The 57671-nt window shown below is 46.7% G+C and carries 46 protein-coding genes; 24 read left to right on the top strand and 22 right to left on the bottom strand.

The genetic code is table 11. The features are described from left to right. Nucleotides 1-43 precede the first annotated feature (43 nt). A complete protein-coding gene (locus tag DWW90_RS10815) occupies nucleotides 44-1255 on the top strand; it encodes a DUF763 domain-containing protein (protein WP_122344976.1) in 1212 nt (403 codons plus the stop codon). Between the two features lie 3 nt (nucleotides 1256-1258). On the opposite strand, the gene DWW90_RS10810 is transcribed toward DWW90_RS10815, so the two are convergent. Together DWW90_RS10810 and DWW90_RS10805 are read right to left on the bottom strand one after the other, a co-directional pair. After that, on the bottom strand, nucleotides 1259-1693 hold the full coding sequence (locus tag DWW90_RS10810) for a hypothetical protein (protein ID WP_115499424.1): 435 nt from the start codon (nucleotides 1691-1693) through the stop codon (nucleotides 1259-1261). A gap of 9 nt (nucleotides 1694-1702) precedes the next feature. Beyond that, a complete protein-coding gene (locus tag DWW90_RS10805; protein WP_122344975.1) occupies nucleotides 1703-3430 on the bottom strand; it encodes a serine protease in 1728 nt (575 codons plus the stop codon). Nucleotides 3431-3538: 108 nt separating this feature from the next. Between DWW90_RS10805 and DWW90_RS10800 the strand changes: the two genes are divergently transcribed. Further along, nucleotides 3539-4264, top strand: a complete 726-nt coding sequence (locus DWW90_RS10800; protein ID WP_122344974.1) for an MBL fold metallo-hydrolase — start codon at nucleotides 3539-3541, stop codon at nucleotides 4262-4264. 173 nt (nucleotides 4265-4437) lie between these two features. Continuing rightward, nucleotides 4438-7032 carry an outer membrane protein assembly factor gene (locus DWW90_RS10795; RefSeq protein WP_122344973.1) on the top strand — a complete coding sequence of 865 codons (2595 nt, stop codon included), beginning with the start codon at nucleotides 4438-4440 and terminating at the stop codon, nucleotides 7030-7032. Between the two features lie 338 nt (nucleotides 7033-7370). Here DWW90_RS10795 and DWW90_RS10790 read toward each other — a convergent pair whose 3' ends face one another. The 3 genes from DWW90_RS10790 to DWW90_RS10780 form a co-directional block, all read right to left on the bottom strand. Further along, nucleotides 7371-8996: a SusD/RagB family nutrient-binding outer membrane lipoprotein gene (locus DWW90_RS10790; RefSeq protein ID WP_122344972.1), complete on the bottom strand. Its 1626-nt coding sequence runs from the start codon at nucleotides 8994-8996 to the stop codon at nucleotides 7371-7373. Nucleotides 8997-9006: 10 nt separating this feature from the next. After that, nucleotides 9007-12108, bottom strand: a complete 3102-nt coding sequence (locus DWW90_RS10785) for a SusC/RagA family TonB-linked outer membrane protein (protein ID WP_122344971.1) — start codon at nucleotides 12106-12108, stop codon at nucleotides 9007-9009. 125 nt (nucleotides 12109-12233) lie between these two features. Next, nucleotides 12234-13520, bottom strand: a complete 1287-nt coding sequence (locus tag DWW90_RS10780) for a DcaP family trimeric outer membrane transporter (protein WP_122344970.1) — start codon at nucleotides 13518-13520, stop codon at nucleotides 12234-12236. A gap of 127 nt (nucleotides 13521-13647) precedes the next feature. On the opposite strand from DWW90_RS10780, the gene DWW90_RS10775 reads away from it, so the two are divergent. The 8 genes from DWW90_RS10775 (at nucleotide 13648) to thrC (ending at nucleotide 24684) form a co-directional block, all read left to right on the top strand. Further along, nucleotides 13648-14319, top strand: coding sequence for a peptidylprolyl isomerase (locus DWW90_RS10775; protein WP_122344969.1), 672 nt, complete (start codon nucleotides 13648-13650; stop codon nucleotides 14317-14319). Between the two features lie 10 nt (nucleotides 14320-14329). Continuing rightward, nucleotides 14330-15091 carry a peptidylprolyl isomerase gene (locus DWW90_RS10770; RefSeq protein WP_122344968.1) on the top strand — a complete coding sequence of 254 codons (762 nt, stop codon included), beginning with the start codon at nucleotides 14330-14332 and terminating at the stop codon, nucleotides 15089-15091. Beyond that, the gene (locus tag DWW90_RS10765) at nucleotides 15088-16422 is read left to right on the top strand and encodes an MATE family efflux transporter (RefSeq protein ID WP_122344967.1); all 1335 of its coding nucleotides are present in this window, start codon (nucleotides 15088-15090) and stop codon (nucleotides 16420-16422) included. Before DWW90_RS10770 ends, DWW90_RS10765 begins: the two co-directional genes overlap by 4 nt. 3 nt (nucleotides 16423-16425) lie before the next feature. After that, entirely contained in the window at nucleotides 16426-18426 is a 2001-nt protein-coding gene (locus DWW90_RS10760; RefSeq protein ID WP_122344966.1) for a fructose-1,6-bisphosphatase, read from the top strand. 13 nt (nucleotides 18427-18439) lie between these two features. Further along, nucleotides 18440-19375: a DMT family transporter gene (locus tag DWW90_RS10755; RefSeq protein WP_233547706.1), complete on the top strand. Its 936-nt coding sequence runs from the start codon at nucleotides 18440-18442 to the stop codon at nucleotides 19373-19375. Between the two features lie 357 nt (nucleotides 19376-19732). Then, nucleotides 19733-22168 carry a bifunctional aspartate kinase/homoserine dehydrogenase I gene (gene thrA, locus DWW90_RS10745; RefSeq protein WP_122344965.1) on the top strand — a complete coding sequence of 812 codons (2436 nt, stop codon included), beginning with the start codon at nucleotides 19733-19735 and terminating at the stop codon, nucleotides 22166-22168. 3 nt (nucleotides 22169-22171) lie between these two features. Next, nucleotides 22172-23374, top strand: a complete 1203-nt coding sequence (locus tag DWW90_RS10740) for a cofactor-independent phosphoglycerate mutase (protein WP_122344964.1) — start codon at nucleotides 22172-22174, stop codon at nucleotides 23372-23374. Further along, the gene (thrC, locus tag DWW90_RS10735; RefSeq protein WP_122344963.1) at nucleotides 23371-24684 is read left to right on the top strand and encodes a threonine synthase; all 1314 of its coding nucleotides are present in this window, start codon (nucleotides 23371-23373) and stop codon (nucleotides 24682-24684) included. Before DWW90_RS10740 ends, thrC begins: the two co-directional genes overlap by 4 nt. A 97-nt stretch (nucleotides 24685-24781) precedes the next feature. On the opposite strand, the gene DWW90_RS10730 is transcribed toward thrC, so the two are convergent. After that, nucleotides 24782-25219: a DUF695 domain-containing protein gene (locus tag DWW90_RS10730; protein ID WP_115499439.1), complete on the bottom strand. Its 438-nt coding sequence runs from the start codon at nucleotides 25217-25219 to the stop codon at nucleotides 24782-24784. A 116-nt stretch (nucleotides 25220-25335) separates the two neighbouring features. Here DWW90_RS10730 and DWW90_RS10725 point away from each other — a divergent pair, with 116 nt between their 5' ends. Then, nucleotides 25336-25824: a GNAT family N-acetyltransferase gene (locus tag DWW90_RS10725; RefSeq protein ID WP_122344962.1), complete on the top strand. Its 489-nt coding sequence runs from the start codon at nucleotides 25336-25338 to the stop codon at nucleotides 25822-25824. Between the two features lie 374 nt (nucleotides 25825-26198). Here the strand turns inward: DWW90_RS10725 and DWW90_RS10720 are convergent, their stop codons facing one another. From DWW90_RS10720 to DWW90_RS10655, 14 genes are all read right to left on the bottom strand, one after another. Continuing rightward, nucleotides 26199-27338, bottom strand: coding sequence for a DNA alkylation repair protein (locus DWW90_RS10720; RefSeq protein WP_122344961.1), 1140 nt, complete (start codon nucleotides 27336-27338; stop codon nucleotides 26199-26201). Between the two features lie 274 nt (nucleotides 27339-27612). After that, nucleotides 27613-27993: a nuclear transport factor 2 family protein gene (locus DWW90_RS10715; RefSeq protein WP_122344960.1), complete on the bottom strand. Its 381-nt coding sequence runs from the start codon at nucleotides 27991-27993 to the stop codon at nucleotides 27613-27615. 183 nt (nucleotides 27994-28176) lie between these two features. Then, entirely contained in the window at nucleotides 28177-29532 is a 1356-nt protein-coding gene (mobV, locus tag DWW90_RS10710; RefSeq protein ID WP_122344959.1) for a MobV family relaxase, read from the bottom strand. A gap of 188 nt (nucleotides 29533-29720) precedes the next feature. Next, nucleotides 29721-30707, bottom strand: a complete 987-nt coding sequence (locus DWW90_RS10705) for a toprim domain-containing protein (RefSeq protein ID WP_122344958.1) — start codon at nucleotides 30705-30707, stop codon at nucleotides 29721-29723. Nucleotides 30708-30862: 155 nt separating this feature from the next. Beyond that, complete coding sequence (locus tag DWW90_RS10700; protein ID WP_122344957.1) at nucleotides 30863-31939, bottom strand: AAA family ATPase; 1077 nt, start codon at nucleotides 31937-31939, stop codon at nucleotides 30863-30865. Between the two features lie 4 nt (nucleotides 31940-31943). Continuing rightward, on the bottom strand, nucleotides 31944-32234 hold the full coding sequence (locus DWW90_RS10695; RefSeq protein ID WP_122344956.1) for a helix-turn-helix domain-containing protein: 291 nt from the start codon (nucleotides 32232-32234) through the stop codon (nucleotides 31944-31946). A gap of 130 nt (nucleotides 32235-32364) precedes the next feature. Beyond that, a complete protein-coding gene (locus DWW90_RS10690) occupies nucleotides 32365-33294 on the bottom strand; it encodes a hypothetical protein (protein ID WP_122344955.1) in 930 nt (309 codons plus the stop codon). Between the two features lie 106 nt (nucleotides 33295-33400). After that, complete coding sequence (locus DWW90_RS10685) at nucleotides 33401-34594, bottom strand: site-specific integrase (protein ID WP_122344954.1); 1194 nt, start codon at nucleotides 34592-34594, stop codon at nucleotides 33401-33403. A gap of 179 nt (nucleotides 34595-34773) precedes the next feature. Then, on the bottom strand, nucleotides 34774-35727 hold the full coding sequence (locus DWW90_RS10680; protein WP_122344953.1) for a transporter: 954 nt from the start codon (nucleotides 35725-35727) through the stop codon (nucleotides 34774-34776). A gap of 86 nt (nucleotides 35728-35813) precedes the next feature. Further along, nucleotides 35814-38516 carry an ATP-binding protein gene (locus tag DWW90_RS10675; RefSeq protein ID WP_122344952.1) on the bottom strand — a complete coding sequence of 901 codons (2703 nt, stop codon included), beginning with the start codon at nucleotides 38514-38516 and terminating at the stop codon, nucleotides 35814-35816. 193 nt (nucleotides 38517-38709) lie between these two features. Continuing rightward, nucleotides 38710-39795, bottom strand: coding sequence for a glycine cleavage system aminomethyltransferase GcvT (gene gcvT / locus DWW90_RS10670; protein ID WP_122344951.1), 1086 nt, complete (start codon nucleotides 39793-39795; stop codon nucleotides 38710-38712). A 16-nt stretch (nucleotides 39796-39811) separates the two neighbouring features. Continuing rightward, the gene (pepT, locus tag DWW90_RS10665; protein ID WP_115499445.1) at nucleotides 39812-41032 is read right to left on the bottom strand and encodes a peptidase T; all 1221 of its coding nucleotides are present in this window, start codon (nucleotides 41030-41032) and stop codon (nucleotides 39812-39814) included. Nucleotides 41033-41091: 59 nt separating this feature from the next. Then, on the bottom strand, nucleotides 41092-42498 hold the full coding sequence (locus DWW90_RS10660) for an amidophosphoribosyltransferase (protein WP_122344950.1): 1407 nt from the start codon (nucleotides 42496-42498) through the stop codon (nucleotides 41092-41094). 790 nt (nucleotides 42499-43288) lie between these two features. Beyond that, entirely contained in the window at nucleotides 43289-44191 is a 903-nt protein-coding gene (locus DWW90_RS10655) for a 1,4-dihydroxy-2-naphthoate polyprenyltransferase (protein ID WP_122344999.1), read from the bottom strand. Between the two features lie 89 nt (nucleotides 44192-44280). Between DWW90_RS10655 and DWW90_RS10650 the strand changes: the two genes are divergently transcribed. The 6 genes from DWW90_RS10650 (at nucleotide 44281) to DWW90_RS10625 (ending at nucleotide 47124) form a co-directional block, all read left to right on the top strand. Next, entirely contained in the window at nucleotides 44281-44685 is a 405-nt protein-coding gene (locus DWW90_RS10650; protein ID WP_122344949.1) for a hypothetical protein, read from the top strand. 109 nt (nucleotides 44686-44794) lie between these two features. Further along, entirely contained in the window at nucleotides 44795-45001 is a 207-nt protein-coding gene (locus DWW90_RS10645; RefSeq protein WP_115501321.1) for a hypothetical protein, read from the top strand. Nucleotides 45002-45035: 34 nt separating this feature from the next. Then, the gene (locus DWW90_RS10640) at nucleotides 45036-45242 is read left to right on the top strand and encodes a hypothetical protein (RefSeq protein WP_115501330.1); all 207 of its coding nucleotides are present in this window, start codon (nucleotides 45036-45038) and stop codon (nucleotides 45240-45242) included. Nucleotides 45243-45448: 206 nt separating this feature from the next. Then, nucleotides 45449-46387, top strand: a complete 939-nt coding sequence (locus DWW90_RS10635; protein ID WP_122344948.1) for a calcium/sodium antiporter — start codon at nucleotides 45449-45451, stop codon at nucleotides 46385-46387. 97 nt (nucleotides 46388-46484) lie between these two features. Continuing rightward, nucleotides 46485-46781, top strand: a complete 297-nt coding sequence (locus DWW90_RS10630; RefSeq protein ID WP_122344947.1) for a nucleotidyltransferase family protein — start codon at nucleotides 46485-46487, stop codon at nucleotides 46779-46781. Then, nucleotides 46774-47124, top strand: a complete 351-nt coding sequence (locus tag DWW90_RS10625) for a DUF86 domain-containing protein (protein ID WP_122344946.1) — start codon at nucleotides 46774-46776, stop codon at nucleotides 47122-47124. Before DWW90_RS10630 ends, DWW90_RS10625 begins: the two co-directional genes overlap by 8 nt. Nucleotides 47125-47128: 4 nt before the next feature. Here the strand turns inward: DWW90_RS10625 and DWW90_RS10620 are convergent, their stop codons facing one another. Continuing rightward, nucleotides 47129-47845 carry a DUF5020 family protein gene (locus DWW90_RS10620; protein WP_122344945.1) on the bottom strand — a complete coding sequence of 239 codons (717 nt, stop codon included), beginning with the start codon at nucleotides 47843-47845 and terminating at the stop codon, nucleotides 47129-47131. 133 nt (nucleotides 47846-47978) lie between these two features. Here DWW90_RS10620 and DWW90_RS10615 point away from each other — a divergent pair, with 133 nt between their 5' ends. Continuing rightward, on the top strand, nucleotides 47979-48206 hold the full coding sequence (locus DWW90_RS10615) for a hypothetical protein (protein ID WP_122344944.1): 228 nt from the start codon (nucleotides 47979-47981) through the stop codon (nucleotides 48204-48206). Further along, nucleotides 48203-48616 (top strand): putative toxin-antitoxin system toxin component, PIN family, encoded by a 414-nt coding sequence (locus tag DWW90_RS10610; protein ID WP_122344943.1) that lies wholly within the window; start codon nucleotides 48203-48205, stop codon nucleotides 48614-48616. The genes DWW90_RS10615 and DWW90_RS10610 overlap by 4 nt, the downstream gene beginning before the upstream one ends. Before the next feature lie 62 nt (nucleotides 48617-48678). Here the strand turns inward: DWW90_RS10610 and DWW90_RS10605 are convergent, their stop codons facing one another. After that, nucleotides 48679-50724 carry a M13 family metallopeptidase gene (locus tag DWW90_RS10605; protein ID WP_122344942.1) on the bottom strand — a complete coding sequence of 682 codons (2046 nt, stop codon included), beginning with the start codon at nucleotides 50722-50724 and terminating at the stop codon, nucleotides 48679-48681. A gap of 190 nt (nucleotides 50725-50914) precedes the next feature. Here DWW90_RS10605 and DWW90_RS10600 point away from each other — a divergent pair, with 190 nt between their 5' ends. The 4 genes from DWW90_RS10600 to DWW90_RS10585 all read left to right on the top strand — a co-directional run bounded on the left by DWW90_RS10600 (nucleotide 50915) and on the right by DWW90_RS10585 (nucleotide 57298). Next, nucleotides 50915-53221 (top strand): beta-galactosidase, encoded by a 2307-nt coding sequence (locus tag DWW90_RS10600; RefSeq protein WP_233547708.1) that lies wholly within the window; start codon nucleotides 50915-50917, stop codon nucleotides 53219-53221. Between the two features lie 31 nt (nucleotides 53222-53252). Next, a complete protein-coding gene (locus DWW90_RS10595) occupies nucleotides 53253-54692 on the top strand; it encodes a glycoside hydrolase (protein WP_122344940.1) in 1440 nt (479 codons plus the stop codon). A 71-nt stretch (nucleotides 54693-54763) separates the two neighbouring features. Continuing rightward, nucleotides 54764-56302 (top strand): alpha-N-arabinofuranosidase, encoded by a 1539-nt coding sequence (locus tag DWW90_RS10590; RefSeq protein ID WP_122344939.1) that lies wholly within the window; start codon nucleotides 54764-54766, stop codon nucleotides 56300-56302. 84 nt (nucleotides 56303-56386) lie between these two features. Next, entirely contained in the window at nucleotides 56387-57298 is a 912-nt protein-coding gene (locus DWW90_RS10585) for a nucleotidyltransferase (RefSeq protein ID WP_115501328.1), read from the top strand. Nucleotides 57299-57671 lie beyond the last annotated feature (373 nt).

Here is a 57671-nt window from a genome sequence, read left to right as displayed (position 1 = left end):
TCAATCCGGATTGTTTGCATAGTTTTTATTTACCTTCGCAGGTATGAAAAGAGGATATGCAGATTTGCCGCTTCATTACGGGACAGTACCTCCTTGGCTTGCCCAGCGCATGTGCCTGTTGGGAGGCGCCATCGTCGAAGCGATTGTGATCGAATATGGACGCGCGGCTTTACTGCAACGGCTGAGCGATCCGTTCTGGTTCCAGTCACTGGGATGTGTATTGGGGATGGACTGGCATTCGTCCGGCATTACGACATCAGTAATGAACGCCCTGAAGAAAGCGATCAATAAGCGGTCGGAAGAGTTGGGCGTATATGTATGCGGCGGACGCGGAAAGGCATCCCTCCAGACACCGGCAGAGCTTTTGGCCATAGCAGGCAGGACCGGACTGAACGGAGACGAGCTGGTAAAACACAGCAAACTGTCTGCGAAAGTGGACAACACAGCCGTGCAAGACGGCTTTCAGCTATATCTTCACTCTTTTGTCGTTACCAAAGAAGGGGAATGGGCGGTTGTCCAACAAGGCATGAACCCCAACGAACGGATGGCCCGCCGCTACCACTGGCTATCCTCCTCCCTCCGTTCCTTTATGGAAGAGCCCCATACATCTGTCTGCGGCCGCAACCAGGGACTGATCCTGAACCTCACCGATAAACTCGCCACTCCGACAAAAGAGGGTATCCTCGAACTGACCAAAGAGACACCCGACAAGCTTATGCATGAAGTATCCCTCATCCTGCCCCGCCACCACGAGGTGAAAGCTGAAGATGTCAACCTGAAACGTTTAGGCGCCGCCTTGATCCTGGCACACGAGACGAATGTTTCCGATATGGAGTCGCTCCTACTGCTTGAGGGGGTCGGCCCCCGGACATTGCAATCGTTGACATTGGTCAGCGAAGTGATACACGGAACCCCCTCACGATTCTCCGATCCGGCCCGTTTCTCTTTTGCACACGGCGGGAAAGACGGACATCCTTTTCCTGTCCCGACAAGTGTGTATGACGAGACGATCGAAGTATTCGACAAAGCGATCCGGCAGGCAAAGTTAGGAGACAAGGATAAATCCGAAGCCCTGAAGAATCTCTCCGTTATCTCACAAGAGATGGAGAAAGGCTATACACCCAACAATTACTTTGATAAACTGGTGGAACACGAACGAAACACCTCCTACAAATATGGCGGGAAAACAGTATATGGAGATGCTAAAAAGCCCAAAGGCAAAGGTGGGACGCAACTTAGCCTTTGGGACGAATAATGGTTATTTCCTAACTAACGTGTACTTATACCCCGTTTCCGAACAATCTTGCAAAAACAGCGTATCTCCCTTGATGGAGAGCGGGAAAGCCGGATTGGTTTCATAGAATACATCCATTAGGTAGGCTTCATAGCCTAAACCTGTATCCGCTTTACGCCAGTTCAGGGCACCCGGTTCCGCCTTGCCGTCTTCGGTCCAGACGTACCGGTCACCATCGAAAGTGATGAACGTATTCTCGTACTCGCAAAACTCACGGGCATTCTTGCCGCTTACCAGTTCCCATTTCCCGTTGACCAACTGCTTGATCTCCGGCAGGTCTTTTTCGATCAGCGAAAGGTTAGCCTTCGTTGTCTCTTTCTTCTTATTGTCCTGGCAGGCCGTACCCAGAGGAAGGATACAGACAAGCAGTAGCAGCCACACTTTCATCAGATTCTTCATATCTCTTGTTTATTTACAGTGTTCCTTAATCAATTTGTCGGCAAGCGGGTCGCCCAGCTCTTTTGCCTTATTGAACGCTTCGCAAGCCTCAGCCTTTTTCTCCAGGCGGACATAGCAGACGCCACGCAAACGGTAGCAAGCCCCGAAATCGGGAGCAATGGCAATCGCCTTCTCTATGCTCTTCAGGGCATCTTCATACTTCTGCAGACGCACATAAACGGAAGCTTCTTCAGCATAGTAATCCGGTGTCTGCGGGCTTGCCGAAATAGCCTCCTGGATGTCCTTCAACGCTCCTTCCAGATCACCGGCACGGAACTTCGCCTGTTCACGCAGGAAATAGAAGTTCGGCAACACCTTTCCGCCGGCCAGCACATAATAAAGATCATAATCGGCAATCGCCTCGGCATACTGTGCCAGACGGAGGCGCCAGTCGATCCGTTCCAGGACATAGGCAGCCGCTTCGTTATTCATATTCGCTCCGCACTTCTCGACAGCCTTGTCCAACAGGTCGATCACATCCCCGATATTGAACCCGGTGATCCGTTCTTTTGCTTTCGCCGCCATATAATAGGATGAGGCGGAAGCAATATCGCTGTTATTAACGATCATGTATTCATCGAATGCCTGTTGAAACTCGCCTTTATTGAAATAGATATCCGCTTTCAACTGATGGTAAGCAGGCAGGTCATCCTCTGCAATCGCCTTGTCCAACGCCTCCATAGCCGCATCGATTGACCAGGCAGGATCGGTCAAGGTCGTATCAGCCGAAGCCACACCATAAATCAGTTTGGCACGGTTATACCAACTATCCGCCTTCTTGTCGCTATACTTGGAGGCTGTCTTTATATCTTCCAAAGCTTTCTCCAGATAGGAGACCTCTTCAGCCGGCGAACTTGCCAGATCGGCACGGTTATAAGCATAGAGGTCGGCACGGTTCAAGTAGCCTTCCTGTGCGCTCGGGAAAGTGCCGATGAAATCATTGATTGTCTCCAGACGCGTCTTCGCATCCTGTGTCCCGGCAAGTAAATAGAGGGCAACGGATGCCTGGTCTACCTCTTTCGGCCATCCTTTCCGGATACCGATACTGCGGTAAACAGAGCCTAAATAGTCGGCAGACCCGATCGACAGGCTGCCCGCATAACCGGCGGAAAGACCGTAGCACACATCTTTCTTCCCCCCCGCATCGGCCTGCGCCAACGCAAAAACCTCGCCTTCGGGTGTCAATAACGGAGCATTCAGTTCGTTCTCATCCAATGCGATCGCCATCTTATAATATTTATAAGGATCTTTCAATTTACTCACTTCGGTAATTGCTCCCGACTTAAAAGACGCCGTCTTTCCGGTAGAAAAGGGCAAAAGGTAAGCATTCGTACCGTTCGCAACCGGTTCGGCAGCGATCACGAGAAAAGCGGCTTTCTTGGGGACCTCTACCTGGAACTTTATAACATCGTAGAGTTCATCCGCTCCCTGTATATTCTTAACCGGGTATGTCTTTCCTTCCGTATCGGTAACGGTCGCCTTCTCAGCCCCTTTGAAGATATCGTATGAAGAGACAGCATCACCGGCCTCGGAGACGAAAAATCCCGTACCCGTAGCCAGTTTGTTACCATCCTTTCCATAAGTTGTAATCGTAAAGACGGCCTTTTTAGCCTTGTCCATCCATTTAGGGGCGTTTTTCTGAGCTGCAGCCGACAGGCAGAGGCAGCTAATAAAGATCAATTGCAGTATTCGTTTCATTTCTTTTCATGTTATCAGATACGGACGCAAATGTAAGGATTTATCTCTAATTGTTATCCTTTTTCCCTTATCTTTGTCCAAACGTTTTACCTTTCAAACCTGTTATTTATGAAACATCTATTATTTATTCTTATGAGCAGTCTGTTTGCATACACCTCCCTTTCGGCAGGTAACTTTACAGTTGATAAGTTGAAAACGCGCGACGGCGGCGAGCTGGCCATCACATTCATCAAACATGCAAGCCTGATGATCGAATACGGCGGCCATGTCATACAGGTCGATCCCATCTCCGAATATGCCAACTATGCCACCTTCCCGAAAGCAGACATCATCCTGATCACTCACGAGCATGGCGACCACCTGGACAAGAAAGCCATTGCTGCGTCCGAAAAGGCCGGCACACTCATCATCGCGAACGAAAACAGCCAGAAAATCATCGGCAAGGGCACCGTCATGAAGAACGGAGACAAGCTCAAACCGACAGACTATCTGACGATCGAAGCCGTACCCGCCTACAACACGACTCCCGGAAGAGAGAAATTCCATCCCCGCCACCGTGACAACGGCTACATCCTGACATTAGGCGGCACGCGTATCTATATAGCCGGCGACACGGAAGACATCCCGGAGCTGAAGAATCTCAAAGACATAGACATCGCCTTCCTCCCGGTCAACCAGCCCTATACAATGACCGTTCCCCAGGCGGCCAACGCTGCAAGGATGTTCTCGCCGAAAATCCTGTACCCCTACCATTACGGGGACACAAAGATCAGCGAACTCAAAGAGGCTCTGCAAGGTAGCGGCGTGGAGGTAAGGATCCGGGAGATGCAATGACACAGGCGAACGCAAATCCGCTATTGCTCTTTTAAAAAGTAAACACAATTCCTTTTTTAACTTAATCTTGTCCTTCGGGAGCTACTCCGGATAGGGGTAAAAACGGCATTTCAGTCTTTAGGTTAAACGCAGGTCATGAACATGAATGCGGCTAATCTAAAACAAGGATTGATATGTTGATGAAAAATGTGATGTTGATTCTTTTCCTGGCAAACGCAAACACTCTCTTAGCCCAGGAAAACGACACGGTCAAGGTGGAGAAGCCCGCCGGAGTACCGGTAGTCTCTTACTCTTCCCCTAAAGAATACACCATAGCCGGGATCGAGGTGACAGGGTGCAAGGATTATGATGATTTTGTATTGATCGGCTTTTCCGGGCTTTCGGTAGGTGACGTGATTTCCGTTCCCGGAAGCCAGATAACAGATGCCGTCAAACGCTATTGGAAGCATGGCCTGTTTTCCGACGTGAAAATATCGGCATCCAGGATCGAGGATGACAAGATATGGCTCGAGATCCATCTCAAGCAGCGGTCCCGCGTCTCGCAGGTCAACTACAACGGCATTAAGAAATCGGAAAGAGAAGACCTGGAAAGTAGGCTGCAACTGAAGAAAGGACACCAGATCACGCCCAACCTGGCAGACCGGGCAAAGCTCGTCATACAAAAGTACTTCGAGGGAAAAGGATTCAAGAACGTAGATGTGGAGATCAACCAAACGGATGACCTGTCGCACGAAGGACAAGTTATCGTAGATGTAAACATCGATAAAAACGAAAAAGTAAAGATCCGCAAGATATCGTTCCGGGGTAATGAAGCTTTGACCGACTCCGAGCTGAAAAAGGCGATGAAAAAAACGAACGAGAAGTTTAACCTGTCACGGGACTTCAAAAGCAGCCTTCTTGAGATATTCTCCACAAAGAAATTTACAGCAGAGGAGTATGAGAAAGACAAAAAGAACATAATCTCGAAATATAATGAAATGGGTTACCGCGACGCAGTGCTGACAGCCGACACCATACGGAACGTCAATGATAAGACCGTCGACATCGACATCCGGATAGAGGAAGGCCGGAAATACTATCTGAAAGGGATTACGTTTGTCGGTAACACGCACTACTCGACCGATTTCCTTACCGGAGTGCTGAATATGAAAGCAGGGGAAGTCTACAATCAAAAGAAGCTGAACGAACGGCTTATCAGTGACGACGACGCCCTGTCGAACGTCTACTACAACAACGGTTACCTGTTCTTTAGCGCCGACCCCATAGAAACGGATGTCAGCAATGACTCCATCGCGTTGGAGATCCGCATACAGGAAGGCCCGCAGGCTGTCATCAACAGGGTCATCATCAATGGGAACGAGCGCCTTTATGAAGATGTGGTACGCCGTGAGCTGTACACCAAACCGGGAATGATGTTCAGCCGTGAAGACCTGATGCGTTCCGTACGCGAACTGGCCCAATCGGGGCATTTCGACCCGGAACGGTTGGTTCCGCAACCGCTGCCCAATGCCGAAAACGGGACGGTCGACATCAAATACGACCTTGTGTCAAAAGCCAATGACCAAATAGAATTCTCCGCCGGTTGGGGACAAACGGGACTGATCGGCAAACTAAGCCTGAAGTTCACCAATTTCTCGATGAAGAACCTCCTCAACCCCAATTCATACAAAGGCATCATCCCGCAAGGTGAAGGGCAGACGCTGACGTTGAGCGGTGAGACGAACGGGCGTTATTACCAGGCCTACAGCATTGCCTTCATGGACCCCTGGTTTGGGAAAAAGCGCCCGAACGCTCTTTCCCTGAACGCATACTTTTCCCGGCAGACCGGCATCAGCCAACGTTATTACGACCGCAACTACTATCAAAACAGTTTCGAACAGAGTTTTGACCCGGACCAGTCTTTTATGTCACTTGGGGGCTCCGTCGGATATGGCAAGCGGCTGAACTGGCCGGATAATTACTTTCAATTCTCGGCGACACTGAACTATCAGATGTATATAATGAAGAACTGGAACTCTTTCCTTGCTAAGAATGGCAACAGCCATAACATAAATCTCGAACTCCGGCTGCAACGTAATTCGATAGACAACCCTCTCTATACCCGGCGGGGGTCACAGCTGGATCTGTCCGTAGCCCTGACACCGCCCTATTCGTTGTTCGACGGAAAAGATTATGCCGCTATGGACGACCAAGACTCCCGAAAATTCAAGTTCGTCGAATATCACAAGTGGAAGTTTAAAGCCAAATTCTTTTCACCGCTTGCCCCCTCTTCCGTGAAGCGGACTCCGGTCTTGATGACACGCGTCGAATATGGATTTGTCGGCTCTTACAACAAGCATAAGAAATCGCCTTTCGAGACTTTCTATGTCGGGGGTGACGGGATGAGCGGTTATTCCGGTGCCTACGGGACTGAAACGATTGCTTTGAGAGGTTACGAAAACGGTTCTATTGCAGGCAGCGACGGTCCTGAGACATTCGGCTATGCTTATTCAAAGCTGGCGATGGAACTGCGTTATCCATTCTTACTGGAACCTTCATCGACGATATACGGGCTGGTGTTTCTGGAAGCGGGTAATGCCTGGAAGGATATGAAGTCATTCAATCCGTTCGACCTGAAACGATCGGCCGGAGTGGGTGTCCGTATCTTCCTTCCAATGATCGGCCTGATGGGACTGGATTGGGGATATGGCTTCGATGTTCCCAACTATGGAGGCAAGGGCAAACGCAACGGCAGTAAACTCAGTTTCGTATTAGGACAGGAGTTTTAATTCCTGCCCCTACGAAGCCTGCTATTTTGATTCAAATATTCTTGAAACTGTAAACAAGCGTGAAGGTCCTGACTTGTCAAGATCGCCTGCGAAATGGTATTGCAGTACTTCATGGGGTTATAGTGCCGTAAAGGAAGGAACAACCCGGCAGATAGAATGAACGATGCCGGATGTGTGCCCCTTCCATACCTACCCGCTATTCATGTCACAGCTGTGAAACAAAAGAAATCCAATTGTAACATAGAAGGAGGACAGTTGTGACATGCAAAGAATACAACCGTAACATGCAATAGAGGACCGATGGTTATCCGTTATTGATTCAAATATTCATACATGAACTAAAAATTGCGTCCAGTATCCCACCACAAACGACTGCCGGCATGGTCCGGTTTACCGAAGGCTTCGACAAGTCTCTCGTAGAGAGGGGCGTCGGTATCGACGATATCGGCGGGGAAGTTCAGGCGGCGAATCATCGTTTCAGTGTCGATGCAACCGTCTTTGCTGTTGTTGATACGCACTGGGAAGAGGCGAGGGTAGCCCGTACGCCGCTGTTCGGCCCAGGCTTCGCCACCTTCCGGGAAGAGGGCGATCCATTTCTGAGTGATTATCTTTTCGAGTTTCACTTCATGGGATGCCTCTTCCTCCCACTTGGGGGTGACAAGGCAACGGGCTGCAATATCGTTCGCTGGGTCGAAAGCGTCCCGATAGTCGGCCCCCACCCTTTCAGATTGCAGATAGTCATCCGATCCATCAGCCCCCCACTGGCGGAAAGAGGTGACAACGCCTTCGCGGTAACAAGTGCCGGGATCTTCCGCAGTCCACCCCCGGAGGGCGGCTTCGGCACGCAGGAACCAGATTTCAGCAGCGGTCATAAGAATCGGAGCGGTCGACTGGTTCACGTACAGACAGGAATGGGAGGCGTAGAGAAAATGGGAAAAGCAGGTACCTTGACGAATCCCCTTGTAGCGGTTCTTCAAAGCTACGACCGCCTCATCGCCCGGACGTTCCACATCTTCCGCACAGGGCTCGAAAAAGAGCTCCATGCGGGGATCTTCATAACCGGTGAGGATCGACTCCATAGAGGCGTTCATGAAAGCTTCGCCCCATACCCGGTTGATCTCGCCTAATGGGTTCTGATAGCCGTTGCGGGTCGAGACGCGTACGCATTCGGAAGGCTGTTCGAACACACCCGCTTTATCGAAGGCTGATTTGAGGAACTCCGCCTTAGCCCGCGCAGGGTCAACCATTGCGATACGGACAGCCAGACGCATCCGGAGTGAGTTGGCAAAACGGAGCCACGAGATGGGACGGCCGTCCAGCAGGATGTCAAACTTCGAGATATCCGGACCTTTCGCTCTCGACTCGGCATATTCACGGAGTATGCCGGCCGCTTCATCCAAGTCGCGAAAGAAAGCGTCGTAGGCTTCTTGCTGCGTATCGGGACGGTAATTGCCCTCGGTGTTTGCAAAGTTCGTATAGACGATAGGGCCGTAGATATCCGAGATGCGGTGCATCACTTCCACCTTCAATACCTTGGTCACGGCATAGACCGAGGGGTAAGCCACACGCGTGGAATCTTCCAGTTTCTTGATCTGGGGCAGGACATAAGCGTAGGTATAGCCCCAGTCGGTGCCATTCCAGCCGTCCTGAAGGTTATAATCAGAGTTATGGCTACCGCCATTCAGGGGTTTGTAATCATGCATATAGCCGCTGAACATATCGGCGTTCAGGTTCTGCATCAACTGGAAAGGCCAGTTCTTGCCTTTGCCGAAGTCGTAGTTGAAGTAGATACCTTGCTGGATGATGTCGAGCGGGATGCCGAGGTTATTGAAGTCGATCTTCATATCTTCGTCAGTGATGCCGGTCTGATCCGTATTGAAATCTTTGAAGTCGCCGGTGCACGAGACGAGCAAGGCGGATAGTGCCAACAGGGTGGCTACGAGTGTTATAGATAGCGTTCTCATAGGTCAATCGTTAGAATTCACATTTGATATTAAATCCGAAGCTGCGGGTGGTCGGCAGTCCATAGACCTCGATACCCTGGTTGTCGTTTCCGGTGGAAAGGATTAAATCGGGATCGAAGGGCGCATCCTTATATATAAAGAAGAGATTACGCGCGACAAACGAGAGGTGTACCTGGCTGAAGGCACGGCTTGCAGCCATCCATTTCTCCGGCAAGCGGTAACCGAGGGAGAGCTCGCGCAAACGGATATTGGTAGCGTTATACATATAATATTCCGTCACACCGGCACGCCCGGCTACGACATTCTTATAAAAGCCTTCGACATTCTCGATCTTATGTCCTTCGAGCATCACGTAACCGGCATCACGGGCGGCTGCCGTCTCTTTCGTCACACCGAAGAGGTCCATATCCGCCTGTGTCTGCGAGAGGATATCGCCTCCGATACGGCTGTCGATCAGGAAAGAGAGGGTGATGTCACGATAGCTGACCGTATTGCTCCAGCTGAGGTTGAGTTTCGGATTGCAGTTGCCGACTTTGATGAGATTGCCTTCGCCCTCGACTTGCGGCAAGCCCTTCTTCTCCCCTTCCGTCTCGTAGAGGATTTGTCCGTCCGCATCCCGGCGGAAGGCTTTACCGTAGATATCGCCGAAAGCACCTCCCTCTTTCAGCTTCATAGCATAGCTGGATGAGAAGCCGCTGGGACCGTAGACAAAGACCGGCAACTCTTCGTGCAGCTTCATCACCCGGTTCTTGTTAGCTGAAAGGTTCAGTTCGCTCTTCCAGGTAATATCTTGCCGCATGACGGGGACACCTCCGAGAGTAACTTCCCACCCCCTGTTACGGATATCTCCGGCATTGACATAGCGATAGGCATACTTGTCGCCGGAACGGGCAGGGAGCTTGAAGAACTGGTTGCGTGTATTGGTCTGATACCAAGTCGCACTCAAATTCAGGCGGTTGTCAAAGAGACGCCATTCGGTACCCAACTCGACAGAGGTCGTCATCTCCGGCTTCATATCTTCAAAAGGGGCGGCATCGGCATATTCGATCTCGCCTCCCGCACCGACATGCGACACGGGATTGGTGACATAAAGCGGTATATCGTTGCCGACCTTACTCCACACGGCACGTAGCTTGGAAAAGGAAACCCATTCGGGTAGCGGCAGTGTCTTGTCCATGATCCAGGCCGCCCCTATCGAGGGATAAAAGAAGCCGGAACCTTCGTGCGGCGTATAGGCTAATGTGCTCGCCCAGTCGTTGCGGGCGGTCAGGTCGAGGATCAAGGTTTCCTTATAACCAACCTGCGCAGTGGCAAAGAGTGACTGCATCTGACGGCGGGCGTCGATCTGCTGATTGATGTAAGCCGAGCCGTTCATATTGATGTTAGCGATATTAAAAACGTTCGCATACTTAAGCGAGGCAGTCTTGGAATCGTAGCGAAGGGAGTTAACCGTCTTGTCGTTGATACTGGCGCCGATGGCTCCCTGGAGGGAAAAGTCACTGAACTTCTTCTCGAACAGGGCCATTACGTCACCATAGAACATCGTCTCCTGATAGTCCATCTCAATATAACGCCCGTTCACTCCGGCAAGGGCGGGGGCGGTAGAAGCATAAAACTTCTGGCGGATCTTGTCCGAGACATTATCAGCACTTCCACGGGCTTGCAGGCGGAACCAGTCCGTTACCTTCAGTTCAGCGGTCAGCGAAGCCATCGTCCGGTTACGAAGGTCCTTGCTCTGGATGCGGTTGACGACCCAATAGGGATTCTGCTCGAAGTCCTCTGTTCCCGAATGCCAGTTCTGGACGTACAGGTTACGCGTCTCGTCCCACACTTCGAAATGGTCACGATACTCGGAGATGTCTTTGCCCCGCGGAAAACGGTAAAGACCGACCAGCGCGTTCATATAGAAACCACCGCTCGGATTGCGATCGTTGATAATCTGACGGAAGAGGTTGACGTTCGCATCCAGCTTCAGGCGGTCGCCGAATAGTTTGGCGGTCTCCCGGAAATTTATATTGTGTTTCCTCAACCGGTTATTCTCCATGATACCCTTACTGGTCGTATTGGCATAAGAGAAATAAGTTTGATAGCGTTCGTTACCGGTGCTGACGGAGAAGGCAGTCATGGAGTTGAGACCGGTGCGGAAGAAATCGCCGGTATTATCATAAGCCGGCATAGCCTGTTTCGCGCCCCAGCTCTCCACGCCGTTGCTCTCGCCATACGTGTTCTGGAATTCGGGTAGACAAAAGGCCTTGTCGAAGATGAGGCTGGTGGAGAAAGTGATCTTCCTGACGTCTGTCCGGCCTTTTTTTGTTGTGATGAGGATAACACCATTCGCCGCCTGACTTCCATATAAAGCAGCGGCAGGAGAGCCTTTCAGAATACTGATACTTTCCACGTCTTCCGGATTGAGGTTGGAAATACCGTCGCCCCCGTCACGGTTGCCGGCATCAGCGGTACCGCCGATAGCGGTAAAGGCTTGCTCATTGGAAGTGTTCAAGACCGGTACGCCGTCTATCACATATAACGGCTGGTTGTTTCCGGCTACGGAACGGACACCGCGCATCAGCACTTTGGCTGAACTGCCCAGGCCGGAAGAGGTCTTGTTCACCTGCATACCGGCAACCTTGCCTGCCAGCGAAGTAATCATGTTCGGGGCTTTCACACGCGTCAGCTCCTCACCGTCCACCTGTTTGACAGAATAGGTCAAGGCGGATTCTTTCCGCTTGAGACCCAAAGCAGTCACGACAACTCCATCAAGCTGAAGGGCGTCTTCCGACATCTTGATATACAGGTATTGTTGCCCCCGGACAAGGATTGCCTGGGACTCATATCCGATAAAAGAAATTGTTATTATCGAATTGTCCGTAACAAAGAACGTGAAGTCTCCGTTTACATCAGCGATAACACCGTTAGTGGTACCGTTTTCCACGATATTGGCGCCCGATAACGGTTTCCCGCTTTCATCCACAACTTTCCCGGAGACCTTGACCTTAGACACCTGAGCTTGTAAAATATGTAGCTCCTTACCAATCGCTTCATTACCCCCATAAGCATATACTGATCCACACAACAGAAACAACAGGAAAATACTCCCTGACAAATATCTCATTTCGCCTATCCTTTCGTTAAACCTACGGCAAAGATATATAAAAAAAGTCATAGTTACGACTTAGTAAAATCATAACTATGACTGGACAGGCTTACAGCAATAAAGCTGATATACAGATAGAAAGCTTAGAAACTATACTGTACGGCGAGATTCATCCGATTGGCGTGGCGTTTGTCGCTGTTGAAGTCGGTTCGCCAGCCGCGAAGATATTCAGCCCCCACCTGTAAATCGGAAGTAATATTCCAAAAAAGTGTTGCATTCAGATATTGTCCGTAACGGTACTGGCCGGACGGGGTGGCGGGGTAACCGTTATGGCTGTACAGGCGGGATTGCCCGTAGGTACTGGTAAGAAACACCTTCGGACAGATGTTATATTGCAGCCCGGCAAACCAGCCCATCATCGGAAGGACCTGCATCCGACCTTCCTTCTCCGGGTTCGGAACGACATCGACATCCAACATACTCATATCGTTCAAGAACTGCCCGATACCTTTCCCATAAACACCCTGGCCATACACTTGGAGGCATTTCGTTACGTTGACCGTGGCAGATGCCAATACTCCCCAGCCGGTTTCGGACTCCGCTTTGTGGGCTGTCAGGTTGTCGTATGTCATGCTGCGGATAATACCTGCTACGCGGATGTGGCTCTTGGGGTTCCAGCTATATTGCAGGTAGACGGGGAAGTTGGGCATCCGCTGTTTGGTGATGCTGACATGGTCGTTCGTCAAGCCGTCCACAACCGGCATTTCCACACCGATACCGGCTTTCAGCCCCTTGGCAAGCGCATGTTCATAGCGAATCTGGGTAGCATGATAGATAGACAACCCGTTCGGACCGGCAAAGTCGATCGTTGCAGGCACATTGCCCAAGTCCATGAACGAACCGTAATCGTAACCGACCGTGAAACCGCGAGCCGACATATAAGCATTCCGAAGCTCGAAGGTCTTGCCACCTCCCCCACGGAAGTTACCGGCTGTGTAAACGACAAAGTCACCCAGCAGGTCTGTATGCCCGACCAGCTTCAGGAAAATCGTACTGGTCGTCGCGTCCATCTGAAACTGGTTCCGTACGTAAGACTGCCCTTTACTTGGGATCAGGGCCGGATAGAAATCTATATTATCGGAAATACCGCCAAAGTCATATTCGGCTGCCAATTTCACATATCCGCCGATACCGAGTGCAAACTTGCCTTTCCGGTCTGTCAGCAAGAAACGGGGGGCTTTCGGTTCGTGGAAGCGGGGGCTCTGTGTTTCATTCATGATGCGGATAATCTCGTCGCCCGCCTTGTCAATGGAGACAAACATGACGGTGTTGGGCTCATTATCCTCAACCACAACTTTCTGGGCCTGGGAATGGGCAGAAACCAGTCCCATTCCGAGCAGTAGAACTGCGCTTTTCAACAATGTTTTCATAAATGTGCTTTTTGTTTAGATGAATTTCAGATTTGAACAGATACCAGCGTAAAAGGTTGTGTTAAATGATTGCTTTAACGAGTAAATATCACTATTTTTGTTGCCGTAATAAAAAAATAAGAAGAAGATGAAGAAGCTGTTTGCTATGTGTTTAGTCGCCTTTTCGGCTCTCATATCCGTTCATTTGCAAGCGCAAGAGGTTGAAACGCTGGTTCAGATCGATACCGACATGGGAAAGATTAAAGTAAAACTCTTTAATGACACACCCCAGCATCGTGATAATTTTATCAAAAACGTGAAGGAACACCGCTACGACGGACTGTTGTTTCACCGTGTCATCAAACAATTTATGATACAGGCCGGCGACATTAATTCAAAAGACGCCCCGATGGAACAACATTTAGGAGACGGCGACCTGGATTATACCATCCCGGCAGAGATTGTCTTCCCAAAGTATTTCCATAAACGCGGTATGCTGTGCGCGGCCCGCACCGGTGACGACGAAAATCCCGAACGCGCCTCATCGGCAACCCAATTTTATATCGTGACCGGTAAGTTCTTCACGGAAATGGAACTGGATAAAATGGAGCACGAACAAGGCATCACCCTTACGCCCGAACAACGGCAAGCCTATATGCTGGAAGGCGGCACGCCGCATCTGGACGGGAAATACACAGTTTTCGGCGAAGTCATAAAAGGGATGAAAGCGGTAGACAAGATACAGTTCATCGAAACAAATGGAGAAGACCGCCCTGTCAAGAACATCAAAATCAAATCAATGACGATTGTCAATAAATAAACAACAAAACATGGAAACAACAGAAACATTGGTGGTCATGGATACCACATTGGGAGAAATAAAAATCAAATTATATAACGACACGCCGCAACATCGCGACAACTTTATCAAGCTGGCAAAAGCCGGACAGTACGACGGGCTGCTGTTTCACCGTGTCATCAAAGACTTCATGGTGCAGGGTGGCGACGTCACTTCCAAAGACGCCCCGATGAACAAGCAGTTGGGTGCCGGCGACCTGGGATATACCGTACCTGCCGAATTTATCTATCCGAAGTATTTTCACAAAAAGGGAGCGATCTGTGCTGCCCGTACCGGAGACGAAGTTAACCCGGAGAAAGCGTCGTCCGCTTCCCAGTTCTATATCGTGACGGGCAAGAAATATTCGGAAGCCGAACTCGGCCAAATGGAAAAACAGTTGGAAGGACGCCTGAAACAGGCAATCTTCAACCGTCTGCAAACGGAACATAAGCCCCAGATCATGGAGCTGTACCGCAGCGGCAATAAGGAAGAGTTGGCAATCCTGCGCGACACCCTGATCGGAAAGACCGAACTGGAAGCCGAAAAGCGGAAAGACGAAACCAAAATGCCGGCGGAACTGCGCGAAACATACAAAACGATTGGCGGTGTCCCCTTCCTCGACAACCAATATACGGTGTACGGCGAAGTGGTAGAAGGACTGGACGTGGTAGACGCAATCCAGCAAGTAAAGACAAATAAACAGGACCGCCCGACAGAAAATGTAGTAATCAAGTCGGTAAAGGTTTTGGAATGACACAGCTTTCGGTCTATAAAGAACATTATAAAGAAACAATACGCCTGGGTGTCCCGATTATGTTGGGACAGTTAGGCATTATTATTGTCGGTTTCGCCGATAACATTATGGTCGGGCATCACAGTACGCCTGAACTGGCGGCCGCCTCTTTCGTCAACAACTTCTTCAATCTTGTTTTCATTGCCGGGATGGGATTCTCCTACGGGCTCACGCCTATTATCGGAGGATTCTTCGCCCGGAAGGAATATGCCAAAGCCGGCGAAACGCTAAAAAACAGTCTTTTTATCAACTTCATTGTCGGTGTGCTGCTCTGCCTCTGTATGCTGGCACTGCTGCTGAACATCGAGATACTGAAACAGCCGGAAGAATTGATGCCTTATATCGTGCCTTACTATATACTGCAACTCTTCTCGGTGATATTCGCGATGCTCTTCAACTCGTTCAAACAGTTCAGCGACGGGACGACCGATACCCTCACCCCCATGTGGATCATGCTGAGTACGAACGTCCTGAACATTATCGGTAATTACCTGCTTATATACGGTAAATTCGGTTGCCCGGAATTAGGGCTTACCGGCGCCGGCATCTCGACCCTAACCAGCCGTATCCTGACATTCGTAATCTTTTGCATCCTGTTTGCGAAACACACGCGCTACAAAGCCTATCTGGAAGGATTCAAAAAGGGGACGGTCAATAAGCTGAACTTAGGCAATCTGATCCGCCTCGGCCTGCCGGTGGGATTCCAGATGGGAGTCGAAACCGGTTCTTTCAGCCTGAGCGTGATCATGATGGGCTGGTTAGGCAGCACAGCTCTTGCCGCCCACCAGGTGGTAGGCGTAATCACTACGCTCGGCTTTATGATCTATTACGGGATTGCGGCGGCGGTCACCATACGGGTAAGTGCCTATAGGGGATGGAACGACTGGTCGAACGTACGACACGCCTCTTTTGCCGGCCTGCATCTGATTATGGCTACGGCGCTTATAGTCGTACTCCTGATCCTGGCCTTCCGTAACACGATGGGTTACATCATCACGCCCGAAAAGGAGGTAGTCGAGATGGTGGCATTGCTCGCCTGGTCGGTTATCCTCTATCAGTTCGGAGACGGATTACAGATACTTTTCGCCAATGCCCTCCGGGGTATCGCAGACGTAAAATACATGGCCTACATGGCTTTTGTCTGTCATTTTGGATTAGCGCTGCCAATTGGTTATCTTTGTGGCTTCACATTAGGTTGGGGAGCTATCGGAGTATGGTGCGGTTTTCCGGTCAGCCTGACAACACTTGGGATATTGCTATGGAGACGCTTTAATAAATTGACAATAAAATAACTTATGACTAAAGATATAACAACAGAACACGTTTTCTGTGACTTGCGCTACCTGACACTGTTAGCACGCAGTTTTCCGACAGTAGCCGATGCCAGTACGGAGATCATCAACCTGGAAGCTATCCTGAACCTGCCGAAAGGAACGGAACATTTCCTGTCCGACCTGCATGGGGAGCACCAGGCTTTCAACCATGTGCTCAAGAATGCCTCCGGCGCGATCAAGCGGAAGGTAAACGAGATATTCAGCAATACGCTGCGCGACTTCGAGAAAAAAGAACTTTGCACGCTGATCTACTATCCGGAACAGAAGTTGGAGCTGGTCCGGCAGCACGAAAAGGATATGGACGACTGGTGCCTAATCACCCTGAACCAGCTGGTACGCGTATGCCGGAATGTCTCTTCCAAATACACCCGTTCGAAAGTGCGTAAGGCGTTGCCGAAAGAGTTTTCCTATATTATTCAGGAACTGTTGCACGAATCATCCGACGAGCCGAACAAATCGGCCTATGTGGACCAGATTATCAATACGATCATCTCCACCGGACGCGCCAACGACTTCATCATCGCCATGTGTAACCTGATCCAACGCCTGACAATCGACTTGTTGCACATCATCGGGGACATCTACGACCGCGGACCGGGAGCGCACATCATCATGGATACTCTCTGCAACTACCATAACTTCGACATCCAATGGGGTAACCACGATATTCTCTGGATGGGTGCTGCCGCCGGTAATGCCGGAAGTATTGCCAATGTCATCCGTATGTGTATGCGCTACGGAAACCTGGCAACCCTGGAAGACGGTTATGGTATCAATCTCCTGCCACTCGCCACTTTTGCGATGGAGGTATATGGCGATGATCCCTGCGAACTGTTCATCCCCCGCACCAATGCTTCGGATGCCACTTTCGACGAAAAGACAACCCAACTGATCGCCCGTATGCACAAAGCGATCACGATCATACAATTCAAGTTAGAAGGCGAAATCATCCGCCGTCGTCCGGAATTTCTGATGGACGACCGCTTGCTGCTTCACCACATCGACTTGAAACGCGGAACGATCCGCATCGAAGGAAAGGAATATGAACTGCGAGATAAAAACTGGCCGACCCTCAATGCCAAAGACCCGTATGCCCTCTCCATTGAAGAAGAAGAGTTGATGCGCCGTATCAAACACTCGTTCGAATGCAGCGAAAAACTGAAGAAGCATATGCGTTGCCTGTTCACGCACGGCAGCATGTATCAGGTCTGCAACTCGAACCTGCTGTTTCATGCTTCCGTCCCGATGAATCCGGACGGGACACTCAAAGCGGTCCGTATCGAAGGAACGGAATATAAGGGGAAAGCCCTTTTAGACAAAGTAGACCAGTTGGTGCGTACCGCCTACTTCGATGCAGACGGCAGTCCGGAAAAGGATTTCGCAATGGATTACATCTGGTATCTGTGGGAAGGGAAAGACTCTCCCCTTTTCGACAAAAGCCGGATGGCGACGTTCGAACGCTGTTTCATCAACGACAAATCTGTACAGAAAGAGGAAAAAGGGGCCTACTACACCCTGCGGGAAGAAGAATCGGTCTGCGACATGCTGTTGGACGAGTTCGGCGTGACAGGCCAACACCGGCATATCATCAACGGGCACGTTCCGGTCCGTTCCATCAAAGGTGAAAATCCGATCAAGGCTAACGGTAAACTGCTCGTGATCGACGGCGGCTTCTCTAAGGCTTATCATCCGGAGACGGGTATTGCCGGATATACGCTGGTCTACCATTCACGCGGTTTCCAGCTTGTCCAACACGAGCCGTTCATGTCGACCGACCAGGCAATCAAGGAGGGAAAAGATATCCTGTCGACAACGATAGTGGTAGAACTCAACTCACATCGCCAAATGGTAAAAGATACCGACAAGGGCGCCGACCTGCAAAAACAGATCCACGACCTTGAGAAACTTCTATACGCTTTCCGTAACGGCTTTATTAAAGAGAAAGAACGTAATAACGAATAAAAAAACACCAGTCATGGACCGCGAGAAACTGAAGGGACATATCCTGATATTGATCACCAATATCCTGTTTGCCGTCAATATGCCGATATCCAAATATCTGCTGCCGACGCATGTTCCACCCGAAGGGCTTACTATTATGCGCATGGCTTTTGCCTGCGTGATGTTCTGGGTCGTTTCCCTGTTTGTCCATAAAGAGAAAGTTCCGCTGAAGGACCTGGGAATGCTCTTTGTCTGTGCCCTCTGCGGTGTCGGCATCAATCAAGGGTTATTCATCGTGGGACTAAACCGTTCTTCTCCTGTCGATGCCTCTATTATTGCGACTGCCGTGCCGATTTTTGTCTTGTTGTTAGCGGCAGTCATCTTGAAGGAGCCTATCACGCGGAAAAAATCATTCGGAGTATTCATGGGTGTAAGCGGAGGCTTGCTACTTGTCTTCAGCTCCACACAGTCGGCCGACAGTGTCAGCAGCCTGGACGGGGATGTCATGATGATTATCAGCGGACTGATGTATGCCATTTATCTGGTATTATCCAAGCCGCTCTCACTCCGTTATTCATCAGTCACGATGATGAAATGGATGTTCCTGTTCACAACCTTGGCATTAGTGCCGTTCACCTTCCGGCACGTACTGGACGCACCAGCTTTTCACCGGGAGGTATGGGATTTCACCGAACTGAGTGCAATCTTTTATGTCCTTTTCGGAGCGACTTTCCTCCCCTACCTGCTTATCCCGATGTCACTGAAGCGAATACGCCCGACAACCGTCAGCATGTATAATTACGTACAACCGATCGTCGCCTCACTGATTGCTGTCATGATCGGACAAGACACATTTTCCTGGCAAAAGTTTCTCTCTGCAATCCTGGTCTTTACAGGCGTTTACCTCGTGACGCAGAGTAAGAGCCGGGCGGATTTGGAGAAAGAAAAGCACAACAAGTCTGTTTTATAAGGACTGCGTTGTTCTTTTTGGCGCAATATTGAACTTTTATCTGTCAATTTTCAACTTTCTAACAAAAATATGCTTGCATTTGAAAAATAATGCGTAATATTGCCGACGTAAAAATAAACACAAGAGAAATCGCAAATGACATTAACAGGTTTTACATATCATACCTGGGCACTGACAATGACCCCTTGGGGGGTTTAGCATATACAAATAAACAAGTGCGGAGACCACGTCCCGCTTTGTTGCAATTCTCACATTGCATTCATTTCTTTTTTCAAATCAATAAATTATTAGTAAACAACTGGTATTCGCAAGCCGGCATAGCCACTTGCCAACTGCCAACTAAATAAATACATATCGATGAAAGTATTGAAATTCGGCGGAACATCCGTAGGTTCCGTGAATAGCATCCTGAGTGTAAAGAAAATAGTGGAGGCTATTGAAGAGCCCGTAATCGTCGTCGTATCCGCCCTCGGAGGCATTACAGACAAACTGCTGAACACAGCCTCGATGGCAACAAACGGCGATGTCGGATACGAAAGAGAGTTTTCTGAAATTATCACTCGCCACCTGGATGTTATAGAAGGAGTTATCCCAGATAAAGACAGACGGATCGAAGTCCAGAAACAGGTAATGGCCCTGCTGGACGAACTGGGGAATATTTACAAAGGTGTGTACCTTATTAACGATCTGTCTGCCAAGACATCCGACACGATTGTCAGCTATGGAGAACGTATCTCATCCCTGATCGTATCGAATGTGATAAACGAAGCAAAACTGTTCGACTCACGTAAGTTTATCAAGACAGTCAAACAGTTCAACAAACATATCGTAGATTTTGAGCTGACAAACAAACTGATCAAGGAAACATTCAATCCGCTTCCCAAAGTTTCGCTGGTTCCCGGCTTCATCTCAACCAGCGCAGAAGGGGAAGTGACAAACCTGGGACGTGGAGGATCCGATTATACCGCTTCCATTCTGGCTACCGCATTAGATGCCCGCAGGCTTGAAATATGGACGGATGTCGACGGTTTCATGACTGCCGACCCGCGTGTGATCAGCTCAGCCTACGTAATCGACCGGTTGACATTCACCGAAGCGATGGAGCTTTGTAACTTCGGTGCGAAAGTGATTTATCCTCCGACGATCTACCCCGTTTACCATAAGAATATTCCGATCCGCATTTTGAACACATTCAATCCGACGGCTCGCGGAACTTATATTTCCAAAGAGAAAATAAAAGATGAAGGCAAAGCCCTGATCAAAGGTATCTCTTCTATCAACGACACCTGCCTGATCACAGTACAGGGTTTGGGTATGGTAGGCGTAATCGGCGTAAACTACCGCATATTCAAGACTTTGGCAAAGAATGGCATAAGCGTGTTTATGGTATCGCAAGCCAGTTCGGAAAACAATACGACATTCGCTGTCCGTAACGCGGATGCAGACTTGGCAGTCAAAGTGCTGGACGAAGAGTTCGCCCTCGAACGTGCGCAAGGTGACATGAGCGACACCGTAGCCGAAAAAGACCTGGCAACAGTCGCCATCGTCGGTGAGAACATGAAACGGACACCGGGTATTGCCGGGAAGCTGTTCGGTACGCTCGGAAGAGCCGGTATCAGTGTGATCGCCTGTGCGCAAGGTGCTTCCGAAACAAACATCTCGTTCGTTATCAAGCTGAAATACCTGCGGAAAGCGTTGAACTCCATTCACGACTCCTTTTTTCTGTCAGAATACAAGGTATTGAACCTGTTCATCGCAGGTGTCGGAACTGTAGGCGGCAACCTGTTAGAACAAATCCGTATCCAGCAGCTCAAACTTATGCAGAACGGTTTAAAGCTGAATGTAGTCGGAATAGCCAACAGCAAACACGCTCTTTTCTCCCGCGAAGGACTGAACCTGGAGACTTGCATAGAGGAGCTGAAAAAGAACGGTGAAGTAAGTTCGCCGGAGCATCTGAAAGACGAAATTCTGAAAATGAATATCTTTAATTCGGTTTTCGTAGACTGTACGGCAAACCAGGCAGTATCCGATCTCTATGAAGAGTTGCTGAATAATAACGTATCCGTTGTTGCAGCGAATAAGATCGCAGCCTCTTCTTCCTACAACAATTATTCCAACTTGAAAGAAATCGCCCGCCATCGCGGTGTCAAGTTCCTGTTCGAAACGAATGTCGGTGCAGGACTGCCGATTATCAATACGATGAACGACCTGATCAACAGCGGTGACCATATCCTGAAACTGGAATCAGTCCTTTCCGGTACGCTCAACTACATATTCAACACGCTGAGCGCCGATATTCCTTTCAGTAAGGCGATCATGATGGCTAAGGAAGAAGGATATTCCGAACCGGACCCGCGTATCGACCTGAGTGGAAAAGACGTAATCCGTAAACTGGTTATCCTGACCCGTGAAGCCGGCTACAAGGTTGAAGAGGAAGACGTACAGCGTCATCTTTTCATCCCCGACAAATATTTTGAAGGCACGCTCGATGATTTCTGGCGGAACATACAGAAACTGGATGCCGAATTTGAAGCAAAACGCCAGCAATTAGAGACAGAAGGCAAACGCTTCCGTTTTGTAGCCAAAATGGAAAACGGAGCCTGTGAAGTCGGCTTGCAGGAGGTAGATGCGCACCACCCGTTCTATGAACTGGAAGGCAGCAACAACATCATCATGATCTCCACCGAACGGTATCACGAATATCCCATGATCATCAAAGGATATGGGGCAGGTGCCGACGTAACGGCAGCAGGCGTATTCGCCGACATTATTTCGATCGCAAACATTCGATAAAAGATGAAAAGTATAATCATTCTGGGAGACGGGATGGCCGACGAGCCGATAGAGGCTTTAGGCGGCAAGACGCCAATGCAATATGCAGACACTCCTTATATGGACAGGCTGGCTGAAATGGGCGTGACCGGACGCTTGAAAACCGTTGCCGACGGTTTCCATCCGGGAAGTGAAGTGGCAAATATGGCAGTTTTGGGCTACGACCTTCCGACCGTATATGAAGGCCGCGGCGTATTGGAAGCCGCCAGTATCGGATATGAGCTGAAACCGGGGGAAATGGCGATGCGCTGTAACCTGATCTGTGTGGAAGGCGATATCCTGAAAAACCATTCATCCGGACATATCACAACCGGTGAGGCGGACGAACTGATCCGCTTCCTGAACGAGAAATTAGGCTCCGACCGCGTACATTTCTACACGGGTGTGTCTTACCGCCATCTGTTAGTGATCAAAGGAGGTGACAAACGCTTGGATTGCACGCCTCCTCACGATGTACCCCTCCATCCTTTCCGTCCCCTGATGGTTAAGCCGGAAGTGCCGGAAGCACAGGAAACGGCCGATCTGCTGAACGAGTTGATTCTGAAATCGCAAGAGATATTGAAGGATCATCCCGTCAACCGGAAACGTGTTGCCGCCGGGAAAGATCCGGCAAACAGCATTTGGCCCTGGTCGCCCGGATATCGCCCGGCCATGAAGACTATGCAGGAAATGTATGGCTTCAAGCAAGGCTCCGTGATCTCTGCCGTCGACCTGATCCGCGGTATCGGCGTATACGCCGGACTGAAAGTGATCGATGTGGAAGGCGCTACCGGACTGTACGACACCAACTACGAAGGAAAAGCGCACGCCGCTCTCGAAGCCCTGAAAACAAACGACTTCGTCTATCTCCATGTGGAGGCCAGTGACGAAGCCGGACACGAAGGCGACGTGGATCTGAAAATAAAAACGATCGAGAACCTGGACAAGCGGGCGATCGGCATTATTTTCGAAGAATTGCAGAAATGGGACGAGCCAGTTGCAATAGCCGTACTTCCGGATCACCCGACTCCCTGCGCCATCCGTACCCATACAAACACCCCGGTTCCTTTCCTGATCTACAAACCGGGACAGGCACCCGACGCTGTCACCCGTTTCGACGAGTGTTCCGTTCTGAAGGGTAAATATGGCATTTTAGAGAAAGACGAATTTATAAAAGAGTTATTATGAAATATTACAGCACAAATAAGCAAACTCCCTTTGCCTCATTGGAAGAAGCCGTTGTAAAAGGGCTCGCCGGTGACAAAGGGCTATATATGCCCGAACGCATCGTCAAATTAGACGAGGATACGATCGGCAATATGAAGAACCAATCTTTCCACGAAATCGCCTGCACTGTGGCACAGGCATTCTTTGGTGAAGACATCGATGCCGGTACCTTGAATGAGATCGTAAAAGACACGCTGTCGTTCGAGACTCCGGTGGTACACGTCGACGATAACATCTACAGCCTCGAACTGTTCCACGGTCCGACACTGGCCTTTAAAGATGTCGGCGGCCGTTTCATGGCACGTCTGCTGGGACATTTCATCAAAAAAGAAGGGCTGAAACAAGTTAACGTATTGGTTGCCACTTCGGGAGATACAGGCAGTGCCGTTGCCAACGGATTTTTAGGTGTGCCGGGCATCCATGTGTATGTGCTCTATCCCAAAGGAAAGGTAAGCCCGATCCAGGAATGCCAGTTCACGACATTAGGACAGAACATTACCGCATTGGAAATAGACGGTACGTTCGACGATTGCCAGGCATTGGTCAAGTCGGCCTTTATGGACGACGAGCTGAACCGCCACATGAAACTGACATCGGCCAACTCGATCAACGTTGCCCGTTTCCTTCCGCAATCATTCTACTATTTCAATGCATACGCACAATTAGACAAGATCGGCAAGGCGGATGAATTGGTCATTTCTGTTCCCAGCGGAAACTTCGGAAACATCACAGCCGGGTTGTTCGCCAACCGGATGGGATTGCCCATAAAGCGCTTTATTGCCGCCAACAACCGCAATGATGTATTCCTCGAATATCTGAAAACAGGCATTTACACCCCGCGTCCTTCCGTTGCAACGATAGCCAACGCAATGGATGTAGGCGATCCAAGCAATTTTGCCCGTATCCTGGATCTGTTTGGCAAGAATGGCAACCCGCATCAGGAAATCAGCCGACTGATAAGCGGCTATCGTTTCACAGATGAAGAAATCGCCGTTACCATGAAGCAGGTCTACACAAAAACCGGTTATTTGCTCGATCCGCATGGTGCATGTGGTTATCAGGCGTTAATTGAAAACAAGCTCGCCCCCGGTGAAACAGGCGTATTCCTGGAAACGGCCCACCCGGCGAAGTTCAAAGGGACGGTAGACAGTATCCTGGAAGCGGATATTGAAATACCGGCAAAGCTAAAAGCCTTTATGCAAGGGACAAAACAAAGTATCGAGCTGAAAAAGGATTTCGAGGGTTTCAAGTCCTACCTGATGAAACAATAATAGTAAAGAGAATGCATCAAAGTCCCATTTATAGCGTCTGTACCTTGGCGGACTTGCTCCGCCATCTCATACTAAATTGATGCATCCTCTTTATTTTTCATTCAATGGCCCAGTCTTTCATCTCATACATATCCGTGTATTCTTCCCATTCGGGATCAACCTCCGTATAAATAGAGATCGGCAACTCTTCAAACGGAGCCAATGCTTCGTTCAGCCGTTCACCGAAAACACGGACGGTACGAGTGTAATAGACCCATATCTTCTCTCCTCCTCCGGTATATACCCCCGTCAGGATTGAAAGCTTATCCTTTTCCATTGCCTTGCGCAAGGCTTCCTGTATCTCTTCCATCTTTTCAGCCAATGCTTCGGAAGGCATTCCCTTGTCGTCACCTTCATATTTCCAGGTGATTTCCACCCGTTCCTTGAACTTGCCCGACTGCACAAATTCGGTTAGTTCGTCACGGCCGGAAACAGTGACCAACTGTCCGGATTCATTCTCTGAAAGAGCGGTAAACCATTCGTTACTTAGTTTCATATCAATATCAATTATTCTACAAAAATAGATATTATTTATGAGATCAGGCGTCTATACAAAGCAGTTATCTTTTATCTTTGTCCTCAAAATAGAAAATATAATAATTCTTTTAGACAATGATCAGACCGGTACAACTCCAGGATGCAAAAACGATTACAGATATCTACAATGAATATGTCTTGCATAGCGTAGCAACCTTCGACACGGAACCCTTACAGGAAGAAACGATGCGTTCACGGATAGCTGAAATCTCCGCCCATTTCCCTTATTTTGTTTACGAAGTGGATAACAAAGTGGTCGGATACTGCTACGCCCATCCCTGGAAAGAGCGCGCCGCCTACAGATATACGCTGGAAACAACCGTTTACCTGTCACCGGAAAGTACAGGAAAAGGCATCGGGAAGCAATTGATGGTAAAGCTGATCGACGAATGTCGCCAAAAAGGATTTCACGCCCTGATCGCCTGCATCACGGAAGGGAATGAAGCCAGCAACATATTACATGAAAAACTCGGATTCAAACAAGTCTCCCGCTTCGAAAAAGTAGGACTGAAATTCGACCGTTGGCTGGATGTCGTGGACTATGAGTTAGTGTTGGCACCCTAAATAGCAGCTTCTTTCTTCCGTTTCTTCCACAGTTGGTAGCTATTGAAAATATTTTGCCACATATTATATAACAGCAATCGTATTCAACTGATTATCAACAAAGAAACCCACCAATTACTAATAGCGGGTAACAAAATAGTAACAAAAAAAAACGAAGAGATTCGCTTAGTGGTGGGCTTCTTATGCAAAGGTAACAAAAGGCAGACTATCCGCAAAAATAAAGCTGGCGAAAAGAGAAACAATATTTTTCTTTTCGCCAGCATCTATCTCGCTGTCGGTATAAAGAGGTTTAGTCCGTTTTGGATATATAGACAAAGGAACGGACTAAACTTACTTAAACGTATCGCCAAACTTCTTGCTATGTATAGTGTTTATCATTCAATCAATTCAAAATCATGTTTTCCAAACTCATTTCCGTTGATTATTACAGCAACCTGATGAAGTCCGAAGTGGAATTTTCTTGTTGTTACCACACGAAAAGAATGTTTTCGAGTAATTTGTGTTACAGAATTTCCTGCATATTCTTTTTCACTGATTTTGTGAACTTTCTTTGCTAACGTTCCATTTGCTTTTTGGTAGTAAACTCCATATTCAAGTCGTATTTTATTTTTTTCATTGTTATTATTCAGCAAGTTAAAGCTAAACTCTAACGCATCTCCAACTTTAACTTTAGGTATTGAAAATTGAAATTTCTCAATGCTGATATTTTTAATAGAATCAAAGCCGAACAATTTCATAACCTCTGGGTTTCCTTGTTTTAAGAGTGTTCGACAACCGTGTTTAATAACCCAGTCCACCTCTTCCGACTCCCCTTTCCATCTTTTTGCCAAATTAATCACCGTTTCAGGATTATCTTTCGCAATATCATTTAGATTATTGGCAACACTCAATCGCACAAATCTTGATGGGTCGTTTTTAAGGTTCTCCAAAATCGGAATAATTGGCGCAGGGTTTTCTTTCAAATTTGGTAAAGCCATTGCCCAAGGAAGACGTGGACGGCAACCTTCTGACGCTAACCGTCTTACTCCCCAATGTTCGTGTCTCGACCAAACTAACATTTGTTCCATCATCTTATCCTTGTATTTTACAATAAAAGGATGAGTAACAAACTCGCAACTTGTAAACTGAGTAATTTTTTCTATCGCTTTAATAGAGGTCTCATAATCATCTATTCCATATTGTTCTACATAATTATCCAAAATTGCCCCATATTCCAACGTTAATAAGCCGAAATTCTTATCGTCTATTTTTGAAAAATCAGGTAGCATATTTTTTACATAGTCCAACAATTCAAGTATTTTAGCAATAGCATCTTTGTAATCTACTGGTAAAAACTTTTTCAGAACTGCCGTAATGTGCATAATACGCTGCTTATATTTCCTATTTTTCCACTCATCATCCATTATCTGGGATACAAATTCACAAGCATTAAAATCGTGGATAACAAGTTGTAAGTCTTTCGTAAACCGGTCGAAAAATTGCTCGTTATACATATCTTTAAAAGATTCTGCCATATTTTTATCTTATATTTAAAAACTACAGATATTGCATTTGCATAAGTTCACGCATTATTCCCTCATTGACTTGATTCTGAAAACAAGAACACAAAAGCCAAATCCAATATAGCATTGAACTTGACTTTTCCACTGAAATACAATATAACAAAGATACTAAAATTCTGTACCTCTGATTTGCTTCTGCCCTTGTTTCATCTGCACGAACTACTTCAATCTATTGAATTATTCTTTGAACTAATCGTTAATATTAATACAGTTGATATTCGAAAAATCACTTATCAAACTGATGAAAGATCTTAGCAATAACAGTCCAACCTTTATCAAGTTTAATAAATGATAGATAGTCATTGCAATCAGACCCGACAGCATCCTTTTCCATAACAATTCGTACAACTGCGGTGGTTGGTGTTATGTCAAGCACATCTATATGATAAACTATTTCAGGGGATTTACCATAATCTTTAATAAAATCAGCAGTAGGATTACTGGCCCCCCCCATAAGTTCACCATTGACAGTGCCATAGGTCACACAATCTTTATGGAAGATTTCAGCTAACATATCAACGCTGCCAATTCGTAAAGCTTCGACATATTTAGTGGCTACGTTAATGACATTATTATACTCATTTGCTGATACTGTTCTTTGATTCATAATCTATTCCTCCTAATTAAAGTTTGCAATTTACAATTTCGATGGTGCAAATATACCGATAATATTTGAGATTCAAACTCCTTACTCCCATTGAATTGATTTTGAGAACATAAAACACAAAAAGCCAAATCCAATATAGCATTGAACTTGACTTTTCTACTAAAATGCAATAAAACAAAGAGGTTAAAATCTTATACCTCTATTTTTCTTCTGCTCCAATTTCACCTGCGAGGGCTGTTTTAACTTATCAAATTGCTCTTTAAACCAATCGCTAATATTGATACGGTTGATACTCAAGAACAATTTATTCCTGTCTGCCGGTTCCGCTTTCACTTGAACCAAAACACGGTCTGCCGCAAAGTTCCGACCATACTCTTCGGAATGGAGCTTTCCGCTATACTCCAATGAAGCACCTACTACCAAAGTCGCTGTTTGTTCGGCAGTAAAACCAATCAAACGGCACATTTTTTCAATAAGGAATAACTCTTTCAATAAGGGGACCCATACACAAGCCTTTTGGATGATACGGTTAAGACGTGAAATTTTCTTATCTTTTTCGTTCAGTAGTTCAATGTGCTTCGCCTGTACTTCAGTCAATTCCTTGCAGTGTTGTTTCTGCTGCTCCTGCATCATAGTTTGCAGTTTTTCTATGCTTTCGTCCCGAGTGGCAACTTCCTCATACAACTGCCTGTTCTCCTGTTTCAACTCCTTAATTTCACCACTCCCCAAAAAAGAACCGACCTTTGCTATAATAGCGGTTTTCGCTTCGGTCTTGACCGCTTCCAGCCTGTCAGTTTTGATTTCTTTCTTAACCTGCTTTAGCTGTTTTTCCGCTTCGTCCTTTGCACTTTGAAGCTGTTGCACACCTGTTTCAAGTTCTCCCGTCTGCCGTTTCAAATCACGGTAATACTGAGCAGTAGTAACGTGACGTGCTTCCGAGCCACGCACTCCACGATGCAAACCGTATTTATCCATGATTTTGGAGTAGTCATCATGGTAACCTATCAACTTGTCACGGTTCAATACATCATCAGCACACAGTCGGGCTGCATCCGCTTTCTTTCGGTAGGAACGCTTACCCTCCGTTTGCTTCAGCTTTGCCTTCCTGCGCTCTCCCGTTACTATTGGTACGATGGTAGCGTGTATGTGGGGCGTAGTTTCGTCCATGTGCAGAACTGCTGAAACGGTATTCTCCCGTCCGAAAGTCTTGTGTAGCCATTGCATACTGTCGTTGCACCATTCATCCATACGCCCGTCTTGCTGTATCTTCATCATATCCTCGTGTGTTCCCGACATCATGACACGGACAGCCCTTACTTGGTCGGGGGTAATCTTCCGTTTGATGCCTGCCGACCTGATGCGATGCGCTATCGCTTCGTCACGTACCGCCACACCTTCGGGAAGTTCCACCAGTTCCCGATTGAGATGTGTACGTGTAGGATCCACATTCGGAGCTATCACCCTGCGCTCGATATGGTCGGACATACGAGCGTCGGATGCTCCCTTTGCTTTCTTGAAATCAAGAGTGAAATATCCCATGTTGTAATCTGTTTTTCGTTAGACAATTCCGTTTGCCTTGCACATTCGCCGCATGGCTCACGGGGTTTCAAAAGGGGCATCGCCCCTTTGCTCGATAGGGTGTTTTTAGCGGTGCTTGCACTGCGTGAAGAAAACGCCCTATTGAGCTATGGCTTTTCTTTACTCAAAAGCCTGCGGGCTGCGTGCGGCTACATCCTGAACCCTCTGCCTTTCTTTTTGACTGGTTGTTGTTCCTGCCTGTCGGCTTGTTTGACCGTCTGTGATTGCTTGGTCTGCTGTGTCAAGTCTGCCGACTGTACCAACCGTTTCCCACACAAATAATCATTCAAATCTTTATAGCCACTATAAATGCGCGAGGAATCACGGACACGGAAACTGTACTCTTTATAAAGTTCCTGTACGGCTCTTATTCCTGCCGTATCATTGTCGAAAAAACAATGTATTCTCTCATAGTTCCCCAACGGGTACAAGGCTTTGGAAAGATTGGAAACAGAGTTCAGAATAAGATAGTCCTGCTTGTCAAAGTCGGGATAATCAGGACAATTTTTCTGTCGCAAGGTCAGAAAAGAAAGATAGTCCATAAACCCCTCGAACACATAGCAGGTTTCTTTAGGTTCTCCAGTCTGCCGTATATGGGTGATGTCTTTAGGAGCTATGCAGCCTTTAAAATATTTATTGCGTACCTCATAACCTCCCGATGCGTTAGGAAAGCCGATGGCAAAGTTCCATTTACCGTTAAGCGAGAAACGGACTTCCATACATTCTTTTTTCGCAAGTGCTATATTTATGCCTCTATCCTGCAAGTATGCAAACAAAGCAGGAGAAGAAAGCGGTACTGTTTCCAAATATTGGAAACTCGGTTGCGTTGATGACTGCTGGCGAAAGGAAAAAGAAACGGGACGGATAGAGGGGCTTTGCTCCGCTATACGGTCTAAAAGGTAGGGTAAACTGTCGGATGCGTAAAGTTCTTGTGCCAATGCAAGGATGTTGCCGCCTTTTCCTGCTCCAAAGTCATACCACAAATTGCGGTCTGTATTCAGTTTGAAAGAAGGCTCTTGTTCCTCTCTCAACGGTGATTTATACCAAAGACTATTGCCCTGTTGCTTTATCGGATTATAGCCTAAACTGTGCAGATAGTCTGCCAACTTTATATTTTTGGATTCTTCGATTGTCATAATCTGAATGTATTGGTGAATGAATAATTGAATCAGTTCTGTTTAGTCCGCTATATATACACCTGAACTGTACTAAACTTATCTTGTACTTAATCGTACAATGAAAAGAAGTTCATTCCTTCTATATATACACACGGACTAAACCAAACTTGCTTTTAGTAGTGGAAATCAGAATTGAACTTGTAGCCTTTCCCCTCTTTTACTATCATGCGCTTGTTTACAAGGAATTTGTTCAAGTCCACGAGAATATTGCGCCCACGTTCAAAACCGATACTTGCGTAACCTTTTTTCAAGGCTGCGATAACATTGGGATAGCCTTGCACTACATCCTTTCCAAATCCGTTTGCCAACGCTTCACGGTGCTGTTGCTCCGTAAGTTCCGTAAGCGGAAAGTTGCGGTTCTGCTTGGGTTGTTCAAAAACATAGTCTTTCACAACTTCGGGCAATGCAGTTTCATTGATGCGAAATGCAAACGGTTCAAAGTCCTTGTCCCGAATGTGCATCGCCTTTACTTCGCTAATATCCACATCCTGCGTGCTTTTGGTTATCTGTAGGACGGTTTCAGCCTTGTTGTTAAGTTCCGTCCCGATATGCCCACGTGTATTATCATCCCCTTTATTCAAGTGTAATACTGTGTGAATATGCAAATTATACTCACTTGACCACCGCATTAAAAGATTGATGAGGTCGGATGATTCGCTGGGGCTGTTGATGTCGTACATCAAATCACGGATGCCGTCTATAATAACAAGACCTATACCTTCCATATTGGCAAGCATATAGTCTATTATCTGCTTTCGCTTGTCGGGTGTACATTCCCTCAACACGACAAAGATAAAATCCTCTCTATCTTTATCGGTAGGAAGACCAGCCAAACGCATGATGCGTTCCATTACCTTATGGCAGTGGTATTTGCTCTGCTCTGTGTCCACATATAGAATTTTACGCTTGTTTTCGGGCAGGAACGCTGAATATTGCAAAACTTCATCATTCTTCAATGCCGCTGCCACAATAGCAGAAATATTGAACGTCTTTTTGCTCTTGGCTTTACCTGTGGATGCGCTGAAATTTCCCAGTGTGCCAATAGTCGAACCATTTACCCAAAGTATTTCGGGGGGTACATCATAAGTATCGGTAATCTTCAAATGAATGGTTTTCCAAAGAACGGCAAAATCTTCTCTTGTCATTGCTGCATCCTCTTTCTTCTTTTCCGTCACTTTTTTGTCTTCCATAGTTTTACTTTTTTAAAGGACAGTTACTAAGGATATACTTCTGCGCTTCCTGTTCTATTTGCGCTTGTGTCTTGATAGGATTTTGGCGTAGCCACGCCTCCAAATCTGCCCGTTCAAAGAACAGCATCTTACCCTGCGGTTTATAGTGGGGTATCAAGTTACCCGAAGTCAGTTTGTACAGGTAACTTTTGGAAAGGTTAAGAAACTTGCTTGCTTCATCAAAGCTAAGCACATTCTTAGTTAAAAACAACATCTGTTCGAGTTCCTCAACTCGCATCTCTAATGTCTTATCCATATTGCTTTTTTTGGATTAAGTGAAACAATATGAAGGTGCGCACCCTCGTTTTCTTTTCGTTAACGAGGGCAAAGGTATTGAGGATTAGCTTGATAGTGGATTAAGCTATGTTTGAGGTCTTAACCTATTCTTAAAGTCTTTTCAGTTGTTTGATATAGTTGTATATGGTTGCAAATCCTTTCTCATGGGAGATGCCTTTCACATAATTTGTTGCTGTGGCTAAGTCCCCTTGATTGAGGTATTTATCCCTACTTTTGTCTTTGGAAAGAAACAGTTTATTATTGGAAATAACCGATTGCCAATTAGCGGTAATTAAAGACCTATTACTTAATTCCGAAAAAAGGAAAGCTACATATCTATTATTGTTTGACCTTAATATTGCATTAGGCTTACAGGAGAGTATCGCTTTCAAGTCATCAACAGTTACAGAGGCATTGAACATCTTAACCTCATTGATGCAATCCGCAATCAATTCTATCTGTTTGTCATTAAGAATTGAACCAAACGGATTTTCAGTTTCAGCAATAGGGGGTACGGCTTTTATCGGAAATTCGACGTTTGTTATTGGCTTCTGTACTTCCTGCTCCTGCTGTGGTTGCGTTTCTATCTGCACTCTGCTTTCTTTCTTTTTTCGCAAATATGCCAAATATCTTTCCAGCACAACGGCTTTAACAACTACGGAAAAATAAGGCAGTTCTTCATCATAAACTGAATTGTCCTGTTCGTATCGGGAATAATCAAATGAAAGAGGAGAGAATAAAAGGTATTTTCTTTTTTCATCGGGCTTCAAGGCTTCATAAAAACCGCTTTCCCAAAAGAAATCGGGTATAGAGTAAAAATTTTGAATATCATCCAGTACGGAATAACGGATGTAAAGTTGTGCCAATTCATCTGTGGTGCGAATGTACTCCTGCTGTTCCAGTTCATCAGCCTGTTCACGGCTCAAATATTCAGACTTCGCAGCAATGCTATCCGTTATAATTTGATAGGCATGATTTATACAACGGTTGAATATGCTTTGTATATGGTCGAATTTCACTTTCAATTCTTCTTCTGTCATAAGATACTCTGTTTCAGTTAGTAGAAGCAAAGATATATTTTTCTTGTGAAAGAAGGGCAAAAAAAGAAAGAAAGTACGGTCGCCATAGTCCGTACTTTCTTATAAATTAGTCTGTTAAATTCGGTATCAAACTTATAGCTTCTTCCTTCTTTTTATCCACAATCTTGGCATAAATTTGGGTAGTCGCAATATTTTTATGCCCCAACAGCTTACTAACCGTATATAAATCAGCCCCTAATGTTAGCATCATAGTTGCATGGGTATGGCGTGAAACATGAAAGGAGATATGCTTAGTAACTCCTGCCGCTTTAGCCCATTGTTGAAGTGTTTTATTTATTGTCCCTTCATGTGTCAAAGGAAAGATTAAATCGCTGTCTATAGCTTCTCCTCTCTGCGGCAACCACTTCAACGCTTCATCAGATATAGGAAGATAAAGAGGCTCTTTAGTTTTTTGCATTTTTATCTCAATCCTAATTCTATCACCGCTTTTTTGTAAATCATTCCATTTTAGCTTTCTTAAATCGCTTATTCGCAATCCGCATAAGCAGCTAAAAAGAAAAGCCTGTTTCATTATCTCATATTTACATTCCGTATTTATCAAGAGTTTCAATTCTTCAATGGTCAGATACTCTCTACGGCTTGCTTCTGCTCTCACTTTATCGGCAAAGTCAAACTCTTTTGTCGGGTTTACTGTTATAATGCCATCTTTATAAGCTCTGTTTATTGCAGTCCGCAATACTCCATAATAAGCAACTACCGAATTATTGCTTAATAATCCACCTGCTTTTGTTACTCCGTATTTACTCGCTTTCTTTGCCTGCTTTAAGAAATCCACAAAACTACTAAGGAAATCCTTATCAATATCACGAAAAGCGATATAATCCCCTCTAAACAATTTCAATTCACGGATAGTATTCCCGATAGTCTTTTCATAATTCAGACTGCCACGCTCTTTAGATTGCTGTCGCATATCCATCAAATAATCAAGTACGTTTGCTTTGGATTTATTAGTATTCTGAAAACCGTGCGCATCATTCTGCAACTCAACAATCCGCTTGCTCTGAATAGCTTTGGCTAGTGCCAAAGTCGCTTCATTCTTAATCTTATCCTCCCTCGTCTTTTCAGGGATAAGATATAATTTCAAAAACTCATATTGCCGTTTACCACCAACATAGTTTTCTTTTCTAATCACGTCGCCAGTGTAATAATCCAAATAGATGGATTGATTACCATTGGCAAGCTGCTTAAATCTGATTCTTACAGGTTCTTTCAATTTGACCTCTTGTTTCTTCTTCGCCATACTTATGTTTTTATTTTGTTACCGATGGCAAATATAGATATTATTTTTGTTACTCAATAGCATTTGAGTAACAAACTGGTAACAAAATAAAGGAATTTATAGGCAAACACAGGAAAGCAAGCAAAACAAAGGGAACAAGATAAATAAAAGAAAAATCACTATATATCAGATATTTATATTTAATTTTCCAGCTCTTTCTTTCTCTTTTTCCAAAGTTGCCAGCTATTAATAATGTTCTGCCAGAGGACGTACGAGCCGGGACCGACTGACGAAAGCGGATCCAGATAGGTGTAAGACATCCAGATGGCAAGCACGGTGTTCTTCTGTCCGAGCGCCTGCCCGGCGCTGATGCGATCGAAATAACGGGTTCCGATCCGTTTCCCTAAATAGAACTGAATGACACAGGTTATAAATCCGGCCAATGCAATCAACACCTCAACACCCACTGCAGCATCACTATTGGCAAGCGATTTTACAGTCTGGGCTGTTACAATTGTAAGGGCAACAGCCCAAAGATAGAAAGCCATATCACGGAAGCCCAACAAGAAATGATGGACTTTCGGAAGATAATAACGAAACAGCATCGCCAGGATAAACGGGAAAAGCAACAACGGGAACACTTTGCTCAATATTTTCAGGAATGCCGTCAGGAAAGTAATATTAGCATGAGGCTCCACCAAAGGGAACATCAGCGGAACAACGATTGCCGCCAGGATATTGGACAACAGCGTATAAGTAGTCAAACTGGATGCACTCCCTCCCAATTTACCGGTAATAACAGCAGCTGCCGTCGCCGTCGGACAAATCAGGCAAACCATCGCCCCCTCAAACACTTCCTTATAAGATCCTTCCAAGCGGACAAAAATCAGAAAAGCGGCTATCGCCGAAGCAGAAACAAGCTGGAACAGCAACAGCCATCCGTGCCAGGGAGACGGCAACAACTCATGCGGCTGCACCTTGCAGAAAGTCAGCAACAGCTGTGCAAAGATCAGGAAAGGGGTCAAATAGGCAACTAAAGAATTCATAAACGGTTTTGTCGGCTCCAGAAAAGTGAAGTTGGCAAACATAAAATAACCTAACACACCGGCCAACATTGCAATAGGCAACGTCCAGTTTTTCAGAAAATTCAACATAATACCTATTCTTTATATTTTCGGGACAAAGATATATATAATATTAAACCCGAAGAACTCTTTTTTTCTACAAATCGCCAAATAAGCTATTCCCGTACCGTTGCGGGTTTATAAGGGAAAGTAAACCCGAACGTCGTCCCCTTTCCGACTTCCGACTCCACCCATATCTCACCGCCAAGATATTCAATGATCATCCGGCAAATAGAAAGCCCCAGGCCGGTGCCCTGGGCAAAAGCATTCAGTTTGACAAAACGTTCGAATACGCTGTTCTGCTTCTCCGGCGGAATACCACAACCGGTATCCGCCACATAAACACGCAGCATCTCCCCGTCTTGTATCGAGAAGCCAAAGCGTATGCTGCCTTCTTCCGTAAACTTGATAGCGTTGGTTATAAGATTTATAAGAACTTGCATAAACCGGCTTTTGGCTATCGAGACGAAACAATCCTCCTGCTTCCGTTCGAATATCAGCTTGACATGATTCGTTATACGGCTCTGCATGGATACTTCCAATTCATGTAGCATGGTGTTTATATCGACATCCGAATAGATGAAATCCAATGTCCCCGCCTCTATCTTCGACAAATCCAGGATATCATTGATAAGCTGCAACAGCAAGACATTATTGTTTTCGATGATATGAACATATTCTTCTTTCTCCTCCGCATCGTCCGTCATGGCAAGAATATTGGAGAAACCAACAATTGCATTCAAAGGCGTACGGATCTCGTGGCTCATATTGGCCAGGAAAGCAGACTTCAGCCTATTGGACTCCTCGGCCTTATTCTTGGCGTTCAGCAGTTCCTCTTCCACTTTTTTCCGGTCTGTAATGTCGATTACGGAACCAATCAGTGATGTCGGTTTTCCGTCTTCACCCCTTTTCTCAACAGTCGCATATGTTTCCACCCATACCAGTTCGTCTTCCCCCTCCGGAAGAATACGATACTCCTCCTTTATCTTATCGACATGGCCAAGTAGCAAAGCCTTGCAAGCCTCTTCTATCTTACCCCTGTCGTCCTCGTAAATCTTTGCAAAATATTCAGAGGCCGGTGCTATCAGTTTACTTTCATCAAACAACCCGGAAAAACCGGTGTTCCCGGAAGGGTTCATTTCACAAAGGATGGTCTGCTGGACCAAATCCCATTTCCAGGGAACAATGTTTACCACATCCAACGACATGGAGAGCTTTTTGTTCAGAGAACGTAATACCTGTTGCGCTTTAACCACTTCCGTTACATCCGACATGAACAGGTCGACACAACACGGCGTACTGGACGGGATGATCAGGACATTCAGATAATGCTCGGCCGGCTCATAGTAATATTGGACACTGAGTTGCTTGTTTTGTGCCAATATAAGCGAACAGGCCTGCATATATTGCACCAAACGGGAATGGGACAGCTCCGAACCTTTCTTATTCAGGAAATGAGTTTTTCTATCGAATAACTTTTCAAATTCAGGATTGACATCGACTATCAAATAATCGACGGCATTGCCTCCCTCATATAAGATCTGCTGCTTCATATAGGAAATAGGCATACAGTTGATCAGCTGCCTGTAATTCCTCATAAACGCAATTTCCCTGGTGTGGAATATCCGTAGCTTGTTCAATGATTTAATCCGCAGGCACAGGAATAAGATAAAGACGAAAAGGACTCCACTGCCTGCATAAACATGGTTATGATATTGCTGCCAAAATGATGGAGGTTTCATATAAAAGATAGCATCGGAAGGCAGATCAAAAAGCGGAATATTCTTTTGCATCAAAACCTGGTAGTTCAACACCGAACGCGGCTGACCGGGAGTAATAACGGCATGCAGCTTTTTCCCTTTCAATATATCACTGACAATTCCGGTAAGCGTAGTAGAGATATTGGATTCCGGATAAAAAAATCCCCCGACCATCCCGTTTTCCACTATTCCCATGTCGTTCAGGGTGAAGATAGGAGCGTCCGTATAAGAACTCAGCATCCGGTAAGTGTCGGAACTAAGGATATCCCGATTCCCCTGCTGATTTAAAAGAATCCATGAATAATACAAAACACAAGTCCGTTTATCCACACGGCTCAATAGAGAGATAAGTTCATCCGTACTCGTATCTCCGGCTGTTATCAGTTGCAGTTCAATATCCGGGAAATCATTCTCCATGACATCTTGGATAAAACGCTTATTCTGTGCACTGATATAACGCTTATCCGCCAGAAAGATAAGCCGTTTCATATCGGGTTTCAAATTCTTTATCAGATTGACCGTTTCGGATATATATTCCGGGACATACAGTATAGTCAGGTTATGGAAGGTTTCGACCATCTCTGAAAGGTTGATTTGCAGTTCTTCCGGACAAGCCTCCTTAGACAAGTAATATTCATAGGGAGCAATAAAATCCTTCTCCGCACAAACTAAAAGCGGAATATCTTTACCCCAACGGCGTTTCAACTCGTCCCGCAACAACATATAAGCGCTATTTCCCAGTAAAATCACTAAAGAAGGAGGCGTTCCCGTATATTTCCGGGATAAATAAGTTGAGAAATTCTCGACATCAGCATCCGTCTTTATCAGCATCAGGTCCATATTTTCCGTATAGGCAGTCCAACTTTCATCATCTGTTGTCATTTGCTCATAGACCGGCGCCGTAAAAATACGGCTCCAAGGATTAGATTCCGTATAAGAGTTTATGATTAGCACATAACTGTTTTCGCCCCCATCCGGAGAAGCATAGGATGGCAAGGTGGTTATTATCAGAAAAACCACCAACAAAAAAAGGCCCTTTAAATGATACCAGCGTTTCATATTTGTACTATTTTAGCCCATACTCCAAAACCTGTTGAAAATCAAAGATACTCTTTTAAAAATGCCCAAAGGTAAGAAAAAAAGATATAGCAAAAGAAAATGACCACAGAATTAATTATCCATATTATGATAATCAATCTATGGTCATTCTATAACCAATGTCATGCCCACCCGATTGTGGACTATTGAATACTTATTTTCTGAACGGAGGTCTTACCACCTGTGCTTTCAGGTTGCGGTTGCGGACCTTGATGAAGATTTCCGTTCCGGCTTTTGCATATTCGGGTTTCACATAGCCCATGCCGATACCTTTCTTCAATACGGGAGACATCGTACCGGATGTTACCACACCGATCACATTATCTTCTTCGTCGACGATTTCATATTCATGACGGGGAATACCTTTGTCAACCAGTTCGAACGCACACAGTTTGCGTGTCACGCCTTCCTTCTTCTGGCGTTCCAACTCGGCACGGTTCGTAAAGTTCTTTCCTTCTGCAAACTTAGTGATCCAACCCAGGCCGGCTTCAATCGGAGAAGTCGTGTCGTCCAGGTCATTGCCATACAGGCAGAAGCCCATTTCCAGGCGCAACGTATCACGCGCGCCCAAACCGATCGGTTTGATGCCTTCCGGTTTTCCGACTTCAAAGATTGCATTCCAGATCGTCATTGCATCATCCGGATAGAAATACAGTTCGAAACCACCGGCTCCGGTATAACCCGTATTGGAGATAATCACATTCTTGCAACCGGCAAACTCACCTGTTACAAATGAATAATAAGGGATGGAAGACAGATCGACCGGAGTCAGGCGTTGCAGCACTTCAACGGCTTTCGGTCCCTGGATAGCCAACTGCGCCGTCCGATCAGAGGAATTTTCCAATTCGGCTCCAACCGTATTATGGCTTACACACCAATCCCAGTCCTTCGCGATATTACCGGCATTGACTACCAACAGATATTTCTCCGGCTCATAGTGATACACTAACAGGTCGTCCACGATACCGCCTTTATCATTCGGGAAACAAGTATATTGAGCCTTGCCAATCGGCAGGACAGAAGCGTCGTTCGACGTGATACTCTGGATGAAAGCCAATGCGTTCGGGCCTTTTACCCAGAACTCGCCCATATGTGAAACATCGAACACACCTACGCCGTTCACAACGGTCATGTGTTCATCAATAATACCGGTATATTCAATCGGCATGTTGAAACCGGCAAACTCATGCATTTTGGCACCTTGTGCAATGTGCACATCGGTAAAGGGAGTTGTTTTCATGTTATTATAAATTTGTTTAAGATTTTTGAGCCAGCAGCTCAGCTATTTTGATAATTGTTTCCATACTTTTTTCCAGCGACTTGACCGGAAGAAATTCATAACGGCCGTGGAAGTTCAATCCTCCGGCAAAAAGGTTCGGACAAGGCAGGCCCATAAAGGAAAGGCGTGCACCGTCCGTTCCGCCGCGAATCGGTTTGACCAGAGGCGTCACACCGGCAGCCGTCATCGCGTCGAATGCCAGGTCTATGATATATTTCTTCGGCTCAACGACTTCACGCATATTGTAATACTGGTCGCGCAACTCCAAGGTCGTACTGCCCGGATGCATTTCGTTCATCCGTTTCACCAGCTCTTGCAGCAATTCTTTCTTCTGTTCGAAGGCTGTCCGCACATGATCGCGAATAATGTAAGAGAGGGAAGCCTCTTCAACCGTCCCGCCCATAGCTGTCAGATGGAAGAAACCGTCATAGCCGTCCGTATGTTCCGGACGCTGTGCGGCCGGTAGCCAGGAAGCAAATTCCACAGCCAGCAGGGAAGCGTTGAGCATCTTGTCTTTTGCATAACCCGGATGCACGTTCAACCCTTTGAAAAGGACTTTCGCACCGGCAGCGTTGAAGTTCTCATATTCCAGCTCGCCAATCTGTCCGCCGTCAATCGTATAGGCCCATTCGCAACCGAATTTCTCCACATCGAAATGGTCAGCACCGGCACCGATCTCTTCATCCGGCGTAAAACCGATACGGATCTTGCCGTGTTCGATCTCCGGATGATCCTTCAGATATTTCATAGCCGAGATAATAGCGGCCACACCGCCTTTATCATCAGCCCCCAACAGCGTCTTGCCGTTCGTCACAATGATATCCTGTTCCTTATAATCATTCAGTTCGGGAAACATCAACGGAGAAAGCACGATGTTCTCTTCCGCACACAACACGATATCGCCACCCTTATAAGTCACGATACGGGGTTGCACGTCTTTTCCCGACATATCGGGACTTGTGTCCAGATGGGCAATGAAACCGATCGTCGGAATCGCCTTCGCCGTATTGGCAGGCAAAGTTGCCATCAGGTAACTCTTATCATCGAGGGTTATATCCTCCAACCCGATCTCTTTCAGTTCCTTAACCAGTGCTTCTGCAAACACGAGCTGTCCCGGCGTACTGGGCGTCGTCCCCGTCGTTTCGCTCGACTGCGTGTCGAACGTCACATACTTCAAAAATCTATCTGTTACAGTCATAAGCTTATTATTAATGTTACAAGCCCTAAAAGTAATCAAAGTGTCACGAACAACAAAATTTAGAAGCAACTACTTCCGTCAAAACAGTGTGTACAAACTTTACATTTCGGCAATCCGATTGCTTCCACCAATGTTTCCAGCGTGTTGAACTTTAATGAGCTCAAACCGAAACGCTCGGCAATGATATCCACCATCCTCTGGTATTCGGGTGAACCGGTTGTCGCATATTTGTCCAGATTCTTATTTTCATCACCTTCCAGTTCCTGGATGATACGACGGGAAATCAGTTCGAGGTCGCTCTTCGAAGAAGTGAACCCGATAAACGGACAACCGTAGATCAGCGGCGGACAAGCGATACGCATGTGTACTTCCTTTGCCCCATAATCATAAAGGATCTTCACGTTATCGCGAAGCTGCGTGCCACGGACAATAGAGTCGTCGCAAAACAAAATCCGCTTGCCTTCCAGCATGGCACGGTTCGGGATCAGTTTCATCTTGGCAACCAGTGAACGCATCTCCTGATTGGCCGGAGTAAAACTGCGCGGCCAGGTCGGTGTATATTTTGTGATCGCACGGTGGTAAGGAGCGCCTTTTCCTTCGGCATATCCCAACGCCATACCGACGCCCGAATCCGGAATACCGCAAACGCAATCCACATCGTATTCGTCTTTCTTTCCCATCTTATAACCGCTTTGGAAACGGACCTCCTCGACATTCTTGCCTTCATAGCAGGAAACCGGGAAACCATAATAAACCCAAAGGAACGAGCAAACCTGCATCTGTTCGTTAGGCTTACGCATCTGCTCGATGCTGTCGGCACGCAAACGAATGATTTCGCCCGGACCGACGAACCGCTCGATTTCATAATCCAGATTGGGCAAACTGCTCGATTCGCTGGTGGCGGCAAAAGCGCCTTCTTTCTTACCTATAATAATAGGAGTACGTCCCCATTTGTCCCGGGCAACAATGATTCCGTCTTCCGTCAGCAGCAGCATAGAGCAAGAACCTTTGATCCGGTTATAGACATTCTCGATTCCTTCGACAAAATCTTTTCCCTGTGTAATCAGCAGGGCAACCAGTTCGGTCTGGTTTGTTTTGCCCGAACTCAACTCAGAAAAGTGCATGTTCGCCTTCAGCAAATCCTGTTCCAGTTCATCAATGTTGTTGATCTTCGCTACCGTCACGATCGCGAACTTTCCAAGATGCGAATTGATCACAATCGGCTGCGCATCCGTATCACTGATAATACCGATTCCTGCATTTCCTACAAACTTGGGAAGAGCAGGTTCAAACTTGGTACGAAAATAAGAACTTTCCAGATTGTGAATGGAACGGGTAAAGCCGGCTTCTTTATCGTATGTAGCCAGACCGCCTCGGCGAGTCCCCAGATGAGAATTGTAGTCGGTGCCATAGAATAAATCAACAGCGCAAGCCGACTTAGAAATAGTTCCGAAAAAACCACCCATTGTAAATAGTGTTTTTGATTTTTGAATTAGGTTACAAAGGTACAAGATTATTTAGAAATTTCAGAAGTTACGCCCACACGTTTGCATTTTTTACAGGGGAAACTTCGCTTATTCCTTACTATCTTAACCACAAAATAGATGCAAACACAATAAAAGATCGAAACGAATAATTCCGCTTTTCTATATAAATACGCTTCCCCTAATTTTCAACTTTCAACTCATAACTTTCAACTATTCCGGGGGGCTTATTGTATAAAACGCATTTTCAAGCCTCAAAAGAGAGCTAAAAGCAAATAAACGTTAACCCACTTTTCGACCGTCAAAAAGGGACTTTTTCCTCTTTTTTGAGCGTTTTCAACAATTACGACCGTCCTCTTTGCCATTGTGACCGTGCTAATGTGTAGTGTACTCGGCACCTCGCGAAGATTAGCACGGTCATAATGGCGATTTGGACGGTCGTAATTGAAAAAAGGACCGTTGTAAGGGCAAAAAAGCACCTGAATTTCCTTGGGATATTTGGGACGCCGTCCGTTTTATTTTCAAATATTCGATTCTCCGGGAGTTAAGCTTTATCACTTTGTCGGCATTTCCGCCTTCCGACAATCAAATTGCACGTTTTTCGAAACGGACTGCGCACCTCGCTTTTCCTATTGTCAGAAAGGGGAGTTTAAACCGCAAAAAGAGTCAATCCAAAATCGATCAAGATTTCGGACGAAATAGAAAAACAGTCGAAACAGGGGGTTATTGTCTATTTCTTTATTTGCAGGAGACCCAAAACTTGATACATAAATCAATACACACCACTTCCGATAGACACAAATAATACGGAAAGAATCAGAGCGAAAAAGAATACATTCCGCGCAGTATGTCCCAATGTACGGTTCAAGGCTTTTCCTTCCAATATAAACAGCTCGCGGGTCGTATAGAAGCAGAGGGCGAACAGTATCCCGAATAGAAACAAAGCCCACCAAGGAGCATCCAACAAAAGCGGAAGGATAAGGATAAACGCCACACATTCATTCATTATATAGAACACCCGCCCAAAACGACGGCCGAACAGCACGATTGTAGTACGCTTTCGAGCCGCCTTGTCTTGCTCATAATCTCTGTAGTTATTGACGACCAAAATATTGACTGACAAAAGTCCCAGAGCGACAGAAAGCAAAAAAGACAGTAATGAGAAACTCAGCGTCTGTATGTAATAGGTGAAACAAACCGGGATAATCCCGTAGAACAAGAGCACGCAAACATCTCCCAACCCGTTATAGGCCAGCGGAAACGGCCCGGCAGAATAGGCCAGCACACAGACGGCAATCGCCACTCCCACCAACAACAACCGCCAGTCGGCAAAGAAAATCAGCATCAGACCAAACAGGCAAGCCAATCCTAACATAACAAACGTACCCGCCAACATCGCTTTCGGACTGATCCATCCCTGGGCAACTGCCCGTTCGGGCCCCAGACGGTCTTCCCTGTCGGCACCCTTTTTAAAATCAAAATAGTCATTCGCAAAGTTACTGGCGATCTGGGCAAAAAGCGCCACCAACAAACAAAGGATTGCCGGCAAAACATCAAACGCCCCGTCATAATAAGCCAACGCACTTCCCAGCAAAACCGGACTCACCGAAGCCGGCAACGTCTTGGGACGGGCCGCTTCCACCCAAGCTCCGACTATAGATTTTTTATGTTCCATTTCTTTCTTCTGCATAATTCGTATGCAAAAATAAAAACAAAAAGTGCATAGATTTGCTTTTTACACAAGAATTCATATATCTTTGCAGCATGAAGAATTTTCTATTCATATTAACCTTGCTGTTCGGCATGTTGCTTTTTGTTCCTGAAGAGGAACAGAAAAGTTGCACTGCGTCCGACTTGTCGGCACAGAAAGAGGCCATTATGATGGAAAAGGGCGCTGCCGATATGCAACATAATCTGGAAATATTGACCTGCGACCTGAAAGACAGCAACTGCCTGACGCCACGCAGAACAGTCCAGACTGTCAGCAACACGATAAACATACGATTACTGAAGATTGAAGAAAAAACAATCCAGTACTTCCGTCTGAAAGAAATCAATCTTTTGCGGAAAGTATCTGAAGAGGTAACAATATGTCAAACCATTAACTTTTCGACTCTCCTTTGCCGTATGGGCTATCATGTGTATGGCCTGCGGAAAATCATTATTTGATTCCAAGTGAATAATTCGTCTTTTGTATGGAATACTTGTTCCATACCGCTTATCTATTGCATTCTCCGGAATGCAAACAAATTATTATTCACTTAAAAATCAAATTATTATGTCTACAAAAAAGAATAAATCCAGCATCTATATTTATATTATCATTACTATTATCGGTTGTGTACTCGCTTGCAGTTCCATCATCCCGAACGACTATTTAAAACTTGTAGTCGTAATGGGAGCTCTTGGCACAGGCCTGTATGGTATCATGAAGGGGCTCAGTACGCCTTCCACCACGGAAGAAACGGCTGTCGATGAGAAATAAAAACCGGATTATACAACCTCAAAAAGACATAGAAATGAAAATAAATAAAGACTTAGTGGATGCAATCATGATGTTGTCATTCATTATTTTGGTATTGGTCGGAACAACTGACTTCTCAAATATGTTAATTAAAGAGATAACGATGGGTGGTCTTGCCCTGCTGAGTATAGCGATGATTGTTTTGCGTATCATTGGTATGCGTCAGGAAGCCAGTAGTTCTCATGGAGAATACGAATATTAATTATATACGAATTCCTAACAACCCTAACTGAATGTCTATAATGCTTCCTGCTGCTTACTTCGGGGTGATCCCGAGGTTTTCCGAGGTACGTTTTTCTGCCTATAAAAACAACTTGCTGTTAACTTGGTCACGGCAAAGGTTCTTTGCCGGGCAGCAGGAAGCAAGACATTTTTATTGATTAACAAACAAATAAGGAAGAAGGGGCCATGATAACAAGTCTGACGTTATTGATTCTTTCGCTGGTTGCTCTTTATATCGGAGCCGGCTGGCTGGTTCAGGGGAGTTCCGATTTAGCTCTCAAAGCCAAAATTTCACCATTGGTGATCGGCCTGACAATTGTCGCATTCGGAACAAGTGCACCGGAACTGGTAGTAAGCCTGAATGCAGCACTTAAAGGCGAGGGAGAAATAGCGATTGGAAACATTCTCGGTTCCAACATCTTCAATATCGGAATCATATTAGGTATTTCAGCAACCATCTATCCGCTTCAAGCCAAAAAACAATTGCTCCGCATCGATATACCGGTTATGCTGATTGCAACGATACTACTGACAATCTTTTTCTGGAATGGGGAATTGGGCAGGATGGAAGGCAGTTTCTTCCTGGCCGGCATTATTCTCTACACCATATTCAGCCTCTACTATTCCCGCAAACATGGTGAAGAGCCCAACCTGGAACTGGAAGAGCAACCCAGGCACTGGGCGTTCGACACACTCGAAATTGTAGGCGGCTTAGTTGTTCTGATCTTTGCCTCCCACCTGTTAGTCGAAAACGCCGTCTCCATCGCCAGAGAAGTCGGTCTGAGCGAGGCTGTTATCGGGCTTACAATCATTGCAGCCGGGACAAGCATGCCGGAACTGGCAACAACCATTGTAGCCGCCTCCAAAGGTAAAACAGACATTGCGATCGGCAATATTGTCGGTTCAAACCTGTTCAACATTCTGGCGATAGCCGGCTCTTGCTCACTGGTACAGCCTATCGTAGCAAAGAATGTGAACTACATCGACCTTCTTGTCATGTTGGCGATTTCTTTACTCTTGTTGCCTCTGGTAAAAAGCGGGCAGAAAATTACAAGGACAGAAGGATTGGTTTTGGTTATCGTTTATATCATCTATGTGTTCTGGCTGTTCCGGGATGCGATATAAAGACATAGATTTCTCCAGTATAGTTTCAAGTAAATAATCTGTTCTATTGTAGAGATAGAGATTTATTGTTTTCTTTGTATACTAATTGTTATTTATCATGAACAAAAAAACAGTATTAAATAAGTTATCTTTCTTAAAAGAAAGGCTATCTTCCCAATATGGAGTAAGCAAAATAGGGCTCTTCGGCTCCGTTATCAGGGAAGAGAACAGGAAAAATAGCGATATTGACATTCTAATAGATTTTCAGGAAGGGAAAGAGACATATCAGAACTTTCTGTCTGTATGCGAGACTTTGGAAGAGCTATTCCAAAAACACAAATTGGATATAGTCACATTGAAGGGGCTCAGCCCTTTTATTGGCAAGCAAATTTTAAATGAAGTGGAATATGTCTAAGAGCCATATAGCTTATTTACAACACATTTTACAGGAATGTCACTATGTATCTTCTGTTGTAACGAATAATTTACCAATGTATGAGTTTCTTTCTGATGAAACATTAAAAAGAGCAGTTGCCCGCAGTCTGGAAATTATAGGTGAAGCGACCAAAAAGATACCTGTTGACATTAAATATGAGTGGCAAGATATATCTTGGAAACACATGGCTGGCATGCGGGATAAACTGATCCATGATTATATGGGTGTAAATTATCTGATTGTCTGGGATGTTGCAAAGAATATCATACCTGTTCTAATTCCTCAAATTGAAGCTATCATAGAAAAAGAGCAATCCAAGTAGATGATCAATCGAACGTCCATTTAACGGCCAATGTCGGAATTGCATAGAATCCTTTACGGGCACCGAAGTTCTGACTCAGCTCGACCTCACTTCCGACGCTTAGTTTAAACTTATCGTCAACACGTTTCAGCTTGTTCAGGTTCACCCAAAACTGGGGTTCCGAAAGGAAGATGAAGTTCCGGTGACTGCCGTCTTCATAAAATGTCTGTTCGCGCCAAAAGTCTGCAAAGCCGATAAAGGTACACAAGCCGTTCTTGGCAAAATGGATATACCAAGTCCCTGTCAACTGGAAATTATTGGGCTGTCTGTGTTTCTGGATATATTTATACATGGCGGTAAGGGTGAAGCCTTTCGTAAACGATTTATTGTTCCATGTATAAGTAGGACCACCCAGATAGGCATTATTATAAGAAAAACTGTTGGAAGCTCCACCATTATACTCGACATGTATGGAGAATGGCGGTTGCCAGAAACGCAGTTCGCGGGAAATCTCCCAATATCCGGCGGCAACGCCTTTGCTGGTATAATCCATATCGATAAAGAAATAGGTGCTACCCCACTTATCCGCCTTGAACATCTCGACCGTAGAGGTCAGAACCGGGCGCCCGTGCAAGTCCTTATCATAAAGCGCACCGCCGAAATCATAATGTAACTGTACGTTCTGCGCCTTCCCACAGATAACAACCGCCAACAAAGCTGCCAGCATAAAGAGCTTTTTCATCTTATCTTGAATTGTTAAAATGTTAAAGAGAGGTGCAAAGATATGAAATAATCATATTCTATTTATGCTATGGAGATAAGGATATCTCCTTTTTATCAACTATATTTGTAACGGATATATTAAAGTGAAGAATATGGAAAGAACTGTTTTTAATGCCGCCCAATTGCAAATATTAGATCTGATGTCATACGTAGAAAGTGAAGATACGCTCAATGAGATTAGAGATATGTTGTCTAACTATTTTGCCCAAAAAGCAGAAAAAGCGATTGATAAGCTATGGGATAGTGGGCAAATCAATGACTCCACCATAGAAGGCTGGAAAAAGGAACATATGCGTACTCCCTATAAATCAAAACAATGAAAAGAATTGTATTAGATACAAACTGCCTCTTGATGTCTTTATCCCGAAAAGGTTGTTATTACTCTATATGGAGTGATTTCTTTACAGGAAAATACATTTTATGCTATACCAATGATATATTGGAAGAATATGAAGAGATTATTTCTATGAAAATGGGAAACGAGATCGCCCAAAACATTATTAAGGCAATAATAACTCGTACGAACACGCTCAAACTGGATGCACACTTCCATTTTAACTTAATCAAATCTGACATAGATGATAACAAGTTCGTTGATTGTGCCATTGTTGCTAATGCTTCTTACATAGTGAGTGAAGATCATCACTTTGAGGTCCTTAAAACGATCGATTTCCCAAAGGTTGAGCTTATTGATATTGATACCTTTATTGCTTTACTTAAAAACGAGTAAAAAATAAGAGCGTGCCAAATACACGCTCTTATATTCTTTTCAATCATTATAATTCTCCTCATTTACCAAATAACCACCCGGTCAGCCGGCAACATATACATCGGATCGCCTTCCTTGATATCGAACGCGGTGTAGAATGCATCGATGTTGCGGAGGGCGGCATTGACGCGCCATTTGCCTAATGAGTGCGGATCGATCTTGGTCAGGCGCAGGATTTCTTCGGGACGTATGTTTTGTGCCCAAAGGTTGGCGTATCCCAGATAGAAACGCTGTTCATTGGTGAAACCGTCGATCGGCGCCGGCGTTTCTTTTCCTTTCAAAGAATTGAGATAAGCCAGGTGGGAAACCATCAAGCCACCCTGGTCGGCAATGTTCTCGCCCAATGTGTAACGGCCGTTGGCATGGACACTGTCCACCACAATAATATCGCTATATTGCTGGGCCAGGCGATCGGCACGTTGTGTAAAGAGAGCTGCATCCTCGGCTGTCCACCAGTCACTCAGGTTGCCGTCTTTATCGTAGTTACGTCCCTGGTCGTCAAACCCGTGCGTCATCTCGTGACCGATTACGACACCGATCGCACCGTAATTCACGGCATCGTCAGCTTCCGGATTGAAGAAAGGAGGTTGCAGGATGGCTGCCGGGAAACAGATTTCGTTTGTCGTCGGGTTATAATAAGCATTTACGGTCTGCGGGCTCATCCCCCAACGGGCTCTATCGACGGGCTTGTCTACATCTGCCAACATATAATTGTATTCGAAGATGTTAGAGCGACGTACATTCGCCCAGTAAGAATCGTTTTTGATTTCTAAATTGCTGTAATCACGCCATTTGTCCGGATAACCGATCTTGACGATAAAGGCAGCCAATTTCTCCTGCGCCTTTGCCTTCGTCGCATCGCTCATCCATTCCAGTCCGGCAATCCGATCACCTAAGGCTTTCTGCAGATCGCCCACCATTTTCAACATCTTTTCCTTTGAAGAAGCCGGGAAATATTTAGCGACATACATCTGGCCGACAGCTTCCGACAAAGCGCCGTTGACAGTAGACAGGGCACGTTTCCAGCGCGGCTGCTGTTCCTGGCGTCCGGACATCGTCTTTCCGTAGAAATCGAAATCGGTTGCCACAAAAGCATCGCTCAGGTAGGGAGCGGCAGAGCTAAGCAGGTTGAATGTCAGATAATACTTCTGCTCGTCCAACGTCGTATTCTTCATCAGGGCTGCCAGGCCTTCGTAGAAAGGCAACTGTTTTGCATCCAGATATTTGATCTCCATCAGACCCATGCTTTCAAAATAGACATCCCAGTTCAGCGGATCATTCTTCGCTTTGAAATCTTCTATGGATATTTTATTGTAGTTTTTCTGGGAATCACGCAGGTCTTCACGGCTGAAGGAGATTTCGGCAATGCCTTTTTCGATCTTCATGATGGCATTGACTGCGGCATCGGCCTGTTCGGGAGAACTGCCGGTCAGAGTAAACAAACGGGTGATATATTCTTTGTAAGCCTCGCGCATCTTCTGGCTGCTTTCGTCTTCCAACAGGTAGTAATCGCGATCGCCCATACCCAAGCCGGCCTGGTACAGCTGTACGATATTCATGGAACTGTTCTTTTCATCGGCATCCACAAACAGGGCGAAGAAAGGAGCCATTCCTTCTTTATGGAGAGTGGCAACCATTTTTGTCATCTCGTCTTTTGTGCCCAACCGGTTGATTTCGGCAAGTTGTTCCTTGATCGGCGCATACCCGTCTTCGTTCAACTTCACACTGTCCATCCCCATCGCAAACAGCATACCGATCTTCTGCCCTACGCTACCTTCCGGCTGCGGCTCGGCACTCAATCCCTCGATAAGGGTACGGATCTGTTCCTGATTGTTATCACGCAACTGGTCGAAAGTACCAAAGCGTGCATATTCCGGTTTCAGCGGATTGTTCTTCATCCAGCCGCCACAGGCATACTGGTAAAAATCGGTACCCGGAGCTACGGCCGTATCCAGGTTTGCCAGATTGATTGCGTCATTTTTAGCAGCCTCCTTCACAGGAGTTTTGCTGCATCCTACCATTGCAACCATTCCGGCTGCAACAAGAGGTATCGCCATTAACTTTTTCATTTTGTTCAACGTTTATACATTTATCAATGCCGCAAAGGTACACAAATTGAGCTAAATAGAACTATTTTTTCCTATTATGAACCATAAATCCACTTGCAGATAAGTGTATTTTATGTACTTTTATCCCCGGAAAATATTTATAAACTTAATTTATATCATGAAGTATCTACAAAACACTGCCATCTGCTTGATGGTCCTGTTGCTAATCGCTTTTTCGAGTTGTAACCGGAAGCCGGCGGGAGAACATTCTTTCGCCATCGGTAACAAAACATTCCTATTAGACGGAAAACCTTTTGTGATCAAGGCTGCGGAAATCCATTACACCCGTATTCCGGCCGAATACTGGGAGCACCGTATTCAACTCTGCAAAGCACTCGGCATGAATACGATCTGTATCTATGCATTCTGGAATATACATGAACAAAAGCCCGGCGAGTTCGACTTCAGCGGACAAAACGACATTGCCGCCTTCTGCCGTCTGGCGCAAAAGCATAATATGTATATCATGTTACGCCCCGGCCCTTACGTTTGCTCAGAATGGGAAATGGGAGGACTGCCCTGGTGGCTGCTGAAGAAAGAAGATATCAAACTGCGTACCAACGACCCGTACTTCCTGGAACGTACGAAGCTCTTCATGAACGAAATCGGCAAACAGCTTGCCGACCTGCAAATCACAAAGGGCGGTAATATTATAATGGTACAGGTGGAGAACGAATATGGCTCGTATGCAACGGATAAGGAATATATCGCCAATATCCGCGACATTGTAAAAGGCGCCGGATTTACGGATGTACCCCTCTTCCAGTGCGACTGGAGTTCCAACTTCCAGAACAATGCGCTCGACGACCTGGTCTGGACGATCAATTTCGGTACGGGAGCCAATATAGACGAACAATTCAAGAAGCTGAAAGAGGTTCGCCCGAACACTCCGTTGATGTGCAGCGAGTTCTGGAGCGGCTGGTTCGACCATTGGGGACGCAAGCATGAGACGCGTGACGCCGAAACGATGGTTGCCGGAATCAAGGATATGCTCGACCGCAACATATCGTTCTCCCTTTACATGACACACGGAGGTACGACTTTCGGCCATTGGGGTGGCGCCAACAGCCCGGCCTACTCGGCCATGTGCAGTTCTTACGATTACGACGCACCGATCAGTGAAGCCGGATGGACGACTCCGAAATATTTCAAACTGCGCGAACTGCTTGCCAATTATATGGACGAAGGAGAAACGCAATCCGAAGTGCCGGCTGCACAACCCCTCATCGAAATACCCGAATTTGAGATGAGCGAAACAGCCCCCTTATTCGATAACCTGCCCGAACCGAAAACATCCGAAGAGATCAAACCGATGGAACAGTTCGACCAGGGTTGGGGCACGATCCTGTACCGGACCACCCTGCCTGCCGTGACATCAGGCACGACTCTGCTAATCACAGAAGTGCACGACTGGGCACAGGTCTATGCCAACGGTAAACTGTTAGGACGCCTGGACCGCCGCCGCGGCGAAAACTCCCTCAAACTGCCCGCGTTAGCTGCCGGAACCCAGCTGGACATCCTGGTGGAAGCGATGGGACGCGTCAACTTCGACATCGCAATCCACGACCGTAAAGGTATCACCGAAAAAGTGGAACTGCTCAACGAAGGCTCGACACAGGAGTTGAAAAACTGGCAGGTATATAACCTACCGGTAGACTACTCGTTTGTACAAGACAAGAAATATGCTCCGGGAAAGAAAGTGGACGGACCGGCTTATTATCGTGCCACATTCAATCTGGATAAGGTAGGCGACGTCTTCCTCGATATGCAGACATGGGGAAAAGGCATGGTCTGGGTGAACGGAAAAGCCATGGGCCGTTTCTGGGAAATCGGACCGCAGCAGACGCTCTTCATGCCGGGCTGCTGGCTGAAGGAAGGCGAAAACGAGATCATCGTGCTCGACCTTTTAGGCCCGAAGAAAGCAACAATCACCGGTCTTAACAAACCGATCCTGGATATGCTCCGTGCAGAAACGCCGATGACGCACCGCAAAGAGGGCGAGAACCTCGACCTCAAAAACGAGAAGCCGGTAGCCGCAGGCACCCTGCAAGCCGGAAACGGATGGCAGGAAGTTAAATTCGACGCTCCGGTCAAAGCCCGTTTCTTCTGCCTCGAAGGTTTGAATGCACAGAATGGCAAAGACAATGCTGCCATCGCCGAGTTCTACCTGTTGGGCGAAAACGGCAAACCGCTTTCCCGCCAGCATTGGCAGATCGCCTATGCCGACAGCGAAGAGACACGAGGAGGCAATTTCACCGCCGATAAAATCTTCGACTTGCAGGAATCGACCTATTGGAGCACGGCTTACAGAGATAAATACCCGCACCAGTTCGTACTCGACCTCCGCGAAGATGTCGTTATCACCGGTTTCCGGTATTTGCCCCGTGCAGAAGAAGGATATCCGGGCATGATCAAGGAATACAAAGCGTATGCCAAGATGAGCCCGTTCAAATTCTGACCAATCATTTATGCCGTAAACAACATACATTATGAAATTGAAAACAGCTATCATCTGCGCAGCTTTCCTATCCGCCGGTTGGAGCCTTTCTCATGCAGCCCAACCGGAAAGCACGGATAGCGAAGTGGCCGTGATCGATCCGTCCCAACGCCACCAGCAGCTCGAAGGCTGGGGCAGCTCCCTTTGCTGGTGGGCTGCCCAGGTGGGCAACTGGGATGAGAAAAAGGTAGACGAAATCGTCGACCTGATCACCTCTCCCGACAAACTGAACATGAATATCTTCCGCTATAACATCGGAGGCGGCGACGATCCTGCACACGCAGACGGCCACATGGTAAAAGGGAAAGGGAAACGGGCTGAAATGGAGGGGTTCAAGGACTCTCCCACAGCTCCCTATAACTGGAATGCGGACAAAGGACAACGAACGATTCTCCTCAAGATCAAAGAGAAGCGTCCGGATGCCATCTTCGAAGCATTCTCAAACTCCGCCCCCTACTGGATGACCTACAGCGGTTGTGCGGCGGGGAACGTAGACCCGTTGAAGGATAACCTGAAGCCAGAGTATTACGAGATGTTCTGCGACTACCTGCTGGATGTCTGCAAGCACTACAAAGCGGCTTACCAGATCGACTTCAAGACCTTGGAGCCTTTCAACGAGTCATACTCTAACTACTGGTATGCGGAAGGTAGCCAGGAAGGCTGCCACTTCGAACCCGCCACCCAGATACAGATCATCCGGATGCTATACCCAAAATTGAAAGCATCCGGCCTCACCACTGTCCTGTCGGCATCCGACGAGACCAATCTCGACCAGTTCCTGACCGTACAGAAAGCCTATCAGGCAGCCGGCGACATCTGGGATAAGTTGGGACAGCTCAACACGCATACCTATTCCGGCACAAACGCGGAACGGGAAGCCGTACGCGAACTTGTCCGCCAGGCTGGCAAGCCCTTCTGGCAATCGGAAACCGGCCCCAGCGGAGGCAGGGATTTTGAAAGTAACCTGCTGCTTGCTCAAAAGATGTTCGACGACCTGCGGATCATGCGCCCGCAAGCCTGGCTGGACTGGCAGTTGATGGAAGAGAACAACGGCGAATGGTGTGTCATGCGCGGTAACTTCAAGACACAAGAATATAAACCGGTCAAGAACCTGTATGTCCGTATGCAGATCTCCCGCTTCATCAAACAGGGTTATACCTTCATCGAATCGGGGAACGAGCATACGTTAGCTGCCCTCTCCCCTTCGGGCAAAGAGTTGGTTGTAGCTGTTTTGAACACGACAGAGCGGGAACGTTCTTTCAATATCGACCTGAACAAGTTCTCCGGCAAGATCACGGCTGTAAACAACTGGCGGACAAGCGAGACGGAAGACTGCCAGCCATTCCCGGCAGTCTCTTTCAAAGGGAAAAAGCAGACGTATGTAAGTCCGGCCAGGTCGTTAACGACATTCGTCCTGACAATTGACAATTGACAATTGAGAATTGACAATTCAGTTAGACATTTTATGTGATAAATCATTAACTTATAAATTCATATATTTACATGAAAGCACTATTAGTAAGCCTGATGGCAGCCGCCGCGCTGCCTCTGCTTGCGCAGAAAGACGCGAGCATCCGCATCTACCCGCAACAAGGGACACAGCAGATCAGCAAACACATCTACGGGCAGTTTGCCGAACACCTCGGGACCTGTATCTACGGCGGATTGTGGGTAGGTCCCGAATCTGACATACCCAACACGCAAGGCTATCGCAACGACGTGTTGCAAGCCTTGAAAGACCTCCACATCCCTAACCTGCGCTGGCCGGGGGGCTGCTTTGCCGACGAATACCATTGGATGGACGGCATCGGACCGAAAGAGAACCGCCCGAAGATGGTCAACAACAACTGGGGCGGGACGATCGAAGACAACAGCTTCGGCACGCACGAGTTCCTAAACCTTTGCGAACTGTTAGGCTGCGAGCCTTATATCAGTGCAAATGTTGGTAGCGGGACAGTTGAAGAGATGGCCAAGTGGGTGGAATATATGACTTCGGAAGGCGACAGCCCGATGGCACGCCTGCGCCGCCAAAATGGCCGCGACAAAGCCTGGAAAGTGAAGTTCATCGGTGTCGGCAACGAGAGCTGGGGATGCGGCGGAAGCATGCGCCCCGAATACTACTCCGACCTCTACCGCCGCTACTCCACTTATTGCCGCAACTACGACGGCAACCGGCTTTTCAAGATTGCCAGCGGTGCCAGCGACTACGATTATAACTGGACCGAGACGTTGATGAAGAACGTGGGCGGACGCATGGACGGAATCTCCCTTCACTATTACACGGTGACAGGATGGAACGGCAGCAAAGGCTCCGCAACCGAGTTCAACAAGGACGACTATTATTGGACAATGGGCAAATGCCTCGAAATCGAAGATGTCGTCAAGAAGCATATCCAAATCATGGACAAGTACGACCCGCAGAAAAAAATCGCCCTCATGGTTGACGAATGGGGCACCTGGTGGGACGAAGAGCCGGGAACGATCAACGGCCACCTGTACCAGCAGAACACCATGCGCGATGCTTTCGTGGCAGCCCTCACCCTGAACGTGTTCCATAAATATACGGACCGCGTCAAGATGACCAACATCGCCCAGATCGTCAACGTGCTTCAATCCATGATTCTGACGAACGGCCCGAAGATGTTGCTCACGCCGACCTACTACGTCTTCCAGATGTATAACGTGCACCAGGACGCGACCTTCCTGCCGATGGACCTGATCTGCGACAAGGCGAAAGTGCGCGATAACCGCGAAGTGCCGATGGTAAGCGCCTCCGCCTCCAAAGACAAGAACGGGGCGATCCATATCTCGTTGGCAAACGTGGATGTCGACAATGCGCAAAACATCACGCTCGACCTGCAGGGACAGAAGATCAGCCGTGTCAACGGACGCATCCTGACCTCCGCCTCCATCAACGACCACAACACCTTTGAAAAACCGGACGCAGTTAAGCCGACAACCTTCAACGGTGCCAAGATCGAAAAGGGGCAACTGAAGATCAACCTGCCTGCCAAATCAATTGTCGTGCTGGAAGTAAATTAATTCTCAATTGTCAATTGTCAATTGTCAATTAATTCCTACTTTTGTCCGGAGAAAACAAAAACACTATATATAAACTTAAAGATTATGAAACCTACATTATTCTTATTGGCTGCCGGAATGGGAAGCCGCTATGGAGGCTTGAAACAATTGGACGGACTGGGTCCTAACGGTGAAACAATCATGGATTACTCCATTTATGACGCCATTCACGCCGGTTTCGGTAAACTCGTATTCGTTATCCGCAAAGATTTCGAGCAAGACTTTCGCGATAAGATCATATCCAAGTATGAAGGCCATATCCCATGCGAACTGGTATTCCAGGCATTGGACAACCTGCCCGAAGGCTTTACCTGCCCGGCAGAACGGACGAAACCCTGGGGTACGAACCATGCTGTCATGATGGGTGCCGACGTGATCAAGGAACCGTTTGCCGTTATCAACTGCGACGACTTCTACGGCCGCGACTCTTTCCAGACAATGGGTAAGTTCCTCGCCGCACTGCCCGAAGGCTCTAAGAATGTATATTCGATGGTAGGCTTCCGCGTAGGGAACACGTTGAGCGAAAGCGGTACGGTTTCACGCGGTATCTGCAGCACAGATGCAAACAACCTGCTGACTTCGGTTGTAGAACGCACGAAGATCCAGCGCATCGACGGCGAAGTGAAGTACATCGACGACAACGGCGAATGGACGGCAACTCCCGACACGACACCGGTCAGCATGAACTTCTGGGGCTTCACTCCCGATTACTTCGCCTACAGCAAGGAATTTTTCAAGACATTCCTAAGCGATCCGAAGAACATGGAGAACCTGAAGAGCGAGTTCTTCATCCCGTTGATGGTCGACAAGTTGATCAGCGACAAAACTGCCACAGTCGAAGTATTGGATACCGCCAGCAAATGGTTTGGCGTCACCTATCCGGAAGACCGCCAGGAAGTGGTCGACAAGATCCAGGCATTGGTCGATGCCGGAGAATATCCGAATAAGCTGTTCTAAGAATCAGATTCCGATATTTGCGCTACAAAGCGCTACATATAACACCCCTCAGGTTTTAACTTGCGGGGTGTTTTTTTATATAAAGTGCTTTTCGATGGATATAGATATGTTCTTTTGATACATCCTCCTACAAAGCCTGCTCTTTTGACTCAGATATTCTTAGTTTTGGACCTTCTGTAAATTGAAAAATATACATTAACCCCCTGTTTCGACTGTTTTTCTATTTCGTCCGAAATCTTGATCGATTTTGGATTGACTCTTTTCACGGTTTTAACCCACTCGGATGACAACAGAGAAAATGAGGTGCCGAGCCCATCCCCAAAAGCGTACAATTTGATTATCGGAAACCGGAAACAGCTGCAAAGTGATAAAC

Source organism: Parabacteroides sp. AF17-28 (genome assembly GCF_003479205.1).
GTDB classification, from domain to species: Bacteria; Bacteroidota; Bacteroidia; order Bacteroidales; family Tannerellaceae; genus Parabacteroides; species Parabacteroides acidifaciens.
Note: the sequence above shows the minus strand (reverse complement) of the source record. Positions and strands in the feature narration are given on the sequence as shown.

Excerpts from the sequence above, each read along its gene's own strand:
- DWW90_RS10650 (WP_122344949.1), top strand. The coding sequence starts at position 44,281 with ATGAAGAATTTTCTATTCATATTAACCTTGCTGTTCGGCATGTTGCTT.
- DWW90_RS10595 (WP_122344940.1), top strand. The coding sequence starts at position 53,253 with ATGAAATTGAAAACAGCTATCATCTGCGCAGCTTTCCTATCCGCCGGT.
- DWW90_RS10805 (WP_122344975.1), bottom strand. The coding sequence starts at position 3,430 with ATGAAACGAATACTGCAATTGATCTTTATTAGCTGCCTCTGCCTGTCG.
- DWW90_RS10770 (WP_122344968.1), top strand. The coding sequence starts at position 14,330 with ATGGAAACAACAGAAACATTGGTGGTCATGGATACCACATTGGGAGAA.
- DWW90_RS10645 (WP_115501321.1), top strand. The coding sequence starts at position 44,795 with ATGTCTACAAAAAAGAATAAATCCAGCATCTATATTTATATTATCATT.
- DWW90_RS10635 (WP_122344948.1), top strand. The coding sequence starts at position 45,449 with ATGATAACAAGTCTGACGTTATTGATTCTTTCGCTGGTTGCTCTTTAT.
- DWW90_RS10680 (WP_122344953.1), bottom strand. The coding sequence starts at position 35,727 with ATGTTGAATTTTCTGAAAAACTGGACGTTGCCTATTGCAATGTTGGCC.
- DWW90_RS10760 (WP_122344966.1), top strand. The coding sequence starts at position 16,426 with ATGACTAAAGATATAACAACAGAACACGTTTTCTGTGACTTGCGCTAC.
- DWW90_RS10630 (WP_122344947.1), top strand. The coding sequence starts at position 46,485 with ATGAACAAAAAAACAGTATTAAATAAGTTATCTTTCTTAAAAGAAAGG.
- DWW90_RS10705 (WP_122344958.1), bottom strand. The coding sequence starts at position 30,707 with ATGACAATCGAAGAATCCAAAAATATAAAGTTGGCAGACTATCTGCAC.
- DWW90_RS10615 (WP_122344944.1), top strand. The coding sequence starts at position 47,979 with ATGGAAAGAACTGTTTTTAATGCCGCCCAATTGCAAATATTAGATCTG.
- DWW90_RS10620 (WP_122344945.1), bottom strand. The coding sequence starts at position 47,845 with ATGAAAAAGCTCTTTATGCTGGCAGCTTTGTTGGCGGTTGTTATCTGT.
- DWW90_RS10795 (WP_122344973.1), top strand. The coding sequence starts at position 4,438 with ATGTTGATGAAAAATGTGATGTTGATTCTTTTCCTGGCAAACGCAAAC.
- gcvT (WP_122344951.1), bottom strand. The coding sequence starts at position 39,795 with ATGAAAACAACTCCCTTTACCGATGTGCACATTGCACAAGGTGCCAAA.
- DWW90_RS10780 (WP_122344970.1), bottom strand. The coding sequence starts at position 13,520 with ATGAAAACATTGTTGAAAAGCGCAGTTCTACTGCTCGGAATGGGACTG.
- DWW90_RS10740 (WP_122344964.1), top strand. The coding sequence starts at position 22,172 with ATGAAAAGTATAATCATTCTGGGAGACGGGATGGCCGACGAGCCGATA.
- DWW90_RS10610 (WP_122344943.1), top strand. The coding sequence starts at position 48,203 with ATGAAAAGAATTGTATTAGATACAAACTGCCTCTTGATGTCTTTATCC.
- DWW90_RS10640 (WP_115501330.1), top strand. The coding sequence starts at position 45,036 with ATGAAAATAAATAAAGACTTAGTGGATGCAATCATGATGTTGTCATTC.
- DWW90_RS10625 (WP_122344946.1), top strand. The coding sequence starts at position 46,774 with ATGTCTAAGAGCCATATAGCTTATTTACAACACATTTTACAGGAATGT.
- DWW90_RS10790 (WP_122344972.1), bottom strand. The coding sequence starts at position 8,996 with ATGAGAACGCTATCTATAACACTCGTAGCCACCCTGTTGGCACTATCC.
- mobV (WP_122344959.1), bottom strand. The coding sequence starts at position 29,532 with ATGGGATATTTCACTCTTGATTTCAAGAAAGCAAAGGGAGCATCCGAC.
- DWW90_RS10800 (WP_122344974.1), top strand. The coding sequence starts at position 3,539 with ATGAAACATCTATTATTTATTCTTATGAGCAGTCTGTTTGCATACACC.
- DWW90_RS10675 (WP_122344952.1), bottom strand. The coding sequence starts at position 38,516 with ATGAAACGCTGGTATCATTTAAAGGGCCTTTTTTTGTTGGTGGTTTTT.
- DWW90_RS10590 (WP_122344939.1), top strand. The coding sequence starts at position 54,764 with ATGAAAGCACTATTAGTAAGCCTGATGGCAGCCGCCGCGCTGCCTCTG.
- DWW90_RS10700 (WP_122344957.1), bottom strand. The coding sequence starts at position 31,939 with ATGGAAGACAAAAAAGTGACGGAAAAGAAGAAAGAGGATGCAGCAATG.
- DWW90_RS10605 (WP_122344942.1), bottom strand. The coding sequence starts at position 50,724 with ATGAAAAAGTTAATGGCGATACCTCTTGTTGCAGCCGGAATGGTTGCA.
- thrC (WP_122344963.1), top strand. The coding sequence starts at position 23,371 with ATGAAATATTACAGCACAAATAAGCAAACTCCCTTTGCCTCATTGGAA.
- DWW90_RS10715 (WP_122344960.1), bottom strand. The coding sequence starts at position 27,993 with ATGAATCAAAGAACAGTATCAGCAAATGAGTATAATAATGTCATTAAC.
- DWW90_RS10725 (WP_122344962.1), top strand. The coding sequence starts at position 25,336 with ATGATCAGACCGGTACAACTCCAGGATGCAAAAACGATTACAGATATC.
- thrA (WP_122344965.1), top strand. The coding sequence starts at position 19,733 with ATGAAAGTATTGAAATTCGGCGGAACATCCGTAGGTTCCGTGAATAGC.
- DWW90_RS10810 (WP_115499424.1), bottom strand. The coding sequence starts at position 1,693 with ATGAAGAATCTGATGAAAGTGTGGCTGCTACTGCTTGTCTGTATCCTT.
- DWW90_RS10815 (WP_122344976.1), top strand. The coding sequence starts at position 44 with ATGAAAAGAGGATATGCAGATTTGCCGCTTCATTACGGGACAGTACCT.
- pepT (WP_115499445.1), bottom strand. The coding sequence starts at position 41,032 with ATGACTGTAACAGATAGATTTTTGAAGTATGTGACGTTCGACACGCAG.
- DWW90_RS10600 (WP_233547708.1), top strand. The coding sequence starts at position 50,915 with ATGGTCCTGTTGCTAATCGCTTTTTCGAGTTGTAACCGGAAGCCGGCG.
- DWW90_RS10775 (WP_122344969.1), top strand. The coding sequence starts at position 13,648 with ATGAAGAAGCTGTTTGCTATGTGTTTAGTCGCCTTTTCGGCTCTCATA.
- DWW90_RS10695 (WP_122344956.1), bottom strand. The coding sequence starts at position 32,234 with ATGGATAAGACATTAGAGATGCGAGTTGAGGAACTCGAACAGATGTTG.
- DWW90_RS10755 (WP_233547706.1), top strand. The coding sequence starts at position 18,440 with ATGGACCGCGAGAAACTGAAGGGACATATCCTGATATTGATCACCAAT.
- DWW90_RS10685 (WP_122344954.1), bottom strand. The coding sequence starts at position 34,594 with ATGGCGAAGAAGAAACAAGAGGTCAAATTGAAAGAACCTGTAAGAATC.
- DWW90_RS10785 (WP_122344971.1), bottom strand. The coding sequence starts at position 12,108 with ATGAGATATTTGTCAGGGAGTATTTTCCTGTTGTTTCTGTTGTGTGGA.
- DWW90_RS10655 (WP_122344999.1), bottom strand. The coding sequence starts at position 44,191 with ATGGAACATAAAAAATCTATAGTCGGAGCTTGGGTGGAAGCGGCCCGT.
- DWW90_RS10690 (WP_122344955.1), bottom strand. The coding sequence starts at position 33,294 with ATGACAGAAGAAGAATTGAAAGTGAAATTCGACCATATACAAAGCATA.
- DWW90_RS10765 (WP_122344967.1), top strand. The coding sequence starts at position 15,088 with ATGACACAGCTTTCGGTCTATAAAGAACATTATAAAGAAACAATACGC.
- DWW90_RS10585 (WP_115501328.1), top strand. The coding sequence starts at position 56,387 with ATGAAACCTACATTATTCTTATTGGCTGCCGGAATGGGAAGCCGCTAT.
- DWW90_RS10720 (WP_122344961.1), bottom strand. The coding sequence starts at position 27,338 with ATGGCAGAATCTTTTAAAGATATGTATAACGAGCAATTTTTCGACCGG.
- DWW90_RS10730 (WP_115499439.1), bottom strand. The coding sequence starts at position 25,219 with ATGAAACTAAGTAACGAATGGTTTACCGCTCTTTCAGAGAATGAATCC.
- DWW90_RS10660 (WP_122344950.1), bottom strand. The coding sequence starts at position 42,498 with ATGGGTGGTTTTTTCGGAACTATTTCTAAGTCGGCTTGCGCTGTTGAT.